At 63.2% G+C, this 53,790-nt stretch carries 55 protein-coding genes and 1 pseudogene; 23 read left to right on the forward strand and 33 right to left on the reverse strand.

Features of this window, described 5'->3' with window-relative positions:
* Window positions 1–263 precede the first annotated feature (263 nt).
* Window positions 264–1,325, forward strand: a complete 1,062-nt coding sequence (locus tag IVA95_RS14495) for an MBL fold metallo-hydrolase (protein ID WP_247511092.1) — start codon at window positions 264–266, stop codon at window positions 1,323–1,325.
* A gap of 66 nt (window positions 1,326–1,391) precedes the next feature.
* Here the strand turns inward: IVA95_RS14495 and IVA95_RS14500 are convergent, their stop codons facing one another.
* The gene (locus tag IVA95_RS14500) at window positions 1,392–2,777 is read right to left on the reverse strand and encodes a malonyl-CoA decarboxylase (RefSeq protein ID WP_247511093.1); all 1,386 of its coding nucleotides are present in this window, start codon (window positions 2,775–2,777) and stop codon (window positions 1,392–1,394) included.
* Window positions 2,774–4,486 (reverse strand): malonate decarboxylase subunit alpha, encoded by a 1,713-nt coding sequence (gene mdcA, locus IVA95_RS14505; protein ID WP_247511094.1) that lies wholly within the window; start codon window positions 4,484–4,486, stop codon window positions 2,774–2,776. Before mdcA ends, IVA95_RS14500 begins: the two co-directional genes overlap by 4 nt.
* Before the next feature lie 89 nt (window positions 4,487–4,575).
* Here mdcA and IVA95_RS14510 point away from each other — a divergent pair, with 89 nt between their 5' ends.
* From IVA95_RS14510 to IVA95_RS14520, 3 genes are all read left to right on the forward strand, one after another.
* On the forward strand, window positions 4,576–5,487 hold the full coding sequence (locus IVA95_RS14510; RefSeq protein ID WP_247511095.1) for a LysR substrate-binding domain-containing protein: 912 nt from the start codon (window positions 4,576–4,578) through the stop codon (window positions 5,485–5,487).
* Window positions 5,488–5,631: 144 nt separating this feature from the next.
* Window positions 5,632–6,861, forward strand: coding sequence for a 5-aminolevulinate synthase (hemA, locus tag IVA95_RS14515; RefSeq protein WP_247511096.1), 1,230 nt, complete (start codon window positions 5,632–5,634; stop codon window positions 6,859–6,861).
* Window positions 6,862–7,021: 160 nt separating this feature from the next.
* Window positions 7,022–10,531 (forward strand): PAS domain-containing hybrid sensor histidine kinase/response regulator, encoded by a 3,510-nt coding sequence (locus tag IVA95_RS14520; RefSeq protein ID WP_247511097.1) that lies wholly within the window; start codon window positions 7,022–7,024, stop codon window positions 10,529–10,531.
* Between the two features lie 59 nt (window positions 10,532–10,590).
* Here the strand turns inward: IVA95_RS14520 and IVA95_RS14525 are convergent, their stop codons facing one another.
* The 3 genes from IVA95_RS14525 to IVA95_RS14535 form a co-directional block, all read right to left on the reverse strand.
* Window positions 10,591–11,262, reverse strand: coding sequence for a response regulator transcription factor (locus IVA95_RS14525; protein WP_247511131.1), 672 nt, complete (start codon window positions 11,260–11,262; stop codon window positions 10,591–10,593).
* Window positions 11,263–11,509: 247 nt separating this feature from the next.
* Window positions 11,510–13,642, reverse strand: coding sequence for a DUF294 nucleotidyltransferase-like domain-containing protein (locus IVA95_RS14530; RefSeq protein ID WP_247511098.1), 2,133 nt, complete (start codon window positions 13,640–13,642; stop codon window positions 11,510–11,512).
* Window positions 13,643–13,718: 76 nt separating this feature from the next.
* A complete protein-coding gene (locus tag IVA95_RS14535) occupies window positions 13,719–14,327 on the reverse strand; it encodes a hypothetical protein (protein WP_247511099.1) in 609 nt (202 codons plus the stop codon).
* A 293-nt stretch (window positions 14,328–14,620) separates the two neighbouring features.
* Here IVA95_RS14535 and IVA95_RS14540 point away from each other — a divergent pair, with 293 nt between their 5' ends.
* The 7 genes from IVA95_RS14540 to IVA95_RS14570 all read left to right on the forward strand — a co-directional run bounded on the left by IVA95_RS14540 (window position 14,621) and on the right by IVA95_RS14570 (window position 20,493).
* Complete coding sequence (locus IVA95_RS14540) at window positions 14,621–14,899, forward strand: DUF4212 domain-containing protein (RefSeq protein ID WP_247511100.1); 279 nt, start codon at window positions 14,621–14,623, stop codon at window positions 14,897–14,899.
* A 12-nt stretch (window positions 14,900–14,911) separates the two neighbouring features.
* A complete protein-coding gene (locus IVA95_RS14545) occupies window positions 14,912–16,888 on the forward strand; it encodes a sodium:solute symporter family protein (RefSeq protein WP_247511101.1) in 1,977 nt (658 codons plus the stop codon).
* A gap of 166 nt (window positions 16,889–17,054) precedes the next feature.
* Complete coding sequence (locus IVA95_RS14550; protein WP_247511102.1) at window positions 17,055–17,375, forward strand: hypothetical protein; 321 nt, start codon at window positions 17,055–17,057, stop codon at window positions 17,373–17,375.
* Window positions 17,372–17,695, forward strand: coding sequence for a hypothetical protein (locus tag IVA95_RS14555; RefSeq protein ID WP_213246396.1), 324 nt, complete (start codon window positions 17,372–17,374; stop codon window positions 17,693–17,695). The genes IVA95_RS14550 and IVA95_RS14555 overlap by 4 nt, the downstream gene beginning before the upstream one ends.
* A 73-nt stretch (window positions 17,696–17,768) precedes the next feature.
* Window positions 17,769–18,158: a hypothetical protein gene (locus IVA95_RS14560; RefSeq protein WP_247511103.1), complete on the forward strand. Its 390-nt coding sequence runs from the start codon at window positions 17,769–17,771 to the stop codon at window positions 18,156–18,158.
* Between the two features lie 185 nt (window positions 18,159–18,343).
* Window positions 18,344–20,032, forward strand: a complete 1,689-nt coding sequence (locus IVA95_RS14565) for an MFS transporter (RefSeq protein WP_247511104.1) — start codon at window positions 18,344–18,346, stop codon at window positions 20,030–20,032.
* 296 nt (window positions 20,033–20,328) lie between these two features.
* Window positions 20,329–20,493 (forward strand): hypothetical protein, encoded by a 165-nt coding sequence (locus IVA95_RS14570; RefSeq protein ID WP_213246392.1) that lies wholly within the window; start codon window positions 20,329–20,331, stop codon window positions 20,491–20,493.
* 120 nt (window positions 20,494–20,613) lie between these two features.
* On the opposite strand, the gene IVA95_RS14575 is transcribed toward IVA95_RS14570, so the two are convergent.
* The 3 genes from IVA95_RS14575 to IVA95_RS14585 all read right to left on the reverse strand — a co-directional run bounded on the left by IVA95_RS14575 (window position 20,614) and on the right by IVA95_RS14585 (window position 22,413).
* Window positions 20,614–21,087 (reverse strand): secondary thiamine-phosphate synthase enzyme YjbQ, encoded by a 474-nt coding sequence (locus IVA95_RS14575; protein ID WP_247511105.1) that lies wholly within the window; start codon window positions 21,085–21,087, stop codon window positions 20,614–20,616.
* A gap of 93 nt (window positions 21,088–21,180) precedes the next feature.
* Window positions 21,181–21,720 (reverse strand): hypothetical protein, encoded by a 540-nt coding sequence (locus IVA95_RS14580; RefSeq protein ID WP_247511106.1) that lies wholly within the window; start codon window positions 21,718–21,720, stop codon window positions 21,181–21,183.
* A 69-nt stretch (window positions 21,721–21,789) separates the two neighbouring features.
* Complete coding sequence (locus tag IVA95_RS14585; protein ID WP_247511107.1) at window positions 21,790–22,413, reverse strand: 2-hydroxychromene-2-carboxylate isomerase; 624 nt, start codon at window positions 22,411–22,413, stop codon at window positions 21,790–21,792.
* Window positions 22,414–22,688: 275 nt separating this feature from the next.
* Here IVA95_RS14585 and IVA95_RS14590 point away from each other — a divergent pair, with 275 nt between their 5' ends.
* The 5 genes from IVA95_RS14590 to IVA95_RS14610 all read left to right on the forward strand — a co-directional run bounded on the left by IVA95_RS14590 (window position 22,689) and on the right by IVA95_RS14610 (window position 25,283).
* Window positions 22,689–23,060, forward strand: coding sequence for an AtpZ/AtpI family protein (locus tag IVA95_RS14590; RefSeq protein ID WP_247511132.1), 372 nt, complete (start codon window positions 22,689–22,691; stop codon window positions 23,058–23,060).
* A gap of 69 nt (window positions 23,061–23,129) precedes the next feature.
* Complete coding sequence (locus IVA95_RS14595; RefSeq protein WP_213246382.1) at window positions 23,130–23,885, forward strand: F0F1 ATP synthase subunit A; 756 nt, start codon at window positions 23,130–23,132, stop codon at window positions 23,883–23,885.
* A gap of 56 nt (window positions 23,886–23,941) precedes the next feature.
* Window positions 23,942–24,172, forward strand: coding sequence for a F0F1 ATP synthase subunit C (locus IVA95_RS14600; RefSeq protein WP_028348038.1), 231 nt, complete (start codon window positions 23,942–23,944; stop codon window positions 24,170–24,172).
* Window positions 24,173–24,229: 57 nt separating this feature from the next.
* The gene (locus tag IVA95_RS14605) at window positions 24,230–24,793 is read left to right on the forward strand and encodes a F0F1 ATP synthase subunit B' (RefSeq protein WP_213246380.1); all 564 of its coding nucleotides are present in this window, start codon (window positions 24,230–24,232) and stop codon (window positions 24,791–24,793) included.
* Between the two features lie 4 nt (window positions 24,794–24,797).
* Window positions 24,798–25,283, forward strand: a complete 486-nt coding sequence (locus IVA95_RS14610) for an ATP F0F1 synthase subunit B (protein ID WP_057845470.1) — start codon at window positions 24,798–24,800, stop codon at window positions 25,281–25,283.
* Between the two features lie 52 nt (window positions 25,284–25,335).
* Here IVA95_RS14610 and IVA95_RS14615 read toward each other — a convergent pair whose 3' ends face one another.
* The 9 genes and pseudogenes from IVA95_RS14615 to paoA form a co-directional block, all read right to left on the reverse strand.
* Window positions 25,336–25,944: a hypothetical protein gene (locus IVA95_RS14615; protein WP_247511133.1), complete on the reverse strand. Its 609-nt coding sequence runs from the start codon at window positions 25,942–25,944 to the stop codon at window positions 25,336–25,338.
* Between the two features lie 135 nt (window positions 25,945–26,079).
* Window positions 26,080–26,667 (reverse strand): GNAT family protein, encoded by a 588-nt coding sequence (locus IVA95_RS14620; RefSeq protein WP_213246375.1) that lies wholly within the window; start codon window positions 26,665–26,667, stop codon window positions 26,080–26,082.
* Between the two features lie 159 nt (window positions 26,668–26,826).
* On the reverse strand, window positions 26,827–28,116 hold the full coding sequence (locus IVA95_RS14625; protein ID WP_247511108.1) for a pitrilysin family protein: 1,290 nt from the start codon (window positions 28,114–28,116) through the stop codon (window positions 26,827–26,829).
* Window positions 28,113–29,531, reverse strand: a complete 1,419-nt coding sequence (gene thrC / locus IVA95_RS14630; protein ID WP_247511109.1) for a threonine synthase — start codon at window positions 29,529–29,531, stop codon at window positions 28,113–28,115. The genes IVA95_RS14625 and thrC overlap by 4 nt, the downstream gene beginning before the upstream one ends.
* A gap of 447 nt (window positions 29,532–29,978) precedes the next feature.
* Window positions 29,979–31,245: pseudogene (locus IVA95_RS14635) on the reverse strand (lipoprotein-releasing ABC transporter permease subunit).
* Window positions 31,246–31,489: 244 nt separating this feature from the next.
* Window positions 31,490–31,885 carry a cupin domain-containing protein gene (locus tag IVA95_RS14640; protein ID WP_213256324.1) on the reverse strand — a complete coding sequence of 132 codons (396 nt, stop codon included), beginning with the start codon at window positions 31,883–31,885 and terminating at the stop codon, window positions 31,490–31,492.
* 153 nt (window positions 31,886–32,038) lie between these two features.
* Window positions 32,039–34,243: an aldehyde oxidoreductase molybdenum-binding subunit PaoC gene (paoC, locus tag IVA95_RS14645; RefSeq protein WP_247511110.1), complete on the reverse strand. Its 2,205-nt coding sequence runs from the start codon at window positions 34,241–34,243 to the stop codon at window positions 32,039–32,041.
* A gap of 16 nt (window positions 34,244–34,259) precedes the next feature.
* On the reverse strand, window positions 34,260–35,210 hold the full coding sequence (locus tag IVA95_RS14650) for a xanthine dehydrogenase family protein subunit M (RefSeq protein ID WP_247511111.1): 951 nt from the start codon (window positions 35,208–35,210) through the stop codon (window positions 34,260–34,262).
* The gene (paoA, locus tag IVA95_RS14655) at window positions 35,207–35,857 is read right to left on the reverse strand and encodes an aldehyde dehydrogenase iron-sulfur subunit PaoA (RefSeq protein ID WP_247511112.1); all 651 of its coding nucleotides are present in this window, start codon (window positions 35,855–35,857) and stop codon (window positions 35,207–35,209) included. Before paoA ends, IVA95_RS14650 begins: the two co-directional genes overlap by 4 nt.
* Window positions 35,858–36,096: 239 nt before the next feature.
* Between paoA and IVA95_RS14660 the strand changes: the two genes are divergently transcribed.
* Window positions 36,097–36,990, forward strand: a complete 894-nt coding sequence (locus IVA95_RS14660; protein WP_247511113.1) for a LysR family transcriptional regulator — start codon at window positions 36,097–36,099, stop codon at window positions 36,988–36,990.
* 67 nt (window positions 36,991–37,057) lie between these two features.
* Here the strand turns inward: IVA95_RS14660 and IVA95_RS14665 are convergent, their stop codons facing one another.
* The 3 genes from IVA95_RS14665 to IVA95_RS14675 all read right to left on the reverse strand — a co-directional run bounded on the left by IVA95_RS14665 (window position 37,058) and on the right by IVA95_RS14675 (window position 38,491).
* Window positions 37,058–37,288: a hypothetical protein gene (locus IVA95_RS14665; protein ID WP_247511114.1), complete on the reverse strand. Its 231-nt coding sequence runs from the start codon at window positions 37,286–37,288 to the stop codon at window positions 37,058–37,060.
* A 121-nt stretch (window positions 37,289–37,409) separates the two neighbouring features.
* Window positions 37,410–37,622 (reverse strand): hypothetical protein, encoded by a 213-nt coding sequence (locus IVA95_RS14670; RefSeq protein ID WP_247511115.1) that lies wholly within the window; start codon window positions 37,620–37,622, stop codon window positions 37,410–37,412.
* A 224-nt stretch (window positions 37,623–37,846) separates the two neighbouring features.
* Window positions 37,847–38,491 (reverse strand): response regulator transcription factor, encoded by a 645-nt coding sequence (locus IVA95_RS14675; protein ID WP_213256292.1) that lies wholly within the window; start codon window positions 38,489–38,491, stop codon window positions 37,847–37,849.
* Between the two features lie 83 nt (window positions 38,492–38,574).
* Between IVA95_RS14675 and IVA95_RS14680 the strand changes: the two genes are divergently transcribed.
* On the forward strand, window positions 38,575–39,927 hold the full coding sequence (locus IVA95_RS14680; protein WP_247511116.1) for a sensor histidine kinase: 1,353 nt from the start codon (window positions 38,575–38,577) through the stop codon (window positions 39,925–39,927).
* A gap of 2 nt (window positions 39,928–39,929) precedes the next feature.
* On the opposite strand, the gene IVA95_RS14685 is transcribed toward IVA95_RS14680, so the two are convergent.
* The 9 genes from IVA95_RS14685 to coxB all read right to left on the reverse strand — a co-directional run bounded on the left by IVA95_RS14685 (window position 39,930) and on the right by coxB (window position 47,260).
* Window positions 39,930–40,310 carry a nuclear transport factor 2 family protein gene (locus IVA95_RS14685; RefSeq protein ID WP_247511117.1) on the reverse strand — a complete coding sequence of 127 codons (381 nt, stop codon included), beginning with the start codon at window positions 40,308–40,310 and terminating at the stop codon, window positions 39,930–39,932.
* A gap of 180 nt (window positions 40,311–40,490) precedes the next feature.
* Entirely contained in the window at window positions 40,491–41,258 is a 768-nt protein-coding gene (locus IVA95_RS14690; RefSeq protein ID WP_247511118.1) for an SURF1 family cytochrome oxidase biogenesis protein, read from the reverse strand.
* Complete coding sequence (locus tag IVA95_RS14695; protein WP_247511119.1) at window positions 41,255–41,644, reverse strand: DUF983 domain-containing protein; 390 nt, start codon at window positions 41,642–41,644, stop codon at window positions 41,255–41,257. Before IVA95_RS14695 ends, IVA95_RS14690 begins: the two co-directional genes overlap by 4 nt.
* A 259-nt stretch (window positions 41,645–41,903) precedes the next feature.
* Entirely contained in the window at window positions 41,904–42,794 is an 891-nt protein-coding gene (locus tag IVA95_RS14700) for a cytochrome c oxidase subunit 3 (RefSeq protein ID WP_213256298.1), read from the reverse strand.
* Window positions 42,795–42,886: 92 nt separating this feature from the next.
* Window positions 42,887–43,531: a cytochrome c oxidase assembly protein gene (locus IVA95_RS14705; protein WP_247511120.1), complete on the reverse strand. Its 645-nt coding sequence runs from the start codon at window positions 43,529–43,531 to the stop codon at window positions 42,887–42,889.
* Between the two features lie 5 nt (window positions 43,532–43,536).
* A complete protein-coding gene (locus IVA95_RS14710) occupies window positions 43,537–43,701 on the reverse strand; it encodes a hypothetical protein (protein ID WP_028348021.1) in 165 nt (54 codons plus the stop codon).
* An 18-nt stretch (window positions 43,702–43,719) separates the two neighbouring features.
* Complete coding sequence (locus IVA95_RS14715; protein ID WP_247511121.1) at window positions 43,720–44,661, reverse strand: heme o synthase; 942 nt, start codon at window positions 44,659–44,661, stop codon at window positions 43,720–43,722.
* Window positions 44,662–44,720: 59 nt separating this feature from the next.
* The gene (gene ctaD / locus IVA95_RS14720) at window positions 44,721–46,340 is read right to left on the reverse strand and encodes a cytochrome c oxidase subunit I (RefSeq protein WP_247511122.1); all 1,620 of its coding nucleotides are present in this window, start codon (window positions 46,338–46,340) and stop codon (window positions 44,721–44,723) included.
* Window positions 46,341–46,423: 83 nt separating this feature from the next.
* Window positions 46,424–47,260 carry a cytochrome c oxidase subunit II gene (gene coxB / locus IVA95_RS14725; RefSeq protein WP_247511123.1) on the reverse strand — a complete coding sequence of 279 codons (837 nt, stop codon included), beginning with the start codon at window positions 47,258–47,260 and terminating at the stop codon, window positions 46,424–46,426.
* 513 nt (window positions 47,261–47,773) lie between these two features.
* On the opposite strand from coxB, the gene IVA95_RS14730 reads away from it, so the two are divergent.
* Entirely contained in the window at window positions 47,774–48,325 is a 552-nt protein-coding gene (locus tag IVA95_RS14730) for an invasion associated locus B family protein (protein WP_247511124.1), read from the forward strand.
* Window positions 48,326–48,364: 39 nt separating this feature from the next.
* On the opposite strand, the gene IVA95_RS14735 is transcribed toward IVA95_RS14730, so the two are convergent.
* Genes IVA95_RS14735 through IVA95_RS14745 form a run of 3 tightly spaced genes read right to left on the reverse strand, consistent with a single transcriptional unit; the run spans window position 48,365 to window position 49,893 of the window.
* Window positions 48,365–48,970, reverse strand: a complete 606-nt coding sequence (locus IVA95_RS14735; protein ID WP_247511125.1) for a TlpA disulfide reductase family protein — start codon at window positions 48,968–48,970, stop codon at window positions 48,365–48,367.
* 16 nt (window positions 48,971–48,986) lie between these two features.
* On the reverse strand, window positions 48,987–49,490 hold the full coding sequence (locus IVA95_RS14740; RefSeq protein ID WP_247511126.1) for a hypothetical protein: 504 nt from the start codon (window positions 49,488–49,490) through the stop codon (window positions 48,987–48,989).
* Window positions 49,491–49,500: 10 nt separating this feature from the next.
* The gene (locus tag IVA95_RS14745) at window positions 49,501–49,893 is read right to left on the reverse strand and encodes a DoxX family protein (RefSeq protein WP_247511127.1); all 393 of its coding nucleotides are present in this window, start codon (window positions 49,891–49,893) and stop codon (window positions 49,501–49,503) included.
* Between the two features lie 146 nt (window positions 49,894–50,039).
* Here IVA95_RS14745 and IVA95_RS14750 point away from each other — a divergent pair, with 146 nt between their 5' ends.
* The gene (locus tag IVA95_RS14750; protein WP_247511128.1) at window positions 50,040–50,426 is read left to right on the forward strand and encodes a helix-turn-helix domain-containing protein; all 387 of its coding nucleotides are present in this window, start codon (window positions 50,040–50,042) and stop codon (window positions 50,424–50,426) included.
* 11 nt (window positions 50,427–50,437) lie between these two features.
* Here IVA95_RS14750 and IVA95_RS14755 read toward each other — a convergent pair whose 3' ends face one another.
* Window positions 50,438–50,932, reverse strand: a complete 495-nt coding sequence (locus IVA95_RS14755) for a GNAT family N-acetyltransferase (protein ID WP_247511129.1) — start codon at window positions 50,930–50,932, stop codon at window positions 50,438–50,440.
* Window positions 50,933–51,020: 88 nt separating this feature from the next.
* Between IVA95_RS14755 and tldD the strand changes: the two genes are divergently transcribed.
* The 3 genes from tldD to IVA95_RS14770 all read left to right on the forward strand — a co-directional run bounded on the left by tldD (window position 51,021) and on the right by IVA95_RS14770 (window position 53,675).
* A complete protein-coding gene (gene tldD, locus IVA95_RS14760; RefSeq protein WP_213256318.1) occupies window positions 51,021–52,445 on the forward strand; it encodes a metalloprotease TldD in 1,425 nt (474 codons plus the stop codon).
* Window positions 52,446–52,462: 17 nt separating this feature from the next.
* Window positions 52,463–53,233, forward strand: a complete 771-nt coding sequence (gene lepB / locus IVA95_RS14765; protein ID WP_247511134.1) for a signal peptidase I — start codon at window positions 52,463–52,465, stop codon at window positions 53,231–53,233.
* Between the two features lie 103 nt (window positions 53,234–53,336).
* Window positions 53,337–53,675, forward strand: coding sequence for an MmcQ/YjbR family DNA-binding protein (locus IVA95_RS14770; protein WP_247511130.1), 339 nt, complete (start codon window positions 53,337–53,339; stop codon window positions 53,673–53,675).
* Window positions 53,676–53,790: the final 115 nt, after the last annotated feature.

A 53,790-nucleotide genomic window follows, 5' to 3' on the forward strand; every position in this document is an offset into this window, starting at 1 on the left:
GTGCCGATCCCGTACAGAAGCAAGTGCCCGGCAGGTGGACAGCGCAAAAAGGGATTGACTAACTAAGGCCCGTTACAGAAGCCCGGATGGAGCGCAGCGAAATCCGGGGCTATCCAACAGCGAAACGACCGTTCCCGGATTGCGCTGCGCTCCATCCGGGCTACCTAATTCCGCGCGCTGGCCGGCAAACTATGTCCTTTGCCCAATCCCCGCCCCGCTTTTTTCGGCTAGCGCGGCGCCGCCTCTACCGCTAAGCCGGTAGCATGCATTCGAAAACCGATACGGTGCAGTCCTCGGCCGAGGCACTGCGATACCCCTTCGAGAACCATCCCGGCCACGATCAGGTCGTCGAGGTGGTGCCCGGCGTGCTCTGGGTCCGGCTCAAGCTGCCGTTCCGGCTCAACCACGTGAACATCTACCTGCTCGCCGATGGCGATGGCTGGGCGATGGTCGATTCCGGCTTCGGCAACGAGGAATCCATCGCGGCCTGGACCACCCTGTTCGAGGGGCCGCTGCGGCATGTGAAGATCACGCGGCTGATCGTCACCCATTCGCATCCCGATCACGTCGGTCTTGCCGGGTGGATCGTCGAACGCTTCGACTGCCCGCTGCAGATGTCGCAGGTCGAATACCTGCAATCGGTCTATCACCAGAACCGCGGCACCGAGGAGCGGCGCAACGCACAGCGGCTGTTCTTCCGCCGCCACGGCATGGACGAGGGCCTGACCGACAGATTGCTCGGCCGCGGCCAGGACTATTTGAAGCGGGTTTCGGTGCTGCCGCCGTCCTACCGCCGCATCTCGCATGGCGACGAAGTCGTGATCGGCACCCGCCGTTTCAAGGTGATCACCGGCGGCGGCCATGCGCTCGACCAGGTGATGCTGTACTGCGCCGCCGACAAGCTGTTCCTGTCGGCCGACCAAGTCTTGAGCAAGATTTCGCCAAACGTCAGCGTCTGGGCGGTCGAGCCCGACCAGAACTCGCTTGGCGAATATCTGGCTTCGCTGGCGAGCCTCACCACGACGCTGCCTTACGACGTGATGGTGCTGCCCGGCCACGGCGTGCCGTTTTACGGGCTGAAGACGCGCATCAAGCAGCTTGCCGACCACCACGAGGACCGTTGCCGGCTGATCGCGGAGGCCTGCCAGGAAGTGCCGCAGACCTCGAAAGACCTGGTGCCGGTCGTGTTCCACAAGCACGTGCTGGACGAGCACCAGATGGGCTTTGCCGCCGGCGAACTGGTCGCGCACGTCAATTACATGCTGGTCGAAGGACGCCTGACCTGTGAAGTCAGCGACGGCGTGCTGCGATTCCGCACGACCTGAGCGGCCGGCCTGCGCTGCCGCCTTTTGCAACTCGACCTGACGGACACGGGCTCCCCTACTCAGGCGCTAGATGAAAGCGGACGATTGGCGGCGTTGCCGGGCTATTAGCAGCGCGTCGACGTCAGGCGACCGTACCACCGTTCCATCATGGGCGAAGGTCTCGTGGTTGGCCTCGATCGTCCCGGGGTCGTAGAGGTAATTGACCATGATACCGAACGATTCCTCGATGCCGCGCGGCGCGGCATTGCCGAGCCAGTTGATGCGCTCCAGCCGCGCGCCGTTGCCGAGATGGAAGCGCGCGACCGGATCGATCGGCGGCTTCGATGAGACCTCGCGTGTCAGATAGGTCGCACAACGGTGCATCAGCCAGGGACGCAGCGCCTCGCTCCGCGACGCGTCGCGCCACCATGCGTCGGTCTTGAGTTCGGCCAATGCCGCAGCCTCGGCTTCGCTCGCGTCCGCCAGCGTGCCGGTCAGCCAGCGTCGAAAGCCCGGCACCGGCGACAAGGTGGAGAAACGGGTCAAATGCGGCAGCTCGGCCTTCAATTCCTCGACCACCTGCTTGATCAGGAAATTACCAAACGAAACGCCGCGCAGGCCGTCCTGGCAGTTCGAGATCGAATAGAAGATCGCGGTGTCCGCGCGCCGCGCCCGCTGCCGCGCGGCATTGTCGTCGCCGTCCTGGACAAGTAGCGGCTGCACCGCTCCAGCGAGCCCCTCGACCAGCGCGACTTCAACAAAAATCAGGGGTTCGCCCGGCAGTGCCGGATGAAAGAAAGCAAAGCAGCGCCGATCGGGCGCCAGGCGCCGGCGCAGATCGTCCCAGCCCTGAATCTCATGCACCGCCTCATAGGCGATCAGCTTGTCGAGCAGCGCCGCCGGCGACTGCCAGTCAATCCGGCGCAGTTCGAGAAAGCCGCGGTTGAACCAGGATGCGAACAGATGCTTGAGATCACCATCCAGCGACTTCAGGACCGGCTCGTCGCGGAGATGTGCCGCCAACTCCTTGCGCATCGCGACGAGCGCACTGGTGCCCCCGGGTGCCATGTTCATTCGCCGCAACAGTTCCTGCCGCGGCGGATCGGCTGCTTGCGCCAGCCGCGCCGCGCTCTCGGCCGTGGCACCGGCAAGATAGGTTTGCGCGGCCGCCCGCAACGCCGCGGCATCGGGCAGGAAGTTGGTGGCGAGATAGCGATGGAAGCGGCGGCGATCGTCGGCTTCGAGGTCCCGCAGAGCGTCGTGGAGCTCGCGCGCGACCACCGCGCCGGAGGCTTCGCCGCGTTCGGACAGCAAGGCTGCCGCGAGCCGTTTCGCCTGATCAAGCGGCACGATCGCATCGCGCGCCGATCCGGCGTCGGCGCTGCTGCTGAGGCCGAGCGAAATCCGAAGTCGCTCCAGCCAGGACGACCCCGGTTGCGCGTCGCGAAAACTGCCGGTTCGGGCGTTCTTCATGACTTTATCCTTTCTGCGGAGTGGATCGCCGGTTTTGCCCGGACATCGGCCGTTGCGGGCTTCGCGACTGACGGCCGAAGGAATTTCGCCGGCAGCTCGTAGAGGCCGCCGGAGCATGTGACGAGGTCGTCGATCGTCTGCGCGGCGAGCAGATCGCGAGTTGCCGTCGTGATGTCGATGCCGAGATCGGATGGCCGCATCACGATGCCGCGCTTGCGCAAATCCTCGGCCACGTCGGCCGACCGCGCGCGCCCGAATTCCGTGTCACCGGCGATGGCGCGCAGCGCCGCAGCGCGTTCCTCCGCCGAACGGCAAAGCAGGAGATTTGCGACGCCTTTCTCGGTGATGACGTGCGTGACGTCATCGCCGTAGATCATCACCGGCGGCAATGCGAGGCCCGCGGCCGCCGCCAAGTCGAACGCATCTAACCGTTCGACAAAGCTCGGCTCGCCATTGGGCTGCCGGGTCTGAACCATCTGCACGACAAGCTTGCGCCCGCGTATGGTTTCGCCGGCCTCCCTTCCCGCGCGCAACCAGGCCGGACTGTCATGCCGTCGTCCGCGCACATCGGCGCCCATATTTGGCGCGCCGCCGAAGCCGGTGATCCGGTCCTTCGTTGCCGTGGAGCTGTTACCCTCAGCGTCGATCTGCAGGGTACCGCCGACGAAGAGGTCGCAGGCATATTGCCCGGCGACCTGGGCCAGCGCGCGGTTCGAGCGCAGATTGCCGTCCGCACCGACCGGGAAAACATCCGGTCGGCTCGACATGTAGCGTTCCATACCGAGTTCGGAGCCGAAGCAGTAGACGCTCTCGACAAAGCCGGCCTCGATCGCCGGGATCAGCGTCGGGTGCGGATTGAGGACGAACTGTTTCGCGACCGTGCCCTTCAATCCGCGCGAGGCGGCGAACGTCGGCAGGATGAGTTCGATCGCCGCGGTGGCGTAGCCGATCCCGTGATTGAGTCGCTGCACCTGATAGGGTTCGTAGACCGCGGCGACGGCCATCATGGCCATCAGGATGTTTTGCTCCCTGATCTTGGCGGGGTCGCGCGTGAACAGGGGTTCGATCGCGTAGGGCTTTGGAGAAGGCACGACAACGTCGACCCAGTCGCCGGGGATGTCGACCCGCGGCAGCACGTCGACCATCTGATTGACCTGCGCCACGACGATACCGCCGCGGAAAGCAGCCGCTTCCGCGATCGTCGGCGTGTCTTCGGTGTTCGGGCCGGTGTAGAGATTGCCGTGCCGGTCGGCCTTGTCGGCGACGATCAGCGCAACGCGCGGCTTGAGGTCGACCAGCATGCGGGCATAGAGCTCGAGATAGGTGTGGATCGCGCCGATCTTCAGCGCGCCTGTGCCGACCAGCTCGGCAAGCTTGCGGCTTTGCGGCCCGGCAAAGGCAAAGTCGAGCCGGCTCGCGATGCCGCGCTCGAACACGGCCAGATGGTCGGGCAGTGCCAGGACCGACTGCACCATGTGCAGATCATGCACGCGCGCCGGGTCGACATTGGCAAGTGCCGCGGCGAGGAAATCGGCTTGCTTCTGATTGTCGCCTTCGATGGCAACGCGGTCGCCGGGTTCGATGAGCGCTTCAAGCAGCTCGGTCGCACGGCCGGGCGGACAGATTTTTCCACTGTCACCGCAGATGGACACCGCCCGCGCCAGGCGCTCGCGGCGATTGGCCGATCGCGGGTTTTGTTGTTCCAACATGGTTGCAGCCCTTCCGTTTGATCTCTCCGGCTTGCCGGTGAGCGACACGTAGGGGCGACCAATTGATTATAAAAACAATATTTCGTAATATGACTGATCGCAAATATCGATCAATTACCGTGCTCGAACTCGACCTGCTCAAAACCTTCGTCGCGGTCGCTGAATGCGGCGGCTTCCATCGTGCGGCCGAGCAACTCCACCTCACGCAATCCACCGTTAGCCAGCACATCAAGCGCCTGGAGCTCGAGGCCAAACGCCCACTATTCCGCCGCACCACGCGCGCGGTGGCGCTGACCGATGACGGCGAGATGCTGTTGGGCGATGCGCGGCGGCTGCTGCAGCTAGAGGAGACGGCGCGTCATCGTCTCACCGCGCCGCAGCTCTCCGGCACGGTGCGCCTCGGCGCCGTCGAGGAGGTGGCCGGCGGATCGCTGCCTCCGGCGCTTGGCCGCTTCGCCAGCCTGCACCGCCATGTGAAGCTCGAAGTGCAGATCGGCGTCAGTTCGGAACTGATCGAACTGCTCGACCGGGGACGGCTCGACGTCGCGCTTGCCAAGCGTCCGCTCGGCACGTCGCGCGGACGCCTGGCTTGGCGCGAACCGCTGTTGTGGGCGGCCGCTGAGACGTTCGATCTCGTTCCCGGCGCGCCGCTTCCGCTGGCGCTTTATCGCGAACGCTCGGTATCGCGCGAGGCGGCGCTGCGGGCACTGCGCGGTAGCGATGCATCCTGGGAGATCAACTACACCAGCCCCAGCCTGACCGGAGTACGCGCCGCGGCGCTGGCCGGCCTTGCCATCACGCCGCTTCCGGCCAGCGCGATCACGAATGGCCTGCGTGTTCTCGGGGTCTCCGATGGATTACCGCCCCTGCCCGATCTTGAATTCGCGATCTTTGAAAGAGCCCGCCCGGCAGCCGCCGCGGCGGCGCTGGCCGAGGCGCTAGCCACGCTTGTCCAATCCGCAGATCACCGCGCCGCGGGCACGCCTGCGAAACGCATCTAGCGCGTTGATCCAGATCAATTTTCACCCAACCTGACTAGCGTCCCGGAGGCGCGCCGAAATGTGGGAATTCGCATAGACATCAAAGCTGGAAAGGCTCTAAAAAGGCCCGACGCCAATACGGCCGGTTCCGTTCCAGGTCTTGTGATGGATTACAGCAAATTCTTCCACGTCGCCCTCAACCGCCTGCATGACGAGCGGCGCTACCGCGTTTTCGCCGACCTCGAGCGGATCGCAGGCCGGTTCCCGCATGCGGTCTGGCACTCGCCGAAGGGCAAGCGCGACGTCGTGATCTGGTGTTCCAACGACTATCTCGGCATGGGCCAGCACCCGAAAGTGGTCGGCGCCATGGTCGAGACCGCGACCCGCGTCGGCACCGGCGCCGGCGGCACCCGCAACATCGCCGGCACCCATCATCCGCTGGTGCAGCTCGAGCGGGAATTGGCCGACCTGCATGGCAAGCAAGCCGCGCTGCTGTTCACCTCGGGCTATGTGTCGAACCAGACCGGCATCTCGACGATCGCAAAGCTGATTCCGAACTGCCTCATTCTATCTGATGCGCTGAACCACAACTCGATGATCGAAGGCGTCCGCCAGGCCGGCTGCGAGCGCCAGATCTTCCGCCACAACGACCTCGGCCATCTCGAGGAACTTTTGATCGCTGCAGGCCCCGACCGGCCCAAGCTGATCGCCTGCGAAAGCCTTTATTCGATGGACGGCGATGTCGCGCCGCTCTCGAAAATCTGCGATCTCGCCGAGAAATACGGCGCCATGACTTATGTCGACGAGGTCCATGCAGTCGGCATGTACGGCCCGCGCGGCGGCGGCATCGCCGAGCGCGACGGCGTGATGCACCGCATCGACGTGCTCGAAGGCACGCTCGCCAAGGCCTTTGGCTGCCTCGGCGGCTATATCGCCGGCAATGCCGAGATCATCGACGCGGTTCGCTCCTACGCGCCAGGCTTCATCTTCACCACCGCCCTGCCGCCGGCGATCTGCTCGGCCGCAACGGCTGCGATCCGGCATTTGAAGACCTCGAACTGGGAGCGCGAGCGCCACCAGGACCGCGCCGCCCGCGTCAAGGCAATCCTCACCGCCGCAGGACTGCCTGTCATGTCAAGCGACACCCACATCGTGCCGCTGTTCGTCGGCGATCCCGAGAAGTGTAAGCAGGCCTCCGATATCCTGCTGGAAGAGCACGGCATCTACATCCAGCCGATCAACTATCCGACAGTCGCCAAGGGCACCGAGCGGCTGCGGATCACGCCCTCGCCCTACCACGATGACGGCCTGATCGATCGGCTCGCGGAAGCGCTGCTGCAGGTCTGGGAACGCCTCGGGCTGCCCGTGAGACAGAAATCGCTGGCGGCCGAGTAACCCTACCCGCCCTAATCCCTTCGAATTGGGCCGTGGCGCCGTGCGCTGCCGGCCCAAAGCGTCTATATTCACCTCTTCCGGCCATGGCGTTTACGAGCGTCCCGGCTGACGTGAAGAACACGCGTCCGCGTCAAGCGCCGGGAGAGGGAGACCCGCAGCGATGCTGCACGACTGGGGCGTAATCGCCGCCGCGTTCGCCTATATCGGACTGCTGTTCGTCGTCGCGAGCTACGGCGACCGCCTGTCGCCGAGCCAGCGCGGCCGCGCCAGCATGCTGATCTACCCGCTGTCGCTGGCGATCTATTGCACGTCCTGGACATTCTTCGGTTCGGTCGGCTTCGCCACCCGCACCAGCGTCGACTTCCTCGCCATCTATGTCGGGCCGATCCTGATGATCGGGCTTTGCACGCCGCTGTTGCGGCGCGTGATCCAGCTCGCCAAATCGCAGAACATCACCTCGATCGCCGATTTCATCGCGGCGCGCTACGGCAAGAGCCAGGCGGTCGCCGCCACCGTGGCCGTCATCGCGATCGTCGGCTCGGTGCCCTACATCGCCCTGCAGCTCAAGGCCGTGGCATCGTCGCTGGAGACGATCTTGACGGAGGACAAGCTGTTCTCGTCGATTCCGTTGATTGGCGACATCGCGCTGGTCGTGACGCTGGCAATGGCGGCATTCGCCGTGCTGTTCGGCACCCGCCAGACCGATGCCACCGAGCACCAGCACGGCCTGATGCTGGCGATCGCCACCGAATCGATCGTCAAGCTGGTGGCCTTTCTCGCCGCCGGCGCCTTCGTTACCTTCTGGATGTTCACGCCCGTCGAGCTGATCGAACGCGCGATGAAAACGCCGGAGGCGGTGCGCGCCATCAGCTACGTGCCGTCGATCGGCAATTTCCTGACCATGACGCTGCTGTCGTTCTGCGCGATAATGCTGCTGCCGCGCCAGTTCCACGTCAGCGTGGTCGAGAATTCCAGCCCCGAAGAGGTCAATCGCGCCCGCTGGCTGTTTCCGCTCTATCTGATCGCCATCAACCTGTTCGTGATCCCGATCGCAATCGCCGGTCTCGTCACCTTCCCGTTCGGCGCCGTCGACAGCGACATGTATGTGCTGGCGCTGCCGATCGAGGCAAACTCTCCATTGCTCAGCATCGCCGTATTCGTCGGCGGCCTGTCGGCCGCGACCGCAATGGTGATCGTGGAATGCGTCGCGCTCTCCATCATGGTCTCCAATGACATCGTGCTGCCGCTGGTGCTGCAGCGGAGCCCGGCGACGCGCGACGGCGGCAAGGATTTCGGCGACTTCCTGCTGCGGATCCGGCGCTTTGCAATCTTCGCCATCATGGTGATGGCGTATTTTTACTATCGCGCGCTCGGCAACACGCAGCTCGCGGCAATCGGCCTGTTGTCGTTCGCAGCGCTTGCCCAACTGGCTCCGGCCTTCTTCGGCGGCCTGTTCTGGCGCCAGGGCACGGCGCGCGGCGCCATGTGCGGCATGCTGGTCGGTGTGGCCGTGTGGGCCTACACGCTGTTTCTGCCGAGCTTCCTGGAGGGCAATCCCACAGGCCTGCTGCTGCTGCAACAGGGACCGTTCGGCATCGAGGCGCTGCGTCCGCGAGCGCTATTCGGCGCCGATCTGCCGCCGCTGATGCATGGCGTGCTCTGGTCGCTTTCGCTCAACATCCTGACCTACATCGTGATATCGCTCGCGCGCCAGCCGTCGTCGATCGAGCGGCTGCAGGCGGATCTGTTCGTACCGACCACGCTGGCGCCGATTGCGCCGACCTTCCGGCGCTGGCGTACCACCGTTACAGTGCAGGACATCCGGAACACGGTCGCGCAATATCTCGGCCCCGACCGCGCCCGCGATGCTTTCGAGGCCTTTGCCGCCGGCCGTCCCGGCAATCTCGATCCAGCCGCACCCGCCGATTTCGAGTTGCTGCAGCACGCCGAACGCCTGATCGCCTCCTCGATCGGGGCGGCCTCGTCGCGCCTCGTGATGTCGCTATTGCTGCGCAAGCGCACCGTCTCCGCCAAGGCCGCGCTAAAGCTGCTCGACGATTCCCACGCCGCGCTGCATTTCAACCGCGAGATCCTGCAGACCGCGCTGAACCATGTGCGCCAGGGTATCGCGGTGTTCGATGCGGATTTGCAACTGATCTGCTCGAACGCCCAGTTCGGTGAAATTCTGGCGCTGCCGCCGCACCTCGTGCAGCTCGGCATTCCCTTGCAGGAAATCCTCGAATTCATGGGCGCGGTCAGCGCGTCCGGCGCCGGCGATCCCGATACATTGCTGCAGCGGCGGCTGGAGGCCTACACCACCGAGGGCGAGCCCTATCTGGAACGCCTGGCCGACCGCCATATGGTGATCGAGGTCCGTTCCAACAGAATGCCGGGGGGCGGCCTCGTTATCACCTTCTCGGACGTGACCCCGAGCTTCGAGGCCGCCGAGGCGCTCGAGCGCGCCAATGCGACGCTGGAAAAGCGCGTGCGCGACCGCACCGAGGAGTTGACGCGCCTGAACTCCGAACTGGCGCAGGCCAAGAGCACCGCGGAGGACGCCAACATCTCGAAGACGCGTTTCCTGGCGGCCGCCAGCCACGACATCCTGCAGCCGCTCAATGCGGCGCGGCTCTATGTGACGAGCCTGGTCGAGCGGCAGAACGGCGGCGAGGATTCCCGCCTGGTCGAGAACATCGACGACTCGCTGGAGGCGATCGAGGAGATCCTCGGCGCGCTCTTGGACATCTCGCGGCTCGATGCGGGAGCGATGACGACCTCAATCTCAAGCTTCAAGATGGCCGACCTGATGCGCTCGCTGGAGATCGAATTTGCGCCGATCGCCCGCGCCAAGGGGCTGGAGCTGACCTTCGTCCCCTGCTCGCTGCCGGTGCAATCCGACCGTTCGCTGCTGCGGCGGCTGCTGCAGAATTTCATTTCCAACGCGATCAAATACACCCCGCGCGGGCGCGTGCTGGTCGGCTGCCGCCGCCACGGACAATCCCTGCAGATCGCCGTCTACGATACCGGCGTCGGCATTCCCGTGATGAAGCGTGGCGAGATTTTCAAGGAGTTCCACCGCCTCGATCAGGGCGCGCGGATCGCCCGCGGCCTGGGTCTCGGCCTATCGATCGTCGAGCGGCTGGCGCGCGTGCTCAACCACGGTATCGCGATCGACGCCAATGCCAGCGGCGGCTCGGTGTTTTCGGTGACCGTGCCGATCGCCAAGGCGATCAACCATACCGCTGCCGTGACGAGCGCAACGCCGCTGTCGAAGACGCCGATGAGCGGCGCCCTGATCGTCTGCATCGAGAACGATCCGGCGATCCTCGATGGCATGAAGACGCTGCTGACGGCCTGGAACGCCGAGGTGATCGCGGTTGCTGACCCGGAAGCCGCGATCGCCGCGATCGAATCGTCCGGCCACGGCGTGACCGGCCTGTTGGTCGACTATCATCTCGACCGCGGCAACGGCGTTGCCGCGATCCGCGAAATCCGCCGCCGTTTCGGCGAAAATATTCCGGCCATCCTGATCACGGCCGATCGCAGCCCGAACGTCCGCGCCGCCGCGCGCGAGGAAAACATCGCGATCCTCAACAAGCCGGTCAAGCCGGCCTCGCTCCGTGCCCTGCTCGGCCAGTGGCGCGCGCAACAGATGGTGGCGGCGGAGTAGCTGCCGTCATTGCGAGACCGTAGGATGGGTGGAGCGCAGCGATACCCATCCTACGGTCATCACCCCGTCGGCGTGCCCTGGCGCCACTGCCCGCCGGAGATTTTCGCGGCCGCAATGACCGCCTGCGTGCGGCTTTCGACGCCGAGCTTCTGCAGGATCGCCGAGACGTGGGCCTTGATGGTCGCTTCCGACACGCCGAGCTCGTAGGCGATCTGCTTGTTGAGCAGCCCCTCCGACAGCATCATCAGCACCCGCACCTGCTGCGGGGTAAGCGTCACCAGGCGGTCGCGCAGCCGCGTCATGTCGGGGTCGCTGGCCGAGGAGAGATCGGTGTCCGGCGGCACCCAGACGTCGCCCTCCATCACCTTCATGATGGCGTCGCGCAGCGTCTCGACGCCAAAGCGCTTGGGAATGAAGCCGGAGGCGCCGAAATCCAGCGACCGCCGGATCGTGGCCGCATCGTCGCTGGCCGACACGATCACCACCGGGATAGCCGGGTATTGCGCGCGCAGATAGATCAACCCCGAGAAGCCCGAAATCCCCGGCATCGTGAGATCGAGCAGGATCAGGTCGACGTCGGAATCGCGCTCGAGCAGCGCGGTGAGTTCGTCGAACGTGCCGGCTTCGCTGACGGCGGCCGAAGCCACGACACTGGCAACCGCCTGCCGCAGAGCGTCGCGGAACAGCGGATGGTCATCGGCGATAACGAGGTGGGTATTGGCAGCAGCAATCATCTGTTCCGGGCCGACAGGAGGTCGGGAAAGCATGCAAGTCGTTGCTGATTGACAGCAATTTGATTGTCCACTGTCGGGAAGCGACTTGCAAGGCAACCTTTCCCGCGTCGCGCAAAAGCAGTTAATCGACGCCGTTTGCTGTGAATGGTGCAACGCAAAAAATGAATGACCGAGGACCGGGCTGCGCCGCCGAGCCCAACAGGGAACTTGGAGAAAATGCTTCGCTGTCGGAGGACGGGCTGCGTCAATCCCTGAACAGGAGGTCTCGGCCGAGCTCATCGATGGTGGAAACCGCAGCAAGTGCCGTACGCAGCCGAGCGAGGTCGCGGCCCGACAATCGCTTCACGGCAACCGCATTGGATGGTGGGATGCCGTGGGCGATGTCCTCAAGCTGGTGCGACAGGATGAGATCGATGAAGACGCGCTGGGCTTCGCCAAGCGCATCGAGATCGCTCTCGCTGGCCTGAACCCTCGCCTTCACGCCGGCCAGTCGCGCCGACGTCGACCGTTCCATGACGTGATAGCGAATGGCCATCGCGCGCACCCATGCAACGAGACCGAACAGTGCGGCCGCCTTGAGATCGATACTGCCGGCGACCGTGCGGATCCCGCCGAAAAATTTCAGGCTCGCCGGAACGCTGACGTTCTCGAGCAACAGTTTGATAAACGCGACCTGGCCTTCGGCCGCCGCGAAGGCCGCCTGACGCACCGAGACAGCAAGGCTGCCGTCGCCGTGAACCGCCCGCAGGTCGAAGAAGATATCGACGGACAATAGATCGGCGGGACTCGAACGCGTGATCCACTTGTCGACGCGATCCTGCCATGTTGCCACCGAGCCGCGCCAAAGCGCGTTCTTCGCCATGACGCCGCCCTTGCAATAGGGCACGCCGACCTCGTGCAGGATATCGGCAACATGCGTCCCGAGTTCAGCAAACCAGCGATCCTCCTCGCCGTCGGGCTCGCCATGCGCGAAGATCACGGCGTTGTCCTGATCCATCGCCAACAAGCTCTCGCCGCGTCCGGCCGATCCGAGCACCAGCAGCGCATACTCGCACGGCGGCTCGCCCCGGCCGCTCTCCCGCATGATCCGCTCGGCGATCACCGCGGCCTGGCGAGAAAGAGCGCCCAGTTCGCGGGAAATGACTTCGGCGATATCGCGGCCGGACAATCCTTCCGCCAGAAGCAATTCCGCGACTCGCGGCAACTGCGCCCAGGCCGCCGCCAGCGCATGCGCGTCGGCGGCGGCGTCGATCTCGTCGCCGAGCGATATGGCCTCGCCTGCGCGCAGGCGCAGCAGATCGCGCGCCGATAATGCGCCGATCACGCAGCCCTTCTCGTCGACGGCGCCGAGATGTCGGGTCTTGAGACGATTCATCCGGCCGATAGCGCGGTAGACAAACGCTTCCGACGGGACCGCCGCCAGCGGCTGGCTCATGATCTCAGCGACCGGCCGTTGCAGCGCCGGGGCGCCATCCCGGGCCAAGGCGCGCAACACGTCGCGTTCCGTGACAATGCCCGCGTCAGCCGCCCTGATCTCCGGCTCAGGCTGCGGCCCGTGGACGTAGACCGCCGAGATCTTCTCGTCCGTCATACGCGCCAGCGCTTCGCCGACCTTGGTATCCGGTGAGACGAAGATCGCGGGCGTGCGCATGATGTCGCGGATGCGATGGCGAAACGCATAGCTGTCGAAGCGCTGCAGCGTCTCCTCGGCATCAACGCGGGCGGTGGCGTCGACAGCGTCGATCCAGCCGCTGCGCACCTGATCGTCGAGCACGGCGGTGAGTGCCCGACAGGCGCGTTCGGCTTCAGCGACAGTCCGGATGCCGTGCTCACGCAGCTTCGGCACCAGCGCCAGGAATATCCGCGCGGCTATGAGCGCATCGCCGAGCGCGGAGTGCCGACCGGCCGTCTCGACGCCGAGCCAGCCTGCGAGCTGGTCCAGCGTATAACCGGCCAATTCGGGGGCGGTGATCTGCGCCAGCAGCCGGGTATCGAGCGTTCTCGGCCGCGACCAGGGAATGCCGGCCAGGTCGCATTCGCGCTTGAGGACCGCCAGATCGAACCCGACCGTGTGGCCGATCACGACGGATCCGCCGAGAAACGCCTTGATGCCCGGCCAGACCTCCGCGAACGGCGGCGCGCCCGCGACGATAGCGTCGTCGATGCCATGAATGCGGGTGGCCGCAGCCGGAATCGATTCCCCCGCCGGCCGCAGCAATTGGCGAAACGTATCGCCGGCCGCGAGCTTTCCGGCCGAGAGGCGCACCCCGGCGAGCTCGATCACCCGCGCCTTGCGCGGATCGAGCCCGGTCGTCTCCGTATCGATGACAACGGCGTCGAGCGACAAAAGCAGGGCCCCGCCGGCCGTCTTGTCCATCGACCCCTCCCGCTCGCGCCCGCCGCCCCCTCCAACGCCGCTCCACGGTCCCGGCATCGGCAGGCTTCGGACGGTCCTATTTCAAAAGCGCACCGATCACCGCGGCCGCATCGATGCGGTCCGCCAATTCGTCATGGATGTTGCACAGGCTGACACGCAGGTAGTTGCGAGTGGTCTGGAAATCGCGCCCGCGCAGCTTTTCGTGGATAGGCATCATGGCAAAGTAGCTCTCGGCGAGCGGTTCGGGAATGTCCATCACCCGCTTGGGCGCGTGCCCGCCGACCAGGTCGAGCCGATGCGCCAGTTCGCGCCGCGCCTCCTGCCAGGCGGCCTCGCCGATCGAGGGCGGCACCGGATAGCGATCGAACACCGAAAGGACGACGGCGATGATCTGGTCGAGCACCGGCCGGCGCTCATCCCCGGCGTGCGGACGCAATACGACATCTACCGTTTCGCCGACCATCGACAGCCCGAGCGGAAACGCCTGCCAGCGCGCCCGCTCGACCGACCTGGCAAAGCCCTCCTCGGCAAACAGCACCTTGGAATAATGCCCTGCCCGGGCGCGGGAATATTCGTAGATTCCCTTCTGCACGATGAATGCCGATTGGGCGTCGATGAAGTCCGCGAGCGCCTCGCGGTCGCGAATCGGCGGACGGGGACGGAAGAGTTTTTCAAACAGCTTCATTGCAGTATTACCCCGCGCGGCAACCTGGATCAGCTTGTCCAACTATCCGCTATCTGCAAAGCGCAATGATTCCAATGCGGCATCGCTGTTAGCAGTCGCAACATATTCTACCCGCCGAAAGTATTATTAAGAACTGACTGATCGTGATGTTAGCCTTCGTTAGTTCCAAACCGGCACAAGAGCGGTTGGGACTGCGGCGCAGGGGGGTGCCGCGCTGACGGGATTGCAATCCCCTCGATCATTCAATCCCGGCGCACTTGCTGACCGGTGTCTTGAGGGAGGATTTGCAACCCATGCCTAACCCCACAGATCTGAAAGCAAATGAAGAGGCACACTGGGCGAAGACCTCGCGCCTGATGTTCACGCATCTCGGCATCTGGTTCTTCTTCGGCTTCGTCATCCACATGTTCGTGAAGCCACTCAATACTATCGTCATCCCGATCCTCGGCTTCCCGCTCGGCTTCTACATGGCGGCGCAGGGGTCGCTCATCGCGTTCGTGGTCATGCTGTTCGTGTTCGCAAAACAGCAGGACAAGATCGATCGCGAATTCGGCTTTGCCGAGGAAGATTGAGGGAGCATCGACATGGCCACACAAGGCGCTGCCACTTCGGATTTCATCAAGAATCTCGGCAGGATGTACGGGACCTACACCGGCGGGTTCCTGGCGTTCATCATTCTGCTCGCTCTTCTCGAACAGGTTGGCGTTCCAAACAAGATCCTAGGCTACTTGTTCGTGTTCTTCACGCTAGCGGTCTACGCCATCATCGGGGTAATGACGCGAACGGCGGAGGTCTCCGAGTATTATGTCGCCGGACGACGTGTGCCGGCCTTCTACAACGGCATGGCGACGGGCGCCGACTGGATGTCGGCGGCTTCCTTCGTCGGCATGGCCGGCACCCTGTTCCTGCTGGGTTACGACGGCCTCGCATGGGTGCTCGGATGGACCGGCGGATTCGTGCTGGTGTCGATCCTGATTGGGCCGTACCTGCGCAAGTTCGGCGCCTATACGGTGCCCGACTTCCTGTCATTCCGGTACGGCGGCAACTTCGCCCGCTTACTCGGCGTGATCGTCCTTGTCGCCTGCTCCTTTACCTATGTGACGGCGCAAATCTACGGCACCGGGATTATCGCCTCGCGATTCCTCGGAATGCAGTTCGAGCTCGCGGTCTTTGCCGGTCTCGTCGGCATTCTGCTATGCGCGATGCTGGGCGGCATGCGGGCGGTAACATGGACGCAGATCGCACAATACATCGTGCTGATCATCGCCTATCTGACGCCGATCGTAATCCTGTCCACCATGAAGTACGGGATTCCGATTCCGGAACTCACCTACGGGCAGGCGATCGTGGATATTACCGCGCGCGAGCAGCAAATGTTGGCGACGGGTCTTGCGACACCCGCAGCGCTGAAGCCGCACATTCAGCCGTTCATCAACTATAGCCCGCTCAACTTCTTTGCGATCATCATGTGCATGATGGTCGGTACGGCGTCGTTGCCGCACATCCTGATGCGTTACTTCACCACCCCGTCGGTGCGTGAAGCGCGCCAGTCGGTCGCCTGGTCGCTGCTGTTTATCTTCCTGCTGTACTTCTCCGCGCCGGCCTACGCGGCGTTCTCCAAGCTGGAAGTCTACACCAACATCATCGGGCGGGACCTGACGGCGATTCGCCCGTGGTTGTTCAGTTGGGGTGAACTCGGGCTGATCCAGATCTGCGGCAAGAACGCAGCCAGCATCGATGCGGTTATCGCGGCGTGCAAAGCCATCGCCGACCACCCCGGGGTCGTGCGGCTGCAGGACTTCGTGATCAACACGGACGTGATCGTGCTCTCTACGCCGGAGATCGCGGGACTTCCCTATGTGATCTCGGGTCTGGTGGCAGCGGGCGGTCTCGCCGCCGCGCTCTCCACCGCCGACGGCCTGCTGCTCGCCATCGCCAACGCGCTGTCGCACGACATCTACTACAAGATGATCGATCCGAACGCGCCGACCATTCGCCGGCTGACGGTAGCTCGCGCTCTCCTGGTGGGCGTCGCCGTGGTCGCAGCCGCGACGGCCGCAACCAAGCCGGGCGACATCCTGGCCATGGTTGGCTGGGCGTTCTCGCTGGCGATGGCCGGTAACTTCCCGGCCCTCGTGATGGGCGTCTGGTGGAAGCGGACGACCGCGACGGGTGCCATCTGCGGCATCATTGCGGGCTTCGGGCTCTGCCTGTTCTATCTCGTGACAACCCGGTACTTCCCCGGCGCAGGCGTCAAGTACTTCGGCATGACCTCGCTGCTGAACCCCGTGACGGGGGCTCCGGTGGTCGACATCGCGAAGGCCATGGCGGCGCCCAATGCCATGGAAAGCTTCCCGACGTTGGCTCACCCGCTGGCCAACAAGGTCGGGTGGTTCAACCTCAACAACATCGCCTGCGGACTGTTGGGAGCACCACTCGGCTTCGCTGTCATCTACATTGTCAGCAAGCTCGGCAGGGAGCCATCGGCCGAAATGCAGGCCTACGTCGACGAAATCCGGAAGCCGCGCGGCAGGACGGTGCTCGAGGAGAAGACTACCTAGGTTCTTCGACTGGAGATCGATGGACGGGGCCCCTCAGGGCCCCGTCTTCGTTGGCGGCACCTTATCCGGCTTGCCGGGATATCGTGGGCTTGCCATTGTTGGTCGAGCGCGGCTGGTTGCGAAGTCGGCCGGCTGTCTCACCGTCAAGCTGCGAGGAGAAACGTTCTTGGATATCGCAAGCTCGCTCGCGGCATATTGGTACTTTCACCTGCCTAACTTTATTCTTGCGGTGTTGATGTACACATTGCTCGGCCGCGTCCTGCTCGGTCTGATGGTCGATGCAGACTCGCCGAACTACATCTGGCGATTTTTCTGCCGGATCACCGATCCCGTCGTCGCCGCTGTCGCGATCGTAACGCCGAAGGTGACCCCGCCGGTCGTGATTTGGCTGTTCGGCTTTGTCTGGCTGTTCTGGCTGCGCGTCGCCCTTCACTACACCCTGCTGATGTTCAATCTGGCACCCCGACTTGGCGGAGCCGCATCATGAACCGCAACTTCTATTTCATCGGCATCGCTTTCTTCGGGATGATCAATGGCATTTTCAATCAGCTTGCGCTGATTTTCACGCTGCTGTATGTCCAGTTGCTCGCTGGCCCGCTGCTGTTTGGCAGCCTGTCGCTGACGCTGATGTTCTCATCGCTAATGGTTTCGACTGCGACCGTCATCCTTGGCGGGATTCCGGCGGCGATCTACGAGCGGGTCACCGGCGGCTCGGAATCCAGCGACGCATCGCTCTGGATATGGCTTGCCGGAACCGCCCTTCTCGCGCTGCCCGCGGTCGGTAACTTTCTCAAGATCGGGCTGTAACGGCCAACTCGCGGTGTTGAGGACGGGCCGCGCTGCCGCTACGCTGTGGCCTCTTTAAATCCGGCATGTGTCCTTGATCGACGGAGTGGCGACCGTGGAAGAGATGCGCCGTATCGCCTACGAAACAGTGCTGCGCGCCTGCGGCTTCGCCTCGCTCGCCATCTTCTGCGTCATGATAGGATTGTCATTCCTGCCGCGCTCGGCCTTCCAGGCCGGAGGTTTTCTCAGCATCCTGATGACGCTGGTTCTGATCGTGAAAGCCTGGGAAGCCCGGACCAAGGATCACCGACGTACCGAGATGTGGCTCTACCTCCCCAAGGAGAGCCGTCCGCCCCAGGCTTCCGCGCAGCGGACGGTTTCGACGATCATGCGCGAGACCTATCTGCTGTTCGCGCTCTGGACCACCATAGTCTCCATCGTGATGTGGAGCATTGCGCTCGTCTTCTCGGTCATTGGACTTTAGTCCGAAGCTGCACAGATAAACGGCAAATCAGCAATCGCTGCGGCCAAAACGCACGCGAAACGTGCCGGTCCCACCGAAAGTACTATTGGGCCATACCTTCCAAGCATGTAGTGAGCCGCATTCATAATGCGTGTTCTGACGCAACGCACATCTTTGCGATCATAAAAACGGGGAGCGATTCGGAAATGTCTACAATAACTGCCACGTCCGGCAAGGCCGCCGGAATGACGAAGGACGAACGTTTCGTCATTCTCGCCTCCTCGCTCGGCACCGTCTTCGAATGGTATGACTTCTACCTGTTCGGCTCGCTTGCCAGCGTGATCGGCGCGCAATTCTTCGGCGTCATTGATCCCGCAACGAATCAGCCAATGTTCAACCAGGCCACCCGCGACATCTTCGCGCTGCTGGCGTTCGCCGCAGGCTTTATCGTTCGTCCGTTCGGCGCCATCGTGTTCGGCCGCGTCGGCGACATCGTCGGCCGCAAATACACCTTCCTCGTCACCATTCTGATCATGGGCCTGTCGACCTTCATTGTCGGCATATTGCCCAACGCGGCGACCATCGGCATCGCGGCGCCGATCATTCTGATCGGTTTGCGCCTGCTGCAGGGCCTCGCGCTCGGCGGCGAGTACGGAGGTGCGGCGACTTACGTCGCGGAGCATGCCCCGATGGGCAAGCGCGGCTATTACACCTCGTTCATCCAGACCACGGCAACGCTCGGCCTGTTCCTGTCGCTGCTGGTGATCCTGTTCACCCGTACGGCACTCGGCGAACCTGAATTCGCCCGCTGGGGCTGGCGCATTCCGTTCCTGGTCTCGGTGCTGCTGCTTGGCATCTCCGTGTGGATCCGGCTGCGGCTGAATGAGTCGCCCGTATTCCAGAAAATGAAGGACGAGGGCAAGGCGTCGAAAGCTCCCTTGACCGAATCCTTCGCCAATTGGAGCAATGCCAAGATCGTGCTGATCGCGCTGATCGGCGGCGTGATGGGTCAGGGCGTGGTCTGGTACACCGGCCAGTTCTACGCGCTGTTCTTCATGCAATCGATCCTCAAGGTCGACGGCTACACCGCCAACCTGCTGATCGCCTGGTCCCTGCTGCTTGGCACCGGGTTCTTCATCGTCTTCGGTGCACTGTCGGACAAGATCGGCCGCAAGCCGATCATTCTGGCGGGCTGCCTGATTGCGGCGCTGACCTTCTTCCCGATTTTCAAGATGATCACCAGCAACGCCAACCCAGCGCTGGAGAAGGCCATCGAGTCGGTCAAGGTCGAGGTGGTGGCCGACGCCAAGGGCTGCGGCGACCTGTTCAACCCGGTCGGCACCCGCGTCTTCTCCGCACCATGCGATACCGCTCGCGCCTACCTGGCACAGCAGTCGGTCAAATACTCGACCAGCTATGGCGCTGCAGGCTCCGGCGTGAAGGTCGTCGTCAATGGAAAGGACGTAGCTTACACCGACGCCAAGACGTCCAATCCGGCCGTCCTGGCAGCGGTGCAGGCCGCAGGCTATCCTAAGGCCGGCGACGCCCAGATCGTGAAGATGGCTCACCCGTTCGATATCTTCAAACCGCAAGTTGCGGCGATCATCGGGCTTCTGTTCGTCCTGGTGCTCTTCGTCACCATGGTGTACGGGCCGATCGCGGCGATGCTGGTCGAATTGTTCCCGACCAAGATCCGTTACACCTCGATGTCGCTGCCCTATCACATCGGTAACGGCTGGTTCGGCGGGTTGCTGCCGGCGACCTCGTTCGCGATCGTGGCCTCGACCGGCGATATCTATGCGGGTCTCTGGTATCCGATCATCTTCGCATCGATTACTGCGGTCGTCGGCTTCTTCTTCCTGCCGGAAACCAAGGACGTCGATATCACCAAGTAACGGTCTTACCGGCGGCAACAGCCGCGGAGGTACGACACCCCAACAAAGCCGGCCGCGGTTCGCTCCGCGGCCGGTTGATTTTTGAGCTGGGTTCACCGACATCCGCGCGCCGATCTCGTGCACGCGCGGCTGCCGCAGTGCCCGATCGAATGATCGCCACGTCCCCAATGTGGTTTCGCATTTCAGGGGAACGGCATGCGCAGCGAGACTGGCAACCGAGTGCAATGGCGTTGTTTGGTACCCATGATCAGGCTAGACATAGATGATACGGCGTCTCGAAAAGGCAGGGCGGATTGATGAAAAACTGGCGCTATATCGCTATGCACACCGCGGCGGCGGCTGCCTTCATTTTCCTGCTGCAGCGCTATGGGCTGAACGCGTCGCTTGATTCAAGCCTGCTTTGGGCGCTTACCTTCGGTGCGTGCGCCGCGGGGCTTGCCTATATGCAATCCAATCGCTGACCTCTCAATCCGGCTGTGGTCGGTTCACGGCTGGTTGGTTTCTAGCTCGTCGCACCGGCGAATTGCGGGTTTGCGACCGACAGACGAGGATGCTGGTGATCGCAGCAACCAGGGTTGTGCTCAATCGACGCTGCCGATGAACTGCAGCACGACCTCGCGCCGGTGCGGCCGGGCGCGGTGCTCGATCAGATAGATCGCCTGCCAGGTGCCCAGCGCGAGCGCGCCCTCAAGCACCGGCACGTGCAGCGAGGTTGCGGTCAGCATAGTCTTGATGTGTGACGGCATGTCATCCGGCCCCTCGGTGTCATGGCGCCACCCGGCATTTTCGGGCGCGAGCCGGTTCAGTGCGGTGGTCAGATCGACCAGCACGGTCGGATCGGCATTCTCCTGGATCGTCAGCGACGCCGACGTGTGACGGATGAACAGCGTCACCGCGCCCTCGCGCGCATGTGCGTCACGGACGAATTTCGCGACTTCGGCGGTGAGGTCGGTAAAGCCGGCGCCTCGCGTTTGCGCGGTCAAGAGCGAGGACACGATGGTGGTGGCGCTGACGGTGGAAGGCGCGGTGCGAGAGATGGATTTGGATGCGGTCATCACTTGCAATCTTCGTAAGGGTGAGAAGGCGCTCTTCGCGCCGTGCCCACCAGTTCTTGCGCCGCTACGCCCACCTTACGCACGCAACAATTGTCAAATCTTGCCGCTGACGTCCCGCTGCACCCGGTTGGCCATCTCAATCAATCGCCGCCAGGCCCGCTCGAGGAACGACACCATGCGATCCAAGTCGCGGTCGCTCGGCAGCGGGATTTCGATCTTGCGCTCGCCTTCGGCGACCTTCGGCTCGCCTGGTTTCAGCGAGTCCGATTTCGGCAACGGCTCCTCGACCTTGCCGGATACGGTGGGCTCGCGCGAGGCGAGGTCCGCCTTGAGCCGCTCATTCTCGGCCTGCAGCCGGACAATGTCGGCTTGCAGACGGCCGATTTCGACGTCCATCGCCGCCCGCTCGTCAGGTACGGCATAGCAGGCCCAGCCCGCACCCGAATTGTTGCAGGTCGAGACCGCGCCGGTTCGGGTATCCAGGCGAAGCACGCCATCGCCCGCCGGCGACAGCGCGTAACGGCCGTTCTCGGTCTCCGGCATCGGGCCGGCTAGCGCCTGACCGGCGCCGGCAAGACAAACGGCCAGCATAATTATGCCGGGCAATTTCCAGGACGATTTCGCTCTGCTCATGGGCTTGCTCCCGCCTCAGGACAGTACCGGTTTCCTCGCCCGCCGGGGCGCTTTCAAGGCGCCGCGCCCTTACACTACCGAGCTATAGGGCGCCCGGCCGGACTTCAACGCGTCACCGAGCAATTCGATGCGGTCCTGCCCCCAGAACACCTCGCCATCCAGCACGTAGACCGGCGAGCCGAACACGTCGGCCGAGAGCGCGTCCTGCCGGTTCTGCTCGTAGGCCGCGCTAATTTCTTCCGAGCTCGAGCGCTCCACCAATTGCTTGCCGGGCAGCCCCGATTCATCGGCGAGTTTCGCAATCGTTGCGGGATCGGCGAGATTGAGCTGCTCTTCCCAGACGCCGGCAAAGGCCCGTCGCAGGTATTGGTCGGGATCGTGGCCAGCCTCGAGCGCCGCAATCACGACGCCATCAGCCAGACGCGCATTGAACGGCCAGTTCGCCGGCTGCAGGTGGAATTTCAGTCCGCGCTTGTCGCGCCAGCGCTGCAGTTCGACCATCCGGTAGCGCTGCCGCACCGGATGGCGCTTCATCAACGGCAAGCCGCCGGTCTCCGAGAACAGATCGACCAGCACTACCGGCTTGTGATTAACCTTGAGATCGTAAGTACTTACCAGGTCACGAAAGGGCTGATGCCCGATATAGGCCCAAGGCGACTGGATCGAGAAATAGTAATCGACCTGACGCGGCATGCGAGCTCCAGGGATAGGGATTTTCGCTTCGCTCGGGACATCCCAACAGACCGCCCAAATCCGCGCAAGGTCGATCTGTGTGGCAATACTGCTGCACTGCGATCGCGGGTCCGCAGGGCCGCAGACGACATTCGAATAAATCCAGAAAAATCAAAGCACTAGCTGGCTACCGCGTAATCTTGACTTGATTAGACGCGGTAAGTATGGTCCGCGCGGCTTTCAAGGGTGACGGGCGTACTTTCCATCAACCGTTGGCATCGTTTAATGTCTTGGGCATGGCCCAAGACAAGAACGACAACGCAAGTGGAAATCGCGATCAGCCGTCTTCCGACGAAGCTGCGCTTTCCGCAAGGCTCGGAAGTCTGGATCAACGGTTGTCCGAAATTCGCGACACCCGGAAACTCAGGACTGATCAACCCGGAACTGAAAGCGGAGACAGGGCTGCCAGAGCATCTGCGATGGCGCTGGGTTTCCGGCTTTCCTCGGAGTTGGTTGCGGGCGTTGTCGTGGGTGCGGCGATTGGCTGGGGGTTCGACCGTTTGTTGTCGACATCGCCGTTCGGTTTCATCGTGTTTCTGCTGCTCGGCTTCACTGCCGGTGTGGTCAACGTGGTGAGATCTGCAGGCGTAGCTTCCCGCAGACGCTGAGCATCGACGGGAAGTCACGACATTTGAAATTCGATTGCCGGCAAGGCCGGTGGATAAAGAGCCGCGCGGATGAAAATCGACCCGATCCACCAGTTCAATATCGAACCCCTCTTCACGATCGGCCATATCGGCAACCAGACGATCGCCTTCACCAACTCCTCGCTCTACATGTTCCTCACGGTAGCGGTGATCTCGCTATTGATGATCGGCGGCATGGCGGGACGGCAACTGGTTCCCGGGCGGCTGCAGTCGATCGCGGAAATCTCCTACGAATTCGTCGCCTCGACGATCCGCTCTACCGCCGGCGCGGAAGGCATGAAGTTCTTCCCGCTGATCTTCTCGCTGTTCATGTTCATCTGCATCTCGAACCTGATCGGCATCATTCCCTACACGTTCACGGTTTCGAGCCACATCATCGTTACCGCGGCGCTGGCCTTCCTGGTTTTTTTCACCGTCCTGATCTACGGCCTCTACAAGAACGGCCTCAAGTTCTTCAAGATTTTCGTGCCCTCCGGCGTGCCGATCTACATCCTGCCGCTGGTCATGTTCATCGAAATCCTGTCGTTCTTCCTGCGACCGGTCTCGCACAGCGTACGTCTGTTCGCCAACATGCTGGCGGGCCACATCGCGCTGAAGGTGTTCGCAGGCTTCGTCGCGATGCTCGGCGTGTCGCTCGGCGCGCTCGGCTGGGTCGGCGGCATGCTGCCGCTGGCGCTCACGGTAGCGCTGACCGCGCTTGAGCTCTTGGTCGCGTTCCTGCAGGCCTACGTTTTCGCGATCCTGACCTGCATCTATCTCAACGACGCCATTCATCCGGGACACTAAGCGGTCCGGGGAATTTCCACCCACACCTTTGTCTTACCCCTCAAGGAGCTATAGAAATGGAACCGGCAGCAGCTAAACTTATCGGCGCGGGCATCGCAGCAATTGGCATGGGCGGCGCGGGCGTCGGCGTCGGCATCATCTTCGGCAACTACCTCGCTGCTGCCGTGCGCAATCCTTCGGCAGCCCAGGGCCAGTTCGGCAACCTGATCTTCGGCTTCGCCGTGACCGAAGCGCTCGGCATTTTCTCGCTGCTGATCGCGCTGCTTTTGCTGTTCGTTCCGCTCTGAGCTGCACCCACTCGCGCCGCCTCCGGGCGGCGCGCCTGACCGCAACAGGAGAACCCCGTGGCTGAAAAAAGTCATGGTACCCCGGCCAAGGGCACCGGCGCCCACACCGAAGCCGACGGCGGACACGGCGGAGGATTTCCTCCGTTCGAGTCGAGCACGTTTGCTTCGCAGCTGGTGTCGCTCGTCATTGCATTCGTCGCGCTCTACGTGATCGTTTCCCGCTTTGCGCTGCCGCGCGTCGAAAGCGTGATCGACGCACGTCAGAACGCGATCGAGGGCGATCTGGCGGCGGCGCAGAAGTTCAAGGACGAGTCGGACGCGGCGCTGAAAGCGTATGAGACCGAACTCGCTTCCGCCCGCGCCCGCGCCCAGGCCATTGGCAACGAGACCCGCGAGAAGCTGAATGCGGCCGCGGAAGCCGAGCGCAAGACGCTGGAGGACCAGCTCACCGCCAAGCTTGCCGCCGCCGAGAAGCAGATCGCGGCAACGCGGGAAGCCGCGATGAGCAATGTCCGCGGCATCGCAGCGGACGCGGCCGGCGCCATCGTCCAGCGCCTCACCGGCGTGCTGCCCGACAGCAAGACGGTGAGCAAAGCCGTTGATGTTTCGTTGAAGGGATAGACCGATGTTTACCGAACCGGAAACCTGGGTCGCGATTGCCTTCGTCATCCTGCTGGTGCTGTTTGCCTATCTCGGCATCCACAAGACGGTACTGACGGCGCTCGACCATCGCGGCGAACGCATCAAGGCGGAACTTGACGACGCCCGCCGTCTGAAAGAGGAGGCCGCCAAGCTGCTCGGCGAGTATCAGACCCGCCGCGCCAGCGCCGAGCGCGAGGCCGAGGAGATTGTCGCCAACGCCAGGGCGGAAGCCGAGCGCATCGCGACCGAAGCCAAGGCCAAGATGGAAGACTTCGTCGCCCGCCGCACCAAGACCGCCGAGAGCAAGATTGCGCTGGCCGAAGCCCAGGCATTGGCCGACGTCCGTGCCGCCGCGGCCAACGCTGCGGTCGAAGCCGCCTCGACCATCCTGTCGCAATCGGTCAAGGGCTCGGTCGCCGACGACCTGCTCGCCAAGGGCATTGCCGAGGTTCGCGCCAAGCTGAACTGAGCGCTTTCCTCCATCAATCAAAAGCCGGCGCGAGACGATCGCGCCGGCTTTTTTATTGCTTCTTCTTCTTCGGTGCCGGGCGTTCGGGCTTTAAGGCCTGCGGGTCGAATCCGATATAGAAGATGTAGCTGTCACCGACGGCGCCGGGGGGCGCCGGATAGGTGAGGTCTTCGGCGACCAGCGTGAACGGCTCGCTGCCGCTCTCGGTCATATTGACGGTGGTCTGGTAGGCCTTGGTGGCGATGGTCTTCTCAGATACGCCGCCATGCACCACTGCGACACGTATAGGGACCTGGACCGAGGCCGGCGCGCCGGCGGGGCCCGCGATGACGCGGCCCTGAATGCCGATCCGCGCCGTGATCACGCCGCCATTGATGCTGCATTCGCGGGCCATCTTGCTGATCGTCGCCTGGAACCGCAGGTCGTTGCCGACCGGCTGCTTGCCGGGCGCAGCGACCGCGTAGGTGGATGCGCCTGACCGGACCGTGACCGGCGGACAGGTCAGATCGCCAGTGTCCTGCGGAACTGCCGGCGCAGCGGTGGCGGGCTCCTCGTCCGACTTACCGCCGAACAGGCTCTTGAAACGGTCGGTCAGCGATTGCGCCGATGCCGGCGCCGCCGTCAGGCAGGCCAGACCGCCCGCGACCGCAGCCACAGCCATCACTCTGGCCAAACGATTGTCACCCATGCGACGTCCCCGAAATCCCATCGTCCCACGTGAATTTGTTCGCGGCGGCGTTATAGCAGCCCAATGGCGGCGAACCCAAGGCACCCAAAAGGCTTAGAAATCAACGGTTCAGCCGCGGAAATCCTCATGCAGGAGGCCAAACAGCAGGTGGTCCTGCCAGATGCCGTTGATACAGAGATAGCGCCGCGCCAGCCCCTCGCGGGTGAAGCCGCATTTCTCCAGCACCCGGATCGACGGCGTATTGGAGGGAATGCAGGCCGCCTCGATGCGGTGCAGATTGAGCTCTCCGAACAGCGTCGGCAGCAGCACCCGCAGCGCCGCGGTCATGTAGCCGCGGCCGGCGTGAGGCTCGCCGACCCAATATCCGATGGTGCCGGCCTGCACGATGCCGCGGCGGACATTGGCGAGCGTAATGCCGCCGATCATGGCGCCATCACGCTCACGGAAGATGATGAAGGGATAGGAGCGGTCGGCGGCGATATCCTCGGCGTAGCGGCGCAGCCGGCGACGGAACCCGGCGCGGGTCAGATCGTCCGACGGCCAGATCGGCTCCCATGGCGTCAGATAGGTCCGGCTTTGTTCGCGCAATTGCGCCCATTGCGGAAAGTCCGCCATCTGGGGAGCGCGCAGCAGGAGACCGTGGCCGCGCGGCACGAGCGCAGCCGGTCCGCTGGTTGGCAAACGAAACAGGGCCATGCCCGCTCTCTCCCGCCCTAACTAGCTCTCCCTCGCCCCGCTCTGGCGGGGAGAGGGTCGGGGTGAGGGGCTCTCTCGACGAGCCGTATTCGCAGAGAGAGCCCCTCACCCGGCGCTTCGCGCCGACCTCTCCCCGCAAGCGGGGAGAGGTTAACAACCTTAATGTAGGAGCGTTTTCGCCTTTGACCGCGTCAATCCTTCCGCAAAAGACACCGCCGTTTCCAGGCCCCTTCCGCTGCCAAGCGCGACAACCGCCGGCCGGCTGCGGGATAATAGCGCATGCGCCGCGCTGCGGGTCGATTCGATGGAGACCGCATCGATCCTGGTGACCAGCTCCTCCACCGTCAGCGGCCGTCCATAGGCCAGCACGTGCCGCGCAAGCTGTTCGGCCCTGGACGAGCAGCTTTCCAGCGCCATCAACAGCCCCGCCTTCATCTGCGCCTTGGAGCGCGCGATCTCGGCTTCGGTCAGGGTTTCCACGGCGTCGTTGATGACGTCGACGATGACCTCCATCATCTCCGGGGCGTCGCCGGGATCCGTGCCGGTGTAGAGGCCGAAGAACCCGGTGTCGGTATAGGGCGCGTGGAAGGTGTAGATCGAGTAGCAGAGGCCGCGCTTTTCGCGCACTTCCTGGAACAGCCGCGACGACATCCCGCCGCCCAACGTGTTGGTGAAGACCTGCAGCGAGAACAGCGACAGGTCGGTCTGCGGCACGCCTTCGAGCGCCAGCGTCAGATGCGCCTGTTCGAGATCGCGGTGAACCACGCGCGAGCCGCCCTTGCCGAACATCGCGGCCTGCGGCTTCGGTGCCGGCGTGGCGTCGAAGCTGGCAAACTTCTGCGCCGCTTCCTCCACCACGCGCTTGTGGTCGACCGCGCCGGCGGCCGCCACCACCATGTCGGGGCCGCGGTAATGCGTCGAAAGATAGCCGCGCAGCATGTCGCGATCGAAGTTCTTCAGCGTCTTCGCGGTGCCGAGCAGCGACCGGCCCATCGGCTGGTCCGGAAAGCAGAGCTCGTTGAGGTGCTCGAATACGACGTCGTCGGGCGTATCCTGCGCCGCGCCGATTTCCTGCACGATGACGCTCTTCTCGCGCTCGAGTTCGTCAGGCACAAAGGACGGATTGGTGAGGATGTCGGAGAGCACGTCGAGCGCGAGCGGCACGTCGGCCTTCATTACCCGGGCATAGTAGGCCGTAGTCTCGGTCGAGGTCCCGGCATTGAGGTCGCCGCCGACCGCCTCGATTTCTTCCACAATCTCGCGCGAGGAGCGCCGCGTCGTGCCCTTGAAAGCCATGTGTTCGAGGAGATGCGAGATGCCGTGCTCGTTCGGCTTTTCGTCGCGACCACCAACGCCGGCCCAGACGCCGAGCGCTGCGGTTTCCAGATGCGGCATGGTGTCGGTGACGACCGTCAGGCCGGATGGCAGCTTGGTGACGTCAACGCTCATCCCGCAACTCCCTGCTTCGCAGCGCGGCTGACCGAGCGCACGAATCGCTCCACCTCGGCTGAATCGTTTTTCATCACCGTGATATGTTCGGATTTGGTCATGAGGCCGTCGAGCCAGGCCGGCAGTTGCGGCCGCACGCCGCACGCGGCTTCCACGGCATCGGGGAACTTGGCCGGATGCGCGGTCGACAACACGATGTTGGGGATCTTCGAATCCGACGTATCGCGATCGGCCACCGCCAGCGCCACCGCGGTATGGGGATCGACGAGGTCGCCGACCTCGCGCCAGGCGGCGCGGATCGCGGCCGACGTCTCGGTCTCGTCGGCCCGGCCGGCGTCGAACTCCTCGCGGATCGCGGCCAGCATGGCATCCGGCAGCACGAAACGTCCGGACTGTTTTAGCGAGGCCATCAGCCGGCGGACACTGTCGGGATCGCGACGGCTGGCCTCGAACAACAGCCGCTCGAAATTCGAGGAGACCTGGATATCCATCGAAGGCGAAGCCGAGGCATGAACCTCGCGGACTTCATAGATGCCGGTCTTGAGCGTGCGCGGCAGGATGTCGTTGATGTTGGAGGCGATGCGCAGCCAGCGCACCGGCAGCCCCATCCTCTTCGCCACGTAGCCTGCAAAGATGTCGCCGAAATTTCCCGTCGGCACTGTGAAATCCACGGTTCGCGCGGGCGCTCCGAGCGCCACCGCCGACGTGAAGTAGTACACTACCTGCGCGACGATCCGCGCCCAGTTGATCGAGTTGACGCCCGACAACGAGACCGCGTCGCGAAAGCCGTGATGGTTGAACATCGCCTTCAGGATCGCCTGGCAATCATCGAAGGTGCCCTCGATCGCCAGCGCATGCACGTTGGACGCGCCCGTCGTCGTCATCATCCGCCGCTGCACGTCGGAGATGCGCCCGTTCGGGAACAGCACGACCAGATCGACATTGTCGAGATTGGCGAACGCATCAACCGCGGCGCCGCCGGTGTCGCCTGAAGTGGCGACCACGATGGTGGTGCGCTGGCTGCGCTTGGCCAGCACATGATCCATCAGCCGCGAGATCAACTGCATCGCGACGTCCTTGAACGCCAGCGTCGGACCGTGGAACAGCTCCAGCACGAATTGATGGGGGCTGACCTGGTTCAGCGGCACCACCGCGGGATGGCGGAACGTCGCATAAGCCTCATTCGCCATGCGGCCGAGGTCAGCGTCGGAAATTTCGCCTGCAGCAAACGGCTTGATGACGTCGACGGCAACTTCCCAATAGGGCCGGCCGAAGAAAGAGGCGATGGTCTCGCTCGATAACTGCGGCCAGACCTCAGGCACGTAGAGGCCGCCGTCGCGGGCGAGCCCGGTCAGCATCACATCGCAGAAACCCAGGACGGGGGCCTCCCCCCGCGTCGAAATATAGCGCGTCAAACTACCCTCCAAAGGCGCAAGCCCTATGCCAAGCCTTTGATATTAGCCATGAATTAGATTTCGCCAAGCGCGAAGCGAGGGCGCACCATAATGGGTTTTGTGTCGAAGGGGAAATGGCATGAGAGGGGAAAAGACTGTTCAAGACGCGCGGCGTCGCCCTTCCACGTCATTTGCGAGCGTAGCGAAGCAATCCACATCGGCGCCGGGACAGATGGATTGCTTCGCGGAAGCCTGTCATCGGGCGCGCGACCCGCGATGACGTAGAGCGCCGAATCACCACAAGCCGTCATCCCCGCGAAGGCGGGGGATCCAGTACGCCGCGGCCTCTCGATTCAGTACCAGCGCCTCTGGGATATTGGGTCACCCGCCTTCGCGGGCGACGACAGCCGAGTTCGGATCTTGCCGCAGCATCTGCGGAGCGAGAGCAACGCTAAGGCCAGCGCGCCGTCACCCATATCGAAGCACATCGACCGGATCGAGCCGCGCGGCGCGCCAGGATGGATAGAGCGTCGCGAGCAATGACAGCGTCAATGCCATGACCACGACGGCGGCAGTTTCGGCAAAATCGATCTCCGCCGGCAGTTTTGACAAGAAGTAGAGTTTTGGCGGAAACAGCTCGGTATTGGTGAGCCAGGACAGGAATTGCCGGATCGTTTCGATATTCAGGCAAATCAGCATGCCGACGAGCAGTCCGGTCACCGTGCCGAGCACGCCGATCGCACCACCTGCGATCAGGAATATACGCATGACTGCCCCTCGCGAGGCGCCCACGGTGCGCAGAATGGCGATGTCGCTGCCCTTGTCCTTCACCAGCATGATCAGGCCCGATACGATGTTCAGCGCGGCAACCAGCACGATCAAGGTCAGGATCAGGAACATGACATTGCGCTCGACCTGAAGTGCGGCGAAGAAGGCCGAGGTGCGCCGCCGCCAGTCGACGAGGAACACCGGCCGCCCCGCGGCGTCAGCTACCGGTCTTCGGAAGCTGTCGACCCGGTCAGGGCTGCCGTCGATAAAAATTTCGATGGCACTCACGTCGTTCACGGTTGAAATAGGCCTGCGCCTCGGCGAGCGGCAGAAAAACCATGACGGAATCATATTCCGACATGTCGATGCTGAACACCGCCGCAACCTTGTACGGCTTGATACGCGCCGTCGTGCCCTTCGACCTCACTGCGCCATCTGGCGCGACCAGCGTGATATTGTCGCCGGCACGCAGCGACAATTGATCGGCAAGCCTGCGCCCGATGGCGACCCCCCGCCCCTCGTTGAATTCATCCAGCGAGCCCTGCTGGATATTGCCGGCGATCGCGGCCAACTTGTTGAGATCGTCGGAGCGGATGCCGCGAACGAGCACGCCGGAGGCGTTGTGCGCCGATGATGCCAGGGCCGGAGCGTCCACCACGGGAGCGGCGAGCCGTATGCCTGGAACCTGACTGATGCGTTCGGTGACGTCCTCCCAATCCGTCAGCGGCGCCTCAAGCGGTTGCACCAGAAGATGGCCGTTCAGGCCGACGATCTTGTCCACCAGCTCCTTGCGGAAGCCGTTCATGACCGCCATCACGATAATCAGCGTCGCAACGCCGAGCATGATGCCGAGGAAGGAAAAACCGGCGATAACGGAAATGAAGCCTTCCTTGCGACGCGCCCGCAGATACCGCCCGGACAGCAGCCATTCGAATGCCGAGAACGGCAGGGGGCGCGGATTCTCCATGGTTAATTCATAGCGCGTTTTTGGAACGATTGGCGCGCTAGCTTTGAAGAATGATCCTCGTCCACCGCCATATTCCTGCCACGCCAGATCAGGGCGCCGCGGGCTGTGAACGACAACGGTGTCTCAACAAAGCAAGAAGAAGTGGAGAGCCGGGAGCCTGGCCATGACGAAAGCGCGACTCGCTTTCATACAGTCAGCAAAGAGCCTGAAGATGTTGGCTGCATTTTCCGTCAAGCTCTCAAAATCAAGTCCGGTATTGTTCGTCGCTGACCTTTTCCATCCAGTCGACGGTCTTGCCGTCGAGCCGCTCCTGGATGGCGATATGGGTCATCGCCGTGGTCGGCGTCGCGCCATGCCAGTGTTTCTCGCCGGGCGGAAACCAGATGACGTCGCCCGGGTGGATTTCCTCGACACGTCCGCCCCAGACCTGCACCCAGCCGCGCCCCGAGGTGACGATCAGGGTCTGACCGAGCGGATGGGTGTGCCATGCCGTGCGCGCACCGGGCTCGAATGTGACGTGCGCACCGGCGACACGCGCCGGATCGGGCGCCTGCATCAGCGGATCGACGCGCACGCTGCCGGTGAAATATTCCGCAGGTCCTTTGCCGGACGGCTGTGAACCGCTTCGCTTGATTTCCATCGTTCCGTTCCTTGCATTAGCCGGGACAGCCGGCGTTGTTCCTGCTGCCAGCACCGCGAGGCCGGTGGTGGCGAGCAGGCGTCGTCGCGTGATCATGACGCTTTCCCCTTCGTGCTTGCGTCGAGCTTCGAAACGGTTGCGCCGCGTTACTGCTCAACCAACGTCCGGTAGCTGCTCCAGAAGCTTGTCTAGCGTGATCGGATAGTCGCGCACGCGCACGCCAGTGGCGTTGTAGATTGCGTTGGCGACCGCCGCCGCAACGCCGCAGATGCCGAGCTCGGCGATGCCCTTGGCCTTCATCGGCGACGATATCGGGTCGGTCTCGTCGAGGAAGATCATGTCCTGATGCGGAATGTCGGCGTGAACCGGCACCTCGTAGCCGGCGAGATCATGGTTGACGAAAAAGCCGGCGCGCTTGTCGACCACGAGCTCTTCCATCAGCGCCGCACCCACGCCCATGGTCATGGCGCCGATCACCTGGCTGCGCGCAGTCTTCGGATTGAGGATGCGGCCCGCCGCGCACACTGCGAGCATGCGGCGCACGCGGATCTCAGCGGTCGCAACATCGACGCCGACCTCGGCGAAATGCGCGCCGAAGGTCGATTGCTGGTACTTCTTGTCGAGATCGCCGAATTCAACTCCGTCTTCGGCTGTGAGCCCACCATCTGCCGCAGCTTGCACTAACGGCACGCGGCGATTGCCCGCGCGCACCTCGCCATCAGCGAACTCGGCCTCCGCTGAATTGAAGCCGAGTTTCTGGACGATTGCTTCTCGCAGCTTGACGCATGCCGCATAGACGCCTGCGGTCGAACTGTTGCCGCCAAATTGCCCGCCGGAGCCTGACGAGACCGGGAAGGTCGAATCGCCGAGACGTACCACCACCTTCTCCAGCGGGACGCCCATCATTTCGGCCGCGGTCTGCGCGATGATGGTGTAGCTGCCGGTACCGATGTCGGTCATGTCGGTCTCGACCGTCACCATGCCGTTGTTGTCGAGCCGCACGCGCGCGGCTGACTTCACCACCAAATTGTTGCGGAACGCAGCGGCGGTGCCGATGCCGATCATCCAGCGTCCGTCACGGACCCGGCCCGGTTGCGGATTACGCTCGCTCCAGCCGAACCGCTCAGCGCCGGTGCGGAAGCATTCGGTGAGTTGACGTTGCGAGAATGGCCGCGTCGGCCGTTCCGGATCGATCTGAGTATCGTTGAGGATACGAAACTCGATCGGATCAATCCCGAGCTTCTCGGCCATTTCGTCGATGGCGATCTCCAGTGCCATCATGCCCGAAGCCTCGCCCGGCGCGCGCATCGCGTTGCCTTCGGCGAGGTCGAGCGCCGCCAAGCGGGTTGCGGTCATGCGGTTCGCCCCGGCATATAGCAGCCGCGTCTGGCTGACCGCGCCCTCGGGCCTGCCGCCGGGCAGATTGCCGGACCACTCCTCATGTCCGATCGCCGTAATTTTGCCGTCGCGGGTTGCGCCGATACGAATGCGCTGGATCGTCGCCGGACGGTGCGTCGTATTGTTGAACATCAGCGGACGCTGCAGCGCCAACTTTACCGGCCGGCCAGCTGCGCGCGCGCCGAGCGCCGCAAGCAAGGCATCCGAACGCACGAATAGTTTGCCGCCGAAGCCGCCGCCGACGAAAGGCGAGACCAGCCGAACATTCTCCTTGGAAATGCCGAGCGTCTTCGCGACATCGCCCACTCCCCAGGCGATCATCTGGTTCGAGGTCCAAAGCGTGAGCTTGTCGCCGTTCCAGGCGGCGATCGAGGCATGCGGCTCCATCATCGCATGCGCCTGATCGGGCGTGGTGTAGGTGGCGTCGAGTTGAACCGGCGCTGCCGTGAATGCGCGGTCAAAATCACCAACCGAGGTATCGGCAGGGCCGCCGAACAGGGCCTTGGGCTTACCCGTGTCCTTGACCGCTTCAAGATCAAACGCGCCCTCCGCCTTGACATAATCGACGTGGACAAGCTCCGCAGCGGCGCGTGCCTGCTCGAAAGTGTCTGCGACCACAACCGCGATCGCCTGGTGATAATGTTCGATCTCGGGGCCGCCAAGCAGCCTCGCCGTGTTGCGCTCACCCTTGTCGAGCTTGCCGGCATTGTCGGCCGTAACGATCGCGCGCACACCGGGCGCGGCCTTGGCCGCAGCGAGGTCAATCCGGGCGATCCGTCCCTTTGCGATCGCCGAACCGACCACGTAGCCATAGGCCGGATTCGAAACGACATCGTGGCGCTCATACGCGTAAGGTGCGCGGCCCGTGGCCTTGAGCGGACCATCGATGCGATCGGCGGGCTTACCGACCACCTTGAGCTGGTCGATCGGATTGATTGTGGCAGGGGTTTCGAATCTCATGGATCAACCTTTCGGATCAACCTTTCGCTTCAGCCAGCACGGCGCCCAACGTGCGTTCCGCCAGCGCCAACTTGAATGCATTCTCCCGCGTCGGCCTAGCGTCGGCGAGCAACTGTGCGGCGACCGCCTTGGCGCCACGCGGCATCTGGGCCTCGGCCGCCTCGACACGCCATGGCTTGTGCGCGACGCCGCCGAGCGCAACACGCCCGGTTCCGTCGCGCTGCACGATCGCAGCCACCGACACCAGCGCGAAGGCGTAGGAGGCGCGGTCGCGCACCTTGCGGTAGATCTGTTTGCCGCCGACGGGTTTTGGCAGCGTCACCGCCGTGATCAATTCGCCCGGCATCAACGTCGTCTCGATATGCGGCGTATCGCCGGGCAGACGGTAAAATTCGGCAATCGGGATCGTTCGCGTCGTGCCATCGGGCCGCACGGTTTCGACCGTGGCATCGAGCGCGCGCATCGCCACCGCCATGTCGCTCGGATGGGTCGCGATGCAGGCTTCGCTTGCGCCTACGACAGCATGCTGGCGGCTGAAGCCGCCGATCGCCGCGCAGCCGCTGCCGGGCTTCCGTTTATTGCAGGACTGGTTGGTGTCATAGAAGTAAGGGCAGCGCGTTCGCTGCAGCAAATTGCCCGCGGTCGTCGCCATGTTGCGCAATTGCCCCGAGGCGCCGGCGAGCAGCGCGCGCGATAATACGCCGTAGTCGCGTCGCACGCGCGCGTCCGCGGCGAGATCGGTGTTGCGCACAAGCGCGCCGATACGTAGTCCGCCCTCTTGCGTCGACTCGATCTTGTCGAGTGCAAGGCCGTTGACGTCGATCAGATGAGCCGGCGTCTCGATCTCGAGTTTCATCAGGTCAAGGAGATTGGTGCCACCCGCGATGAATTTGGCATCCGGCTTGCGCATCGCGGAAGCAGCAGCCTCAGCTGGCGTGCGGGCGCGTTCGTAGGTGAATGATCTCATGCGGGCCTCCCGGCGACTTCCGATATTGCCTCGGCGATGTTGGAATAGGCGCCGCAACGGCAGAGATTGCCGCTCATGCGCTCGCGGAGCTCGGCATTGCTGAGTTGCGGCGGCGCGTTCAGGTCGGTGCTGACGTGGCTCGGGATACCGGCCTTGATCTCGTCGAGCACTGCGACGGCCGAACAAATTTGTCCCGGCGTGCAATAGCCGCATTGGTAACCGTCATGCTTGACGAAAGCGGCCTGCATCGGGTGCATATTCTCGGGCGTGCCGAGCCCCTCGACGGTCGTGATGCGCTCGCCCTCATGCATCACGGCGAGCGTCATGCAGGAATTGATCCGCCTTCCGCCAACAATGATGGTGCAGGCGCCGCACTGGCCGTGATCGCAGCCTTTCTTGGTGCCGGTGAGATGCAGGTGCTCGCGCAGCGCGTCGAGCAGCGTGGTTCTCGGGTCGAGCGTGAGGCCGCGCGCCGTTCCGTTTACGGTGAAGGAGACTTTCCATACGGCAGAGACTTCAGCGACGGCAGCCTCCACAGCAGGCGCTTGGGCATTGAGGATGGATGGCGCCGCGGTCAGCGCCATTGATGCGGCGCTTCCCGCCAACAGTTTACGCCGCGATAATTCGAAGTCGCTCGGACTTTTCATGTCGTGTTCCCGTTTGTGCTTTTCGCCCGGATCACGTTCGATAGGGCGCGGTCTTTACCGATGCCCGCAATATCCGGCTGCGCTCCTGTAACTGCGCCGCGTTCCGGCTGTTCCTAGCCGGCGTTCACGTTTGATAGAGCGATGGCCGGTGCGAGCGCGGCCGAGCCCAACATCTAGCGGCTGCGAGCGCGCCCTATTAGATGGTAGAATTAACTTGCACCTATGAACTGGATTCATGAATGGCGCGGCAAAACATCAGCGATCTCACCGCGTTCCTTGCGGTGGCGCGCGAAAGAAGCTTCACCCGGGCGGCGGCGCAGCTCGGTGTTTCACAGTCTGCGCTCAGCCATACGCTGCGCGGATTAGAGGAGCGGCTCGGATTGCGGCTGTTGACCCGCACCACGCGTAGCGTCGCGCCGACAGAGGCCGGCGAGCGGCTGTTGCGAACGGTCGGCCCGCGGCTGGAAGAGATCGATGCCGAAATGTCCGCCCTGACGGAACTGCGCGACAAACCGGCCGGCACAATTCGCATCACCGCGGCCGAACACTCGGCGAGCGCAATCCTCTGGCCGGCGCTGGCAAAGCTGCTGCCGCGCTATCCCGACATCAAGGTGGAGATCACCATCGACTATGGCCTCACCGACATCGTCGCGGAGCGCTACGACGCCGGCGTTCGCCTCGGCGAGCAGGTGGCAAAGGACATGATCGCGGTGCGCATCGGACCGGACTTCAGCATGGCGGTGGTCGGAGCGCCCTCCTACTTTGCTGGACATCCCAAGCCCGCCAAGCCCCAGGATCTGACCGCGCATAGCTGCATCAATATCCGGTTGCCGACCCATGGCGGGATCTACGCGTGGGAATTCGAGAAGCGCGGGCGCGGACTGAGGGTCCGAGTCGACGGCCAGTTGGTGTTCAACAACCTGGCGCTGCGGATGAGCGCGGTGCTGGCCGGGCTCGGCCTTGCCTATCTGCCGGAAGATCAGGCGCAGCCGTACCTCGCCGATGGCCGCCTGATCCGCGTGCTCGCCGATTGGTGTCCGCCATTTTCCGGTTATCACCTCTACTACCCGAGCCGCCGCCAGCTCACGCCCGCCTTTGCCGTGCTGGTCGAGGCGCTGCGTTACCGGCGATGATGCTTGTTGCCGGGCCAACAAAAAGGGCCGCAGGCGAACCTGCGGCCCTCTCTCCTGGAAGGGTCCGTCACTGACTTGTGCAGACCTTCATGGTTTTCATGCTGGTTTCGGCCTCGGTCTTGGTCTTGAAGGCGCCGTTGTCGACGATGGTGGTCGTCGTCGTGGTCGGCTTGGTATCGACCACCGTGCATTTCTTGGTGGTGGCGTCGCGAACCACATAAAATTCAGCAGCAAGCGCCGGCCCGGCGACGGCCGAAGCGGCAAAGGCCAGCGTCCCGATCATCAGAAACTTCCTCAAGGTGTCCTCCTCCGGTTTCCCAATGATGCAACCGGCAACTCCTGAGATAGTCGATTGTTCCAGTTTTTCCCGTCCGAGAGGATGCGCCGTCGGATGAGGCGGCGGCGAACTAGTCCGCGAACTAGTCCTCCTGGAGCCCTTCCAGGCTTTTGAGATATTTGAGCCCCTCGACCGCCAACAGCTCCGTGTCGGTCTCGCCTGCCATGCAGCGCTGTCGGATAAAGCGCTGGAGGCTGGCACGGCGTGCGTCGTTCTCGTCGATACTGCTGTGGATCAGCCGGTAGACGCTCCAGGCCCGTGCAAAGGCGGCTTCTGCGATATCCGGGCTGTTCATCCAGCTCTCCTTGCAAATGCCTCGCAAGGTTACTTTGCCAATTTTTCCCGTCAATCGGCGACAGACGATCGCCACGAAACAAAATCGATGATCGGGAACTTTTCGTTCTGATTGAATCAGAACCGGGCTCTAGATTCTTGTTTTGATGCGTTTTCTTGACGCGAACCGGTGTCCACCCCGGATCAAGTCCGGGGCAGGCTTCCGCTAACACGCTTTAGTGGCGTTCAGCCGAGCCCCATCTCGACCGCGATCCGGATCAAGTCCGAATGGTTCTTGGCGCCGAGCTTCTGCTTGAGCAGCGAGGTTGTGTTGGCCACCGTCTTGTAAGAAATCTCCAGCGCGTCGGCGACCTCGACAATCTTGTCGCCACGGCCCAACAGCCGCAGGATTTCCAGCTCGCGCGGCGTCATCAGCGACGCCGGATTGGCCTTGATCGAAGCTCCTGAGAACGTCACCGCCTCCGCCAGTTGCGGTGAAATGAAGTTCTCGCCGGCGGCCACCTTGCGGACGGCCCGCACCAGCATCCGGGGATCGTCACCCTTCGAAACATAGCCCTGCGCGCCCATCTCGATGGCGCGAACGACGAACGCCGGATCGTCATTCATGCTAAACATGATGATCCTCGCGCCCGGATCGTCCTTGCGGATGCGCCGCATCAGCTCGAAACCGGAAACGTCGGGAAGCTTGATGTCGATTACCGTGACGTCGGGCTTTCTGGCAATGTAGGCGCGGTGGCCGGACTTGGCGTCGGTGGCCTCCTCGATCTTGACGGAATTGTCCGAGGCGAACAGCGACCGGCAACCGGACAGAACCACCGGATGGTCGTCGACGATCAATACCTTCGTTGCCGATCTGGCGGAATTTTGCATCATCCTTCCCCTTTCGGGATAAATAAGCGGTTGCCAGCATTTGAAAAGAGAAATCTTGGGTTGCGGGAACTAGAATAGTGCAAATGTGGGAAAGGCTTTCTCTTAGAACGCGGCTGTTACTGCCGCTCGGCCTGATGTTCGTGGCCGCCCTGCTGGCCGGCGCCGTTTCGCTCCAGATCTTTGCCTCTGCGCACCTTGTGGAGGAAGCCGCGCCAGGGTCTCGCTCGGCCAGAACGGTCGCGGCGGCGCTCAATGCTGCACTTCAAGCCTCAGCCAATCCGCAAGCAACCCTCGACGCGTTCGTGCAATCGCTGGGAACGTCGGAAACGATCCGGTTTCGGCGCCTCGGGACCGACCTCGATGTTCACCCTCCCGAGGTGCAGACTCCCCTGGGAACGGTGCCTGAATGGTTCGTCCACCTCCTCGCCATCCCCGAATTCGGGACAGCCTTCCCCGTGATGGTCGAGGGGAAGCAGGTCGGCGATATCATATTTGCGCCGGACATGTCCGCCGACATCTACGAAAAGTGGATCGGATTTCTGGCGATGACCTGTTCCGGAATTGTCCTGATGCTGCTGACGGGGGCAATTGCCCACTTCACCGCGCGTTCCGCATTGGTACCGCTGCAAAATCTGGGCGACGGCCTGACCCGCATGCGAACGGGGAATTACGAACAGCTAATTTCCCCTGCCGGTCCGCCCGAGATCCGCAGGAGCGCGCAGGAAGCCAACGAACTCGCCCGCACCCTCAATCGCCTCAGCCAGGATAATCGTAGCCTGCTGCGCCGGATCGTGTCGCTGCAGGATGACGAGCGGCAGGACATGGCGCGCGAGCTCCATGATGAGCTCGGGCCATTGCTGTTCGGGATTCGCGCCAACACGGTGGCGCTCTTGGAGACGATCCCGTCCGCTAATGCGGAGTTGAGGAGCGCGGCCGATGGCATTTTGCAGTCGGTCGAAACATTGCAGCAGGCAAACCGCCGCATCCTCGACCGCCTGCGGCCGCTCTACATTCAGGAGCTCGGCCTGGAGAAGAGCATCCGAACACTGCTGCAGAATGCGAAGGCGCAGTCGCTTGGTTTGAAAGTGACGTCGCAGATCGACGCTGATCTGAACGAGGTCGACGGGCTGCTGTCGCAGACGATCTATCGCGTGATCCAGGAGGCTGTGACAAACGCGCTCCGCCACGCCAAAGCGAAATCGATGCATGTCGCGGCGGGGATCAACGAGCGCGAAGTGACCGTGGAAGTATCCGACGACGGCATCGGATTTCCGGCGGATCGGGTATTCGGCCGCGGACTGACGGGAATGCTGGAGCGCGTTCGGGCGCTGAGCGGGACGCTTGAGTTGTTGCGCGAGGCAGGGCGCACCTGCGTACGTTGCCGGCTTCCAGCAGGCGATTCCGCCCCGCATTCCCGACAGGCAGGCCGGGACTGACGTCAGCTGCCCTCAACGGCGGCAGCTTCCCGGCATAGGGGCCGGCCCGACGGGGCACAGATGGTCCGCTGGATCTTGCCGTCACGCGAAAAAGTGAACGCGATGCGGACGGGCGTGCCTTCGTGGCTCAGGTAGTCGAGCACGACGCCCTCAGTGGTCGGCGTGATTTCCTCCAGCCCGAATGCCGTGGGTGCGATCGCATCGAGGCGCGGCCGCCAATAGGATTCGAGCGCGGCACGGCCGTCACTGACCTTGACCTCGCCGCACTGGCATTCGGCCTTCGCGTCATCTGCATAGAGGTCAAGCAATGTCGCGAGGTCGCGATTGCGGCACGCGTCCAGCCAGTCGACCACCAATGCTACCTGATCGAAATCATCAGCCAATTCCGTGATCCCATCCACGTTGCCATACCTTGTCCGGAGTACTGACGCGGGTGACGGAGTATGGCGATCGTCGTGAATGGACACTGAACAGCCTATTTCCGGAACTCACCGTGGCACCTAAATGATTGTGCGGAACAAAGGTTCCATTAAGCTAGTCCGGACGAATACGGGGATGGAACTTTAGGCGCGGCGCTGCGCGCGCCACCACACGCTGAACGCGATAACGACCGCAAACGCCAGCGTGAACCAAGTAATGGCGTATTGCAGGTGATTGTCCTTGAGATGCACGGAAAGCGGCCCGGGCTTTGGGATGCCGCTCTCAGGTGCAGGCGTTTCCAGATCGACATAGAACGGCGCGATGGCCTTGTCGCCCTCGCCCCAGCCGAGCGTGCGCGCCATCGCGAGGTGATCGCGGGTGAACCACAGCCGTGTTGCCGCGCTCTCCGGCGGAGTCAGCGTCCCGGCGCTTTCGGGGAAACGCATGTAGCCGGTGAGCGTCGCGGGCTGGCCGGTCACGAGACGGCCCACTGCGCGATCCTGCTGGCTGCGGTCCTGCATCGTGTTCTGCACAAAACCGGCATTGACCACGATGACGCTGCCATCGGCGAGTTGCGCTGGCAAGAATGCCCAGGTGCCGGGACCGGAGACATCGTCGCGGACCGCGGAGCCTGCGCTATAAACCATCGCGTCCGGCAGTGTCGCGTAGGTCGCGGTGAAGCTGACGCGGCGGAATTCGTCTTTGGCCGGATTTAGCGAACTCCATTGCGTTTGCGCCGGCAGCGCCTCGGGCGCGGCCGCGAGCCGCTCATTCAGCTTGGCGATCAGCGCGTGCTTCTCGACCCGGCGCTGCAATTGCCAAACGCCAAGGCCGGCGAAGACCCCCACCATGATCAGCGTGAAGACGGCAAAGCCGGTGACCGGCCGCCGCCGTGACGAAAGGCCGTTCATTTCGGCTCGCGGTCGATAAGCCGTCCGGGCGCCGCCTTGTGATGGAATTGCAGCGCGATCAGAAGCGACTTCATCGAGCGTAACGGCAGAAGCGTGGTCACTGCGATCAGCGGCAGCCAGAGCGCCGCATGCAGCCAGAACGGCGGCTGATATTTGATTTCGACGATCAGGGCGGCGGTGACCACGATGGCGCCGGCCAGCATGATGATGAAGATCGCAGGACCGTCGCCAGAATCGATGAAGGCGTAGTCGAGCCGGCAAGCTTCGCAATTCGGGCGCAGGTCGAGGAAGCCCGCATAGAGCTTGTCCTTGCCGCAACGCGGGCAGCGGCAGGCGAGGCCGCGGAGTGCGCTCTGGGTTAGTGTGGGTGATCGGTCAGGCGTCATATTCCATCCTTCCCCTCTCCCCTTGTGGGAGAGGGTGCACTCGCGAAGCGAGGGCGGGTGAGGGGTTCTCTCCGCGGATGCAGACCCTTCATCCGTCTCGCCGCCGCTGCGCGTCCATAGCCGATGCAAAGCATCGGCGTCCTTTTTCTAAGTACGGCGGCCGACGGCCGCCTATGCCACCTTCTCCCAACAGGGGAGAAGGAAGAAAGAAAAAGGGGCGGTCCTTCCGACCGCCCCCTTGTAGCACGTCAACCCTGCATCAGTGCCCGGCCACCGGTCCCGAACCGCGGAACCAGACGTAGATCGTGACGAACAGGAACAGCCACACCACGTCAACGAAGTGCCAGTACCAGGCCGCGAATTCGAAACCGAGATGCTGCTTCGGCGTGAAGTGGCCGGCATAGGCGCGGAACAGGCAGACCAAGAGGAAGACAGTGCCGACCAGCACGTGGAAGCCATGGAAACCGGTCGCCATGAAGAAGGTCGCGCCGTAGATGTTGCCCGAGAACGAGAACGTGGCGTGGGCATATTCATAGGCCTGCACGGCGGTGAAGCAGGCGCCGAGCACGACGGTGAGAATCAGGCCGTATTTGAGCCCTTGGCGGTCGTTCTCCAGCAGCGCGTGGTGCGCCCAGGTCACCGTTGTGCCCGAGGTCAGCAGCAACAGCGTGTTGAGCAGCGGCAGATGCCAGGGGTCGAAGGTCTCGATGCCCTTCGGCGGCCAGGTGCCCGGCACGGGGCAGGCGCCGGCAGCCGTCCCCGGACCGCAACCGAACACCGCGTCGCGGGTGGCGTGGACCGCATCCGCAGGAAACAGCGCGGAATTGAAGAACGCCCAGAACCAGGCAACAAAGAACATCACCTCGGAGGCGATGAACAGGATCATGCCGTAGCGATGGCTGATCTGCACCACGCGGGTGTGGTCGCCCTTGTACTGGGCTTCGCGGATCACGTCGCCCCACCAGCTCGCCATGGTGTAGAGCACGCCGATGGTGCCGACGCCGAAGACGATTGGAGCACCGGAAAACATCTTGTGCATCCAGGCGATCGCGCCCACGGCCATGATGAAGGCCGAGATCGAGCCGACGACCGGCCACGGGCTCGGATCGACGAGGTGGTAGTCGTGGTGCTTCGCGTGCGCCGTAGCCATTGCGGTCTCTCCGTTAGATGTGCCGTTCCCTTCGGCACATATTCGTCTCAACAATCAAATCGCGAAATCCCGCCAGATACGGAATTCCGAGCTTACAGGCTTCCCTTGCGCTTGTCGGCTTCGCCGGCCGCGAGCGGCCGCTGTGCCGGTTCGCGCACGGGATAGAAGGTGTAGGACAGCGTAATCGTCTTCAGTCCGTCGTTCTCGCTGTCTTTCGCCAGCGCCGGATCGACGTAGAACACCACGGGCATCTCGCGCTTCTCGCCGGGGCCCATCGTCTGTTCGGTGAAGCAGAAGCAGTTGATCTTCTGGAAATAGGCGCCGACGGTGAGCGGCGCGACGTTGTAGGCGGCAACGCCGGCGGTGGCACGCGCGGCCTGGTTGGTCACGGTATAAAAGACGGTGACGACCTCGCCAATGCGGACTTCGATCTCGTTCTGCTCGGGCTCGAATTTCCACGGCAGTCCGGGGCCGACATTGGCGTCGAACCGCACTGCGATCTTGCGCTCCAGCGGCGCGTCAGATGGCGCCGAAGTCGCGACCTGCGTGGTGCCGTTGAAGCCGGTGGCGCGGCAGAACCAGTCGTAGAAGGGCACGGCGGCATAAGACGCGCCGACCATCAACACCACGACGAAGCCGCAGATCGAGGCAACGGCCGCATCGCGCGTCAGGGTACGGCGCGAGGCAAGCCTCTCGCCTTCCGCCCTGCCCTTGCTGATCTGCGGCTCGTTCTGCATCTCAATCACAACGGACGGACGAGAACGCCCGGCCCCTTGACCATGGTGACTGCGAAAAACAGCACGACGAGGACGCCGAGCGCGAGCGCAATGGCGATCGAGCGCTGACGGCGGCTTCGCTTCTGCGCCTCGGTGAGGACGATTCCATCTGGCTTGCGCTTGTCGTCCATAAGCGTTCCATGCGCCCCCTACCCGACGACCATAGCTGCGACGGCGCGAATCACGACCTCGAGCAGGAGCGTCGCAAACAGCGCGAACAGATAGAGGATCGAGAAGGCAAACAGCCGGCGGGTGGCGCGCTGCGCCTGCTTGCCTTCGCGGTGGCGGTAGACCTCGATCGCAAGCCACATCATGCCGGCGCCGAGCATCAGCGAAATGACGCCGTACACCGCGTCGAAATAGCCGAGCGGCCAGGGCGCGGCGGCGATGGCGACCAGCACGATCGTGTAGAGCAGTATCTGCAGCCGCGTCGCGTCGGGCCCGGCAACCACGGGCAGCATCGGAATCCCGGCGCGGGCATAGTCGTCGGAACGAAAGAGCGCCAGCGCCCAGAAATGCGGCGGGGTCCAGAAGAAGATGATGAGGAACAGGAGCAGCGGCTCAATCGACAGCGAGCCGGTGGCCGCGGCCCACGCCACGACAGGCGGCAGCGCGCCGGCGGCACCGCCAATCACGATGTTCTGCGCGGTCCAGCGCTTCAGCCACATCGTGTAGATCACCACGTAGAAGAAGATCGTGAACGCCAGCAACGCACCGGCGAGCCAGTTGACGAGGGTGCCGAGCGTCATCACTGAGAAGAACGACAGGATCAGGCCGAATGCCATGGCCTCGCCCTGCGTGATGCGTCCCCGCGGAATCGGCCGGTTGGCAGTGCGCGACATCAAAGCGTCTATGTCACCCTCATAGGCCATGTTCAGCGCGCCCGAGGCGCCGGCCCCGACCGCGATGCAGAGGATCGAGGTGAAGGCGATGACCGGATGGACGTGGCCGGGCGCGATGAAGAGGCCGACCAGCGCGGTGAAGATCACGAGCGACATCACCCGCGGCTTCAGCAGCGCGAGGTAATCACCGACATCAGCCTCGGAAACCCGGGGCAGAGCATCGATGGCATTGTGGTCGACTACCGACAAGATTTATCTCGCTTCACTAAAGCCGCGGCGCGCAACGATAGCGCGCCGCGGACAAATGTTTACTGCACGCGCGGCAGCACTTCGAACTGGTGGAAGGGCGGCGGCGACGTCAGCGTCCACTCCAGCGTGGTGGCGCCGGCGCCCCACGGATTGTTGGCAGCCGCCTGCTTCTTCACGAAGGCATCGACCACGCCGTAGATGAAGATCAGCACGCCGAAGCCCGAAACGTAGGAGCCGAGTGAGGACACCAGGTTCCAGCCCGCGAACGCGTCCGGATAGTCGACATAGCGGCGCGGCATGCCCGACAGGCCGAGGAAGTGCTGCGGGAAGAACACCAGGTTGACGCCGATGAAGGTGAACCAGAAGTGCAGCTTGCCGATGGTTTCCGAATACATGTAGCCGGACATCTTCGGGAACCAGTAGTACCAGCCCGCGAAGATCGCGAACACGGCGCCCAGCGACAGCACGTAGTGGAAGTGCGCGACCACGTAATAGGTATCCTGCAGCACGCGGTCGACGCCGGCATTGGCCAGCACGACGCCGGTGACGCCGCCGACCGTGAACAGGAAGATGAAGCCGATCGCCCACAGCATCGGCGTCTTGAACTCGATCGAGCCGCCCCACATCGTGGCGATCCAGGAGAAGATCTTCACGCCGGTCGGCACCGCGATCACCATGGTGGCGGCGACGAAATAGGCCTGCGTCGCGCTGGACATGCCGACCGTGTACATGTGGTGCGCCCACACCACGAAGCCGATGCCGCCGATCGCGACCATGGCGTAGGCCATGCCGAGATAGCCGAACACGGGCTTGCGCGAGAAGGTGGAGACGATCTGGCTGATCATGCCGAAGCCAGGCAGGATCAGGATGTACACTTCGGGGTGGCCGAAGAACCAGAACAGATGCTGGAACAGCACCGGATCGCCGCCGCCGTCGGCGGAGAAGAAGGTGGTGCCGAAGTTACGGTCGGTGAGCAGCATGGTGATGGCGCCGGCGAGCACCGGCAGCGACAACAACAGCAGGAACACCGTCACCAGGATCGACCAGACGAACAGCGGCATCTTGTGCAGGGTCATGCCCGGCGCGCGCATGTTGAAGATCGTGGTGATGAAGTTGATGGCGCCGAGAATCGAGGAGGCGCCGGCCAGATGCAGCGACAGGATCGCGAAATCGACCGCCGGTCCTGGATGGCCCGAGGTCGATAGTGGCGCGTAGATGGTCCAGCCCGCGCCGACACCGTTGGCGCCCGGCTCACCCTCGACGAAGGTGGACATCAACAGTAGCGCGAAGGAAGCCGGCAGCAGCCAGAACGAGATGTTGTTCATGCGCGGGAACGCCATGTCGGGCGCGCCGATCATCAGCGGCACGAACCAGTTGCCGAAGCCGCCGATCATCGCCGGCATCACCATGAAGAAGATCATGATCAAGCCGTGCGAGGTCACGAACACATTGTAGGTGTGGGATTCGTGGAAGAACTGGACGCCGGGATACATCAGCTCGATGCGGATCGCGATCGACATCGCAGCCCCGATGACACCTGCGAAGATCGCGAAGATAAGGTACATCGTGCCGATGTCCTTATGGTTCGTCGAATAGAGCCAGCGCCGCCATCCGGTCGGATTGGCATGCGCATGGTCGTCATGGGCGTGATCGTGGTGTGTCGCAGCGGTCGTTGCCATTTTGTAATCCTGCCTTGCAGTCCCTTTGCGGACCTTTTCAGGTCCCGTCGCCCTTGTCCCTTGCGTGTCCCTTGGCCTGCGCCCTACTGCGCGGCCTGGCCCCCAGCCGAGGCGTAGGTGTTCGCCGGGTTGGTCGCATATTTCTTCTTCGCCGCCTCAACCCAATCAGCGAATTCCTGATCGCTCACCACCTTCACCGCGATCGGCATGAAGGCGTGGTCCTTGCCGCACAGTTCGGAGCACTGACCGTAATACATGCCGGTCTTGGTCGCCTTGAACCAGGTCTCGTTGAGACGGCCGGGGATCGAGTCAATCTTGATGCCGAACGACGGCACCGCAAACGCGTGGATCACGTCAGCGCCGGTGGTCTGGACCCGGATCACCTTGTTGACCGGCACCACCATCTCGTTGTCGACGCCAAGCAGGCGCGGCTGCTTGTCCTGAGCCATCAGCGAGTCGAACTCGAACTTGCCGTTATCGGGGTAGGCGTAGCTCCAATACCACTGCTTGCCAGTGACCTTGACGGTCAGGTCAGCCTTGGGAATGTCGAGCTGTTGGAACAGGAGGCGGAACGACGGCACCGCGATACCAACCAGGATCAGCACCGGGATCAGCGTCCAGGCCACCTCGATCAGGGTGTGGTGGGTGGTCCGGGAGGGCACCGGATTGGCCCCGGCGTTGAACTTCACCACCACGATGACCAGCAGCGCCAGCACGAACAGGGTGATCAGCGTGATGATCACCAAGAGCAAGTTATGGAAGCTGATGATGTTTTCCATCACCGGGGTAGCGGCTTCCTGCAGCGTGATTTCCCACGGCTTTGGCTGCTGCCCAAAAGCCGTCCCGCCGGAGACGAGCGCCATGCCCGCTACCGCCAACCCCAGCAACCGCCGGCCCATCAGGCCCTTCGACATCTTCATGCCGCTCGCGCTCCCTTAGAAATAGTCCCCAAAGCATTTCCGCCGGATGGCAGGAAATGCCGCACGATCCGCCCTCACAAACGGCCTACCGGAGGTACTTTTGAAGTACACCTTCGAAAGTACCTGCAACAGTATTGCTGCAGTACCCCGGGCCAGATCGTTAGAACGCGTCGAAATCCAGCCTCTCAAATCATAATTCCAAGGCTCTCGCAATGCAGTAGTGGTGCGCAAAGCCATGCGTCACCTGCTATTCGCCGGACGTCGGATTTCCCCGACAAATCAGGCAAAACCTGCCGTTTGGCAGGCCTGCACCGCTTGACAGCCCGATTGCCGGATGTAGGCACAGTCATGGTGCTCCCGAGCGACCTGATTCGCTTGGGCCGGATGGTCCTTGATGGCGTGGATAGGCTCTCGGACCGCCTTCAAGGCGCCGTCATTGCGTATCAGTCCGGGTAAGTCCAGTTACAATATGTGCTGCCGGCGCTGCCGGAAATCGTGAGAGGATCGACCCGGATGGGGCGTTCGAAACATCAGGCGGGACGACATCAGGCAGGATCTCGCCTGGAACCGGCCCGCTGGCTCGGCGGCCTGCTCGCCGTGGCCTTCCTGCTCGACCTGACCCAGGCGGCGAGCGCGCAGGGCGCGGTGCGGTCGGTCCATGGCGACTGGCAGATCCGCTGCGACACCCCGCCTGGTGCCCAAGGCGAGCAATGCGCGCTGATCCAGAGCGTGGTCGCCGAGGACCGCTCCAACGCCGGCCTGACCGTGATCGTGCTGAAAACCGCCGACCAGAAGAGCAAGCTGATGCGGGTGGTCGCCCCCCTTGGCGTGCTGCTGCCCTCCGGGCTCGGCCTGAAACTCGATAACCAGGACGTTGGGCGGGCCGGGTTCGTGCGATGCCTGCCGAATGGCTGCGTCGCCGAGGTGGTGATGGACGAAAAACTCTTGGGCCAGCTCCGGGGCGCCAAGACGGCAACTTTCATTATCTTTGAGACTCCCGAAGAGGGGATTGGGTTTCCGCTCAGCCTGAACGGGCTCGGCGAGGGGTATGACAAGCTGCCGTGAGGGCGGAGCCGATAGCTTCGCAAGATCCGGCTGATCGACTTAACCGGAATTGCCGTAGTAATCGAGCAATCGGCGCGCCTCGATGGAAAGCCAGTCTGCTTCACCGCTGATATAGCCTTCGACTTGCCCGGTGATGCCGATCAAAAAGGTAATGGGCATGCCATAGAGCGCGAACGGCGTGTCGGCTTGGCCGCTTGCGCCGGCTCTTGCCACAAGTCCTTGCGGATCAAGCCCGATCGCAAGGCGCCGGAGCTTCAGCCCTTTCACAAAAGGCGCAATGACCGAGCGGTCGCGATCCGTTGCCACGGCGATCACCATGAGATTCCTGACGTCGCTCGCCGCCAGACTGTCCAGCATCGGCAGTTCGGTCCGGCAGGCCGGACACCAGGTCGCCCAAAAATTGACGAGCACCACCTTCCCTCTCAAGGAGGTCAAATCGATCGCGCCTCCGGAGAGACGCGGAATCGGTACAGACGGGATAGGCCTCGCGCCACGAAGCTGGATGAACTGATGCCGGGAGGTGGCGAATGGCGGCGGACCTTGGGCCTGGGCGCCATTGGATGCAGCCGACATCGCGACCGAGGTGCCGGCCCCGAGCAGCCCTGCAACGACCGTGCGGCGTGTTGGCCCGCGATGTGGCGCCATGGTGCGTGTCCGCTTGTCATGACCGGATGTAGGACCAACCGGCTTCCTGCAATTCGATGATGCGTCCGGGCCCGCTCGGCACCAGATCGACATTGTCGATCAGCGTGATCGGGCGGCCCTCGCTGCGCTGCATGCCCTGCTTCGTCGCATCGCAGACCACGAAGCGGATGTTTGGGTTCACCGCCCTTACCACCTGCAGCATATCCTTCACCGGCGACGTGTTGACACGGAACATGTGAACGCCGGCATTGTAGGCGACGATCTCGATCATGAACGGTTCGTTGCGGTCCTGGTAGTATTTCGGAAGGTTGAGCGACGTCGAGATCAAGGCCCGCATCGTGGTGGGATCGTCGCTATTGATCGGCAGCACCAGCCGATGCACCGGAGGCGAGGCGCGCTTCGCGTCCGGTTTCGAGACGGCGGAGCCCGGCTCGGTCAGCAACAACGTCACGACCAGCGGCACGATGAAGGTCAGCGCCAGCCCGACCCATTTGATTACCTGGCGGAAAGACAGGCGCATTATCGCGGCTTCAAAATGCCCTGGCGAGAGAAGCAATCTCCTCGCGCTTGGAATAGGCGACGAGCACGTTCAATACGAGCAGGACCATTGCCGGTACCGGCGATCCCCCGATGACGAACAAATGCGTGATCACCGCGCCGATCATGATGCAGATGAGCAGCAGCGCACCGAAGCCGGCCTTTCGCGGAAGCAGCAGCAGGATTGCCCCGATGATCTCGAGACTGCCGGTCAAATAGCGAAACCATTGGCCAAGCCCAATATGGTGAAACTCGTCCACCATCATCGGCACGCCGTAGAGCTTGACGCCCCCGGCCGCCAGGAACGCCAGCGCCAGCAATCCTCTGACAATCCACACGGCAACATAGGTCCAACGGCGCTCGGCAGGCACAGCAACGTCCGACATCGAAACTCCCGAAAATTTGAGAAACGGTCCGCGGCCGCGAGCACCAGGCCTTAATGTGTCGAAGGCTTAAGGCGACCGCGGGCTTTCAAGACCAAAATTCGGTACTAAGATGAAATTGACAAGTAGGATGATTTTTCTGGTGTAGTATGAAAAAGCAGACTAATGAGCCCGCGCCGTCCGAATGCCCCGCAGCGCCGCAGCTTCAGCGCGCGCTTCGCGTGCTCTCCGGCAAGTGGAAGGGCGAAATCCTCTGGCAGCTTGTCGGCGGCAAGCGGCGGTTCGGCGAATTGCGGCGCGCCATTCCCGATGTGACGCAGCACATGCTGACCACCCAACTACGCGACCTCGAAAACGAAGGCCTGGTGAAACGCACCGTGTTTCCCGAAGTGCCGCCGCGCGTCGAATACGAAATGACACCGGCGGCGAGGGACTTGAAGCCGGTATTCGACGAACTGTCCCGATGGGCCAATACCCATGGCAGGCTGGAGCCCGATGCAAACCCTGCCGGCAAAGGATATGACAAGTTGCCGTGAGGCGTAGGCTGCTAAAACAGCATCCCCATGAGGACCAGGTTTTCGTAGCCGCCATCGACCAGAATGCGGTTGCGCTGCAGCCCTTCGATTTCAAACCCGAATTTCTTGTAGAGCCTGATCGCTGCCGTGTTGCTTTCCCGAACCGTCAGTTCGACCCGGCGCAGTCCAAAGTCGCGCGCCGCGTCGAGCGTCTGACGCATCAAACGCCCGCCTATTCCCTGCCGCCGGAATTCCGGCAGCAGCGCGATGCCGAGAACGCCGACGTGGGAATAAATCGGCCTTGGGTTGGGCACGATATCGCACCATCCGATCACCTGGCCGTCTGAAACGGCGACCAGTTGCGGATAACCTTGCTTGATATTGTTGAGAATGAACGCCCGCGTCGATTCGAATGACGGGGCTTCCAGAAACGCGAGATAACGGCGCTCCCTGGCGACGAAATCGAGGGCGCGATGAAAGCTCTCGATATGGGCTTCCCTGATCGGAACAATTTGAACGACAGCCATCGTCTCAGCAACGTGTTGATCCCGCCCCTCGCGGAATGGCCCGGAAACAACTATCTTGGATGCGCCCCTCCGACAACGGACTGATTTGATGACAAACCCTGCCACCACCTCCCTGCTCGACCGCGCCAATCTCGACCGCGATGCCGTCCGACGCGAGATCACGCGGGGGCTTTTGGGCGCCGACGATGGCGAGCTGTTTCTGGAATACGGCCAGACCGAAGCGCTCGGCTTCGACAATGGGCGCTTGAAGCAGGCGACCTACGACACCTCGCAGGGTTTTGGCCTGCGCGCGGTAAAGGACGATGCGGTGGGTTACGCGCATTCCTCCGACGTGTCGCTGCCGGCGCTGATCCGCGCAGCGGACGCGGTGGCGGCCGTGCGCGGCGGGTACAGCGGCAATTTTGCAGCACCGCCGCCGCACACCAATGTGCGGCTCTATGGCGACGAGAATCCTTTGGATGCGCCGGGCTTCGAGGCCAAGGTGAAGCTGCTGGCCGAGATCGACGCTTACGTCCGCGACAAGGACCCGCGGGTGCGGCAGGCCTCGATCAGCCTGGGCGCCACCTGGCAGGTTGTGGAAATCCTGCGGCCCGACGGCGAGAGCTATCGCGACATCCGCCCGCTGGTCCGGGTGAATATTTCCGTCGTCGCCGGCCAAGGCGACCGGCAGGAAAGCGGCAGCAAGGGTTATGGTGGACGCGAGGGCTATGCGCGCTTCATCGAAACCAAAGCGTGGCGCGAGGCTGCCGACGGCGCGATCCGCGAGGCCTTGGTCAATCTGGAATCGGTGCCCGCGCCCGCGGGAGAAATGGACGTGGTGCTGGGCGCTGGCTGGCCCGGCGTGATGCTGCATGAAGCGGTCGGTCATGGGCTGGAGGGCGACTTCAACCGCAAGCAGACGTCCGCTTTCGCAGGACTGATGGGCAAGCAGGTCGCGGCCAAGGGCGTCACCGTCGTCGACGACGGCACCATCGCCTCGCGGCGTGGTTCTCTTTCAATTGACGACGAAGGCACGCCGACAAACCGCACCGTGCTGATCGAGGATGGCATCCTCGTCGGCTACATGCAGGACCGGCAGAACGCGCGGCTGATGAACATGAAGCCGACCGGCAACGGCCGCCGCCAGAGCTACGCCCATGTGCCGATGCCGCGCATGACCAACACCTACATGCTGGCCGGTGATCGCGATCCGGCGGAAATCATCGCGTCGGTGAAGAATGGCGTTTATGCCGCGAATTTCGGCGGCGGCCAGGTCGACATCACCTCCGGCAAATACGTGTTCCAATGCACCGAGGCTTACAAGATCGAGAACGGCAAGCTCGGCGCACCCTTGAAGGGCGCGATGCTGATCGGCAACGGGCCGACCGACCTGCATAGAATCACCATGGTCGGCAACGATCTGGCGCTCGACACCGGCATCGGCACCTGCGGCAAGAACGGCCAAGGCGTGCCGGTCGGCGTCGGCCAGCCGACGCTGCGGATGGAAAAGATCACGGTCGGAGGAACGGGTTAGTGAGCGACAAAAAGGTGGTGAGCGACCACAAGGATGCTTCTCCCGGCCAATGGTCGAGCTGGCGCGCGCAAGCCGTGCAACTGGCGGCGATTGTTGCCGTCGTGTTCCTCGCCAAGGGTGCGATCGCCGAGCCCTTTTATGTTCCGTCCGGTTCGATGGAGCCGACGCTTCTGATCGGCGACGCGTTGGTTGCCTCGAAATTTCCCTATGGCTACGGCGCGGCGTCGCTGCCGATCCAGATCACGCTGCCTGAGACCGGCCGCCTGTTCGGCGAAACGCCGAAGCGCGGCGATGTCGTTGTGTTCCGCTGGCCGGGCGACCGCTCGCAGGCCTGGGTGAAGCGCGTGGTCGGATTGCCGGGCGACCGCGTCCAGATGCGGCAGGGCCAGCTCTTCATCAACGACCATGCCGCGACGTTGAAGCCGGACGGCGTGGCGCAGGCCGAAGACGATCGCGGCAATACCGAACGGGCCTACCGCTTCATCGAAACGCTGCCGAACGGCGTCAGCCACGCGATCTTCAAGATGCGCGACAATGGAAGGCTCGACAACACGCCCGAGGTGACCGTGCCGCCGGGCAAACTGTTCGTGCTCGGCGACAACAGGGACAATTCCGCCGACAGCCGCGTCTCCGTGCGCGACGGCGGCGTGGGACTGTTGCCGATCGACAATCTGATCGGCCGCGCCGATGCCGTGGTCGGCTCCTGGGATCTCGGCATGCGCAACCAACCGGTATGGACCTGGTTGTCGGGTTTCCGGCTGGCGCGGTTTTTTACGTCCGTGCATTGAGCGGGAAGTAGGGTGGGCAAAGGCGCATTTGCGCCGTGCCCACCATCTCGCCAGCGATCAAGCTAATGGTGGGCACGCTTTGCCCACCCTACGGCGCTGAGCCATGACCTTCGATGATGTCAGAAAAATCGCGCTTCTCTGGCCGGAGGTCGAGGACGGCACCTCCTACGGCACGCCGGCCCTGAAGGTGCGCAAGAAGATGCTGGTGCGGCTAAAGGAGGACGGCGACAGCCTGGTGATGCCAAGCGTGCCAAGGGACGAGCGCGAGATGCTGGTGGAAAGCCAGCCCAAGACGTTTTACTTCACCGATCACTACCGCGATTATCCGATCGTGCTGATCCGCCTCTCGAAGGCCAGCCGCGCCACCGTCGAACCGTTGCTGCGCCGACACTGGCGCACGCTGGCGTCGAAGAAAGCAGTGAAGGAATTCGACGAGCTTTAGTCTCTTCCGTCATTGCTGTGCATGTTCACTAATTCGCTGATTGGATCGCTCCACTGGAGGACGATCCAATGCGCGATAACAGCTACGACCGGACGATTGAACGCAACTATCTGCA

It is taken from the genome of Bradyrhizobium sp. 157 (assembly GCF_023073815.1).
Classification (GTDB): domain Bacteria; phylum Pseudomonadota; class Alphaproteobacteria; order Rhizobiales; family Xanthobacteraceae; genus Bradyrhizobium.

Coding starts and splice junctions, on each gene's coding strand:
- IVA95_RS14640 (WP_213256324.1), bottom strand. CDS start 31,885: ATGGAAATCAAGCGAAGCGGTTCACAGCCGTCCGGCAAAGGACCTGCG.
- paoC (WP_247511110.1), bottom strand. CDS start 34,243: ATGAGATTCGAAACCCCTGCCACAATCAATCCGATCGACCAGCTCAAG.
- IVA95_RS14545 (WP_247511101.1), top strand. CDS start 14,912: ATGGCCACACAAGGCGCTGCCACTTCGGATTTCATCAAGAATCTCGGC.
- IVA95_RS14750 (WP_247511128.1), top strand. CDS start 50,040: ATGAAAAAGCAGACTAATGAGCCCGCGCCGTCCGAATGCCCCGCAGCG.
- IVA95_RS14610 (WP_057845470.1), top strand. CDS start 24,798: ATGTTTACCGAACCGGAAACCTGGGTCGCGATTGCCTTCGTCATCCTG.
- IVA95_RS14590 (WP_247511132.1), top strand. CDS start 22,689: ATGGCCCAAGACAAGAACGACAACGCAAGTGGAAATCGCGATCAGCCG.
- IVA95_RS14595 (WP_213246382.1), top strand. CDS start 23,130: ATGAAAATCGACCCGATCCACCAGTTCAATATCGAACCCCTCTTCACG.
- IVA95_RS14625 (WP_247511108.1), bottom strand. CDS start 28,116: ATGAGCGTTGACGTCACCAAGCTGCCATCCGGCCTGACGGTCGTCACC.
- coxB (WP_247511123.1), bottom strand. CDS start 47,260: ATGAAGATGTCGAAGGGCCTGATGGGCCGGCGGTTGCTGGGGTTGGCG.
- IVA95_RS14575 (WP_247511105.1), bottom strand. CDS start 21,087: ATGACCGCATCCAAATCCATCTCTCGCACCGCGCCTTCCACCGTCAGC.
- IVA95_RS14510 (WP_247511095.1), top strand. CDS start 4,576: ATGACTGATCGCAAATATCGATCAATTACCGTGCTCGAACTCGACCTG.
- ctaD (WP_247511122.1), bottom strand. CDS start 46,340: ATGGCAACGACCGCTGCGACACACCACGATCACGCCCATGACGACCAT.
- paoA (WP_247511112.1), bottom strand. CDS start 35,857: ATGAAAAGTCCGAGCGACTTCGAATTATCGCGGCGTAAACTGTTGGCG.
- IVA95_RS14530 (WP_247511098.1), bottom strand. CDS start 13,642: ATGGACAAGACGGCCGGCGGGGCCCTGCTTTTGTCGCTCGACGCCGTT.
- IVA95_RS14745 (WP_247511127.1), bottom strand. CDS start 49,893: ATGTCGGACGTTGCTGTGCCTGCCGAGCGCCGTTGGACCTATGTTGCC.
- IVA95_RS14730 (WP_247511124.1), top strand. CDS start 47,774: ATGGGGCGTTCGAAACATCAGGCGGGACGACATCAGGCAGGATCTCGC.
- IVA95_RS14705 (WP_247511120.1), bottom strand. CDS start 43,531: ATGCAGAACGAGCCGCAGATCAGCAAGGGCAGGGCGGAAGGCGAGAGG.
- IVA95_RS14580 (WP_247511106.1), bottom strand. CDS start 21,720: ATGAGCAGAGCGAAATCGTCCTGGAAATTGCCCGGCATAATTATGCTG.
- IVA95_RS14600 (WP_028348038.1), top strand. CDS start 23,942: ATGGAACCGGCAGCAGCTAAACTTATCGGCGCGGGCATCGCAGCAATT.
- IVA95_RS14500 (WP_247511093.1), bottom strand. CDS start 2,777: ATGAAGAACGCCCGAACCGGCAGTTTTCGCGACGCGCAACCGGGGTCG.
- IVA95_RS14660 (WP_247511113.1), top strand. CDS start 36,097: ATGGCGCGGCAAAACATCAGCGATCTCACCGCGTTCCTTGCGGTGGCG.
- IVA95_RS14675 (WP_213256292.1), bottom strand. CDS start 38,491: ATGCAAAATTCCGCCAGATCGGCAACGAAGGTATTGATCGTCGACGAC.
- IVA95_RS14695 (WP_247511119.1), bottom strand. CDS start 41,644: ATGACGCCTGACCGATCACCCACACTAACCCAGAGCGCACTCCGCGGC.
- hemA (WP_247511096.1), top strand. CDS start 5,632: ATGGATTACAGCAAATTCTTCCACGTCGCCCTCAACCGCCTGCATGAC.
- mdcA (WP_247511094.1), bottom strand. CDS start 4,486: ATGTTGGAACAACAAAACCCGCGATCGGCCAATCGCCGCGAGCGCCTG.
- tldD (WP_213256318.1), top strand. CDS start 51,021: ATGACAAACCCTGCCACCACCTCCCTGCTCGACCGCGCCAATCTCGAC.
- IVA95_RS14495 (WP_247511092.1), top strand. CDS start 264: ATGCATTCGAAAACCGATACGGTGCAGTCCTCGGCCGAGGCACTGCGA.
- IVA95_RS14535 (WP_247511099.1), bottom strand. CDS start 14,327: ATGAAGCTGTTTGAAAAACTCTTCCGTCCCCGTCCGCCGATTCGCGAC.
- IVA95_RS14540 (WP_247511100.1), top strand. CDS start 14,621: ATGCCTAACCCCACAGATCTGAAAGCAAATGAAGAGGCACACTGGGCG.
- IVA95_RS14740 (WP_247511126.1), bottom strand. CDS start 49,490: ATGCGCCTGTCTTTCCGCCAGGTAATCAAATGGGTCGGGCTGGCGCTG.
- IVA95_RS14700 (WP_213256298.1), bottom strand. CDS start 42,794: ATGGCTACGGCGCACGCGAAGCACCACGACTACCACCTCGTCGATCCG.
- IVA95_RS14565 (WP_247511104.1), top strand. CDS start 18,344: ATGTCTACAATAACTGCCACGTCCGGCAAGGCCGCCGGAATGACGAAG.
- IVA95_RS14770 (WP_247511130.1), top strand. CDS start 53,337: ATGACCTTCGATGATGTCAGAAAAATCGCGCTTCTCTGGCCGGAGGTC.
- IVA95_RS14620 (WP_213246375.1), bottom strand. CDS start 26,667: ATGGCCCTGTTTCGTTTGCCAACCAGCGGACCGGCTGCGCTCGTGCCG.
- IVA95_RS14680 (WP_247511116.1), top strand. CDS start 38,575: ATGTGGGAAAGGCTTTCTCTTAGAACGCGGCTGTTACTGCCGCTCGGC.
- IVA95_RS14555 (WP_213246396.1), top strand. CDS start 17,372: ATGAACCGCAACTTCTATTTCATCGGCATCGCTTTCTTCGGGATGATC.
- IVA95_RS14585 (WP_247511107.1), bottom strand. CDS start 22,413: ATGCCGCGTCAGGTCGATTACTATTTCTCGATCCAGTCGCCTTGGGCC.
- IVA95_RS14735 (WP_247511125.1), bottom strand. CDS start 48,970: ATGGCGCCACATCGCGGGCCAACACGCCGCACGGTCGTTGCAGGGCTG.
- IVA95_RS14670 (WP_247511115.1), bottom strand. CDS start 37,622: ATGAACAGCCCGGATATCGCAGAAGCCGCCTTTGCACGGGCCTGGAGC.
- IVA95_RS14755 (WP_247511129.1), bottom strand. CDS start 50,932: ATGGCTGTCGTTCAAATTGTTCCGATCAGGGAAGCCCATATCGAGAGC.
- IVA95_RS14690 (WP_247511118.1), bottom strand. CDS start 41,258: ATGAACGGCCTTTCGTCACGGCGGCGGCCGGTCACCGGCTTTGCCGTC.
- IVA95_RS14650 (WP_247511111.1), bottom strand. CDS start 35,210: ATGAGATCATTCACCTACGAACGCGCCCGCACGCCAGCTGAGGCTGCT.
- IVA95_RS14615 (WP_247511133.1), bottom strand. CDS start 25,944: ATGGCTGTGGCTGCGGTCGCGGGCGGTCTGGCCTGCCTGACGGCGGCG.
- IVA95_RS14710 (WP_028348021.1), bottom strand. CDS start 43,701: ATGGACGACAAGCGCAAGCCAGATGGAATCGTCCTCACCGAGGCGCAG.
- IVA95_RS14520 (WP_247511097.1), top strand. CDS start 7,022: ATGCTGCACGACTGGGGCGTAATCGCCGCCGCGTTCGCCTATATCGGA.
- IVA95_RS14570 (WP_213246392.1), top strand. CDS start 20,329: ATGAAAAACTGGCGCTATATCGCTATGCACACCGCGGCGGCGGCTGCC.